At 42.5% G+C, this 57,671-nt stretch carries 45 protein-coding genes (1 of these 45 running past the window's edge); 20 read left to right on the forward strand and 25 right to left on the reverse strand.

The annotated features are described in order from the left end of the window. Window positions 1-521 precede the first annotated feature (521 nt). Window positions 522-2,288: a phospholipase D-like domain-containing protein gene (locus CLV42_RS24675; protein ID WP_106604606.1), complete on the forward strand. Its 1,767-nt coding sequence runs from the start codon at window positions 522-524 to the stop codon at window positions 2,286-2,288. A 499-nt stretch (window positions 2,289-2,787) separates the two neighbouring features. Here CLV42_RS24675 and CLV42_RS24685 read toward each other — a convergent pair whose 3' ends face one another. The 9 genes from CLV42_RS24685 to CLV42_RS24725 form a co-directional block, all read right to left on the reverse strand. Next, window positions 2,788-3,510: a hypothetical protein gene (locus tag CLV42_RS24685; protein ID WP_106604608.1), complete on the reverse strand. Its 723-nt coding sequence runs from the start codon at window positions 3,508-3,510 to the stop codon at window positions 2,788-2,790. A 1-nt stretch (window position 3,511) separates the two neighbouring features. Further along, on the reverse strand, window positions 3,512-3,889 hold the full coding sequence (locus CLV42_RS24690; RefSeq protein ID WP_106604609.1) for a GntR family transcriptional regulator: 378 nt from the start codon (window positions 3,887-3,889) through the stop codon (window positions 3,512-3,514). After that, complete coding sequence (locus CLV42_RS24695; RefSeq protein ID WP_106604610.1) at window positions 3,890-4,684, reverse strand: hypothetical protein; 795 nt, start codon at window positions 4,682-4,684, stop codon at window positions 3,890-3,892. It abuts the gene before it with no gap. 1 nt (window position 4,685) lies between these two features. Further along, complete coding sequence (locus CLV42_RS24700; protein ID WP_106604611.1) at window positions 4,686-5,531, reverse strand: ABC transporter ATP-binding protein; 846 nt, start codon at window positions 5,529-5,531, stop codon at window positions 4,686-4,688. A gap of 437 nt (window positions 5,532-5,968) precedes the next feature. Next, window positions 5,969-6,589 (reverse strand): FAD-dependent oxidoreductase, encoded by a 621-nt coding sequence (locus CLV42_RS24705; protein ID WP_170117636.1) that lies wholly within the window; start codon window positions 6,587-6,589, stop codon window positions 5,969-5,971. 252 nt (window positions 6,590-6,841) lie between these two features. Beyond that, the gene (locus CLV42_RS24710; protein WP_106604613.1) at window positions 6,842-7,762 is read right to left on the reverse strand and encodes a helix-turn-helix domain-containing protein; all 921 of its coding nucleotides are present in this window, start codon (window positions 7,760-7,762) and stop codon (window positions 6,842-6,844) included. Window positions 7,763-7,780: 18 nt separating this feature from the next. Continuing rightward, a complete protein-coding gene (locus tag CLV42_RS24715; RefSeq protein WP_106604614.1) occupies window positions 7,781-8,764 on the reverse strand; it encodes an amidohydrolase family protein in 984 nt (327 codons plus the stop codon). A 217-nt stretch (window positions 8,765-8,981) separates the two neighbouring features. Then, window positions 8,982-9,974 carry an NADP-dependent oxidoreductase gene (locus CLV42_RS24720; protein ID WP_106604615.1) on the reverse strand — a complete coding sequence of 331 codons (993 nt, stop codon included), beginning with the start codon at window positions 9,972-9,974 and terminating at the stop codon, window positions 8,982-8,984. Between the two features lie 16 nt (window positions 9,975-9,990). Next, window positions 9,991-10,542, reverse strand: coding sequence for a hypothetical protein (locus CLV42_RS24725; RefSeq protein WP_106604616.1), 552 nt, complete (start codon window positions 10,540-10,542; stop codon window positions 9,991-9,993). A gap of 110 nt (window positions 10,543-10,652) precedes the next feature. Between CLV42_RS24725 and CLV42_RS24730 the strand changes: the two genes are divergently transcribed. The 5 genes from CLV42_RS24730 (at window position 10,653) to CLV42_RS24755 (ending at window position 16,772) form a co-directional block, all read left to right on the forward strand. Next, on the forward strand, window positions 10,653-11,549 hold the full coding sequence (locus CLV42_RS24730; RefSeq protein ID WP_106604617.1) for a LysR family transcriptional regulator: 897 nt from the start codon (window positions 10,653-10,655) through the stop codon (window positions 11,547-11,549). A 60-nt stretch (window positions 11,550-11,609) separates the two neighbouring features. Next, the gene (locus CLV42_RS24735) at window positions 11,610-11,873 is read left to right on the forward strand and encodes a hypothetical protein (RefSeq protein ID WP_106604618.1); all 264 of its coding nucleotides are present in this window, start codon (window positions 11,610-11,612) and stop codon (window positions 11,871-11,873) included. 448 nt (window positions 11,874-12,321) lie between these two features. Then, window positions 12,322-12,750 carry a PepSY-like domain-containing protein gene (locus CLV42_RS24740; protein WP_106604619.1) on the forward strand — a complete coding sequence of 143 codons (429 nt, stop codon included), beginning with the start codon at window positions 12,322-12,324 and terminating at the stop codon, window positions 12,748-12,750. Between the two features lie 194 nt (window positions 12,751-12,944). Then, window positions 12,945-13,709: a COG4705 family protein gene (locus CLV42_RS24745; protein ID WP_106604620.1), complete on the forward strand. Its 765-nt coding sequence runs from the start codon at window positions 12,945-12,947 to the stop codon at window positions 13,707-13,709. Window positions 13,710-14,087: 378 nt separating this feature from the next. Beyond that, complete coding sequence (locus CLV42_RS24755; protein ID WP_262510008.1) at window positions 14,088-16,772, forward strand: ABC transporter permease; 2,685 nt, start codon at window positions 14,088-14,090, stop codon at window positions 16,770-16,772. A 166-nt stretch (window positions 16,773-16,938) separates the two neighbouring features. Here CLV42_RS24755 and CLV42_RS24760 read toward each other — a convergent pair whose 3' ends face one another. After that, window positions 16,939-20,205, reverse strand: a complete 3,267-nt coding sequence (locus tag CLV42_RS24760; RefSeq protein WP_106604621.1) for a leucine-rich repeat domain-containing protein — start codon at window positions 20,203-20,205, stop codon at window positions 16,939-16,941. Between the two features lie 109 nt (window positions 20,206-20,314). Beyond that, window positions 20,315-21,685, reverse strand: a complete 1,371-nt coding sequence (locus CLV42_RS24765) for a hypothetical protein (RefSeq protein WP_146154471.1) — start codon at window positions 21,683-21,685, stop codon at window positions 20,315-20,317. Between the two features lie 319 nt (window positions 21,686-22,004). Between CLV42_RS24765 and CLV42_RS24770 the strand changes: the two genes are divergently transcribed. The 4 genes from CLV42_RS24770 (at window position 22,005) to CLV42_RS24785 (ending at window position 26,709) form a co-directional block, all read left to right on the forward strand. Next, complete coding sequence (locus CLV42_RS24770; RefSeq protein ID WP_170117637.1) at window positions 22,005-23,720, forward strand: helix-turn-helix transcriptional regulator; 1,716 nt, start codon at window positions 22,005-22,007, stop codon at window positions 23,718-23,720. 353 nt (window positions 23,721-24,073) lie between these two features. After that, on the forward strand, window positions 24,074-24,613 hold the full coding sequence (locus tag CLV42_RS24775) for a hypothetical protein (RefSeq protein WP_106604624.1): 540 nt from the start codon (window positions 24,074-24,076) through the stop codon (window positions 24,611-24,613). A gap of 368 nt (window positions 24,614-24,981) precedes the next feature. After that, window positions 24,982-25,887, forward strand: coding sequence for an SDR family NAD(P)-dependent oxidoreductase (locus CLV42_RS24780; protein ID WP_106604625.1), 906 nt, complete (start codon window positions 24,982-24,984; stop codon window positions 25,885-25,887). Between the two features lie 12 nt (window positions 25,888-25,899). Continuing rightward, a complete protein-coding gene (locus CLV42_RS24785; RefSeq protein WP_245901727.1) occupies window positions 25,900-26,709 on the forward strand; it encodes a helix-turn-helix domain-containing protein in 810 nt (269 codons plus the stop codon). A 647-nt stretch (window positions 26,710-27,356) separates the two neighbouring features. Here the strand turns inward: CLV42_RS24785 and CLV42_RS24790 are convergent. Next, complete coding sequence (locus CLV42_RS24790; RefSeq protein ID WP_106604626.1) at window positions 27,357-27,674, reverse strand: ATP-binding protein; 318 nt, start codon at window positions 27,672-27,674, stop codon at window positions 27,357-27,359. Between the two features lie 646 nt (window positions 27,675-28,320). Between CLV42_RS24790 and CLV42_RS24795 the strand changes: the two genes are divergently transcribed. Further along, entirely contained in the window at window positions 28,321-29,043 is a 723-nt protein-coding gene (locus CLV42_RS24795; RefSeq protein WP_106604627.1) for an SDR family oxidoreductase, read from the forward strand. A 69-nt stretch (window positions 29,044-29,112) separates the two neighbouring features. Beyond that, window positions 29,113-30,027, forward strand: a complete 915-nt coding sequence (locus CLV42_RS24800; protein ID WP_106604628.1) for a helix-turn-helix domain-containing protein — start codon at window positions 29,113-29,115, stop codon at window positions 30,025-30,027. A 20-nt stretch (window positions 30,028-30,047) separates the two neighbouring features. Here the strand turns inward: CLV42_RS24800 and CLV42_RS24805 are convergent, their stop codons facing one another. Both CLV42_RS24805 and CLV42_RS24810 read right to left on the reverse strand, forming a co-directional pair. Further along, a complete protein-coding gene (locus CLV42_RS24805) occupies window positions 30,048-30,533 on the reverse strand; it encodes a CPCC family cysteine-rich protein (RefSeq protein ID WP_146154472.1) in 486 nt (161 codons plus the stop codon). A gap of 493 nt (window positions 30,534-31,026) precedes the next feature. Continuing rightward, entirely contained in the window at window positions 31,027-31,212 is a 186-nt protein-coding gene (locus tag CLV42_RS24810; protein ID WP_106604630.1) for a hypothetical protein, read from the reverse strand. Between the two features lie 65 nt (window positions 31,213-31,277). Here CLV42_RS24810 and CLV42_RS24815 point away from each other — a divergent pair, with 65 nt between their 5' ends. The 3 genes from CLV42_RS24815 to CLV42_RS34325 all read left to right on the forward strand — a co-directional run bounded on the left by CLV42_RS24815 (window position 31,278) and on the right by CLV42_RS34325 (window position 34,427). Next, a complete protein-coding gene (locus CLV42_RS24815; RefSeq protein ID WP_106604631.1) occupies window positions 31,278-31,856 on the forward strand; it encodes a TetR/AcrR family transcriptional regulator in 579 nt (192 codons plus the stop codon). 154 nt (window positions 31,857-32,010) lie between these two features. Then, the gene (locus CLV42_RS24820; protein ID WP_106604632.1) at window positions 32,011-34,314 is read left to right on the forward strand and encodes a tetratricopeptide repeat-containing sensor histidine kinase; all 2,304 of its coding nucleotides are present in this window, start codon (window positions 32,011-32,013) and stop codon (window positions 34,312-34,314) included. An 8-nt stretch (window positions 34,315-34,322) separates the two neighbouring features. Further along, complete coding sequence (locus CLV42_RS34325; protein ID WP_245901728.1) at window positions 34,323-34,427, forward strand: helix-turn-helix domain-containing protein; 105 nt, start codon at window positions 34,323-34,325, stop codon at window positions 34,425-34,427. Between the two features lie 73 nt (window positions 34,428-34,500). Here the strand turns inward: CLV42_RS34325 and CLV42_RS24830 are convergent, their stop codons facing one another. From CLV42_RS24830 to CLV42_RS24855, 6 genes are all read right to left on the reverse strand, one after another. Next, window positions 34,501-37,452: a glycoside hydrolase family 9 protein gene (locus CLV42_RS24830; protein WP_106604633.1), complete on the reverse strand. Its 2,952-nt coding sequence runs from the start codon at window positions 37,450-37,452 to the stop codon at window positions 34,501-34,503. Window positions 37,453-37,838: 386 nt separating this feature from the next. Further along, window positions 37,839-38,837, reverse strand: coding sequence for a hypothetical protein (locus CLV42_RS24835; protein WP_106604634.1), 999 nt, complete (start codon window positions 38,835-38,837; stop codon window positions 37,839-37,841). A 178-nt stretch (window positions 38,838-39,015) separates the two neighbouring features. Beyond that, window positions 39,016-39,333, reverse strand: a complete 318-nt coding sequence (locus CLV42_RS24840; RefSeq protein WP_146154474.1) for a hypothetical protein — start codon at window positions 39,331-39,333, stop codon at window positions 39,016-39,018. Between the two features lie 98 nt (window positions 39,334-39,431). Next, the gene (locus CLV42_RS24845; protein ID WP_106604782.1) at window positions 39,432-39,881 is read right to left on the reverse strand and encodes a MauE/DoxX family redox-associated membrane protein; all 450 of its coding nucleotides are present in this window, start codon (window positions 39,879-39,881) and stop codon (window positions 39,432-39,434) included. A 218-nt stretch (window positions 39,882-40,099) separates the two neighbouring features. After that, complete coding sequence (locus CLV42_RS24850; RefSeq protein WP_106604636.1) at window positions 40,100-42,241, reverse strand: outer membrane beta-barrel family protein; 2,142 nt, start codon at window positions 42,239-42,241, stop codon at window positions 40,100-40,102. 129 nt (window positions 42,242-42,370) lie between these two features. Then, entirely contained in the window at window positions 42,371-43,444 is a 1,074-nt protein-coding gene (locus tag CLV42_RS24855; RefSeq protein WP_170117638.1) for a helix-turn-helix domain-containing protein, read from the reverse strand. Window positions 43,445-43,664: 220 nt separating this feature from the next. Here CLV42_RS24855 and CLV42_RS24860 point away from each other — a divergent pair, with 220 nt between their 5' ends. From CLV42_RS24860 to CLV42_RS24880, 5 genes are all read left to right on the forward strand, one after another. Further along, window positions 43,665-46,091 (forward strand): TonB-dependent receptor, encoded by a 2,427-nt coding sequence (locus tag CLV42_RS24860; RefSeq protein ID WP_106604638.1) that lies wholly within the window; start codon window positions 43,665-43,667, stop codon window positions 46,089-46,091. A 295-nt stretch (window positions 46,092-46,386) separates the two neighbouring features. Next, window positions 46,387-49,392: a SusC/RagA family TonB-linked outer membrane protein gene (locus CLV42_RS24865; RefSeq protein ID WP_106604639.1), complete on the forward strand. Its 3,006-nt coding sequence runs from the start codon at window positions 46,387-46,389 to the stop codon at window positions 49,390-49,392. Window positions 49,393-49,440: 48 nt separating this feature from the next. Continuing rightward, window positions 49,441-51,045 (forward strand): RagB/SusD family nutrient uptake outer membrane protein, encoded by a 1,605-nt coding sequence (locus CLV42_RS24870; protein WP_106604640.1) that lies wholly within the window; start codon window positions 49,441-49,443, stop codon window positions 51,043-51,045. A gap of 91 nt (window positions 51,046-51,136) precedes the next feature. Then, on the forward strand, window positions 51,137-52,216 hold the full coding sequence (locus tag CLV42_RS24875; RefSeq protein WP_106604641.1) for a phosphatidylinositol-specific phospholipase C1-like protein: 1,080 nt from the start codon (window positions 51,137-51,139) through the stop codon (window positions 52,214-52,216). A gap of 215 nt (window positions 52,217-52,431) precedes the next feature. Beyond that, window positions 52,432-52,857: an SRPBCC family protein gene (locus CLV42_RS24880; protein WP_106604642.1), complete on the forward strand. Its 426-nt coding sequence runs from the start codon at window positions 52,432-52,434 to the stop codon at window positions 52,855-52,857. Window positions 52,858-52,968: 111 nt separating this feature from the next. On the opposite strand, the gene CLV42_RS24885 is transcribed toward CLV42_RS24880, so the two are convergent. From CLV42_RS24885 to CLV42_RS24905, 5 genes are all read right to left on the reverse strand, one after another. Further along, window positions 52,969-53,742 carry a hypothetical protein gene (locus CLV42_RS24885; protein WP_106604643.1) on the reverse strand — a complete coding sequence of 258 codons (774 nt, stop codon included), beginning with the start codon at window positions 53,740-53,742 and terminating at the stop codon, window positions 52,969-52,971. Window positions 53,743-53,908: 166 nt separating this feature from the next. Further along, complete coding sequence (locus tag CLV42_RS24890; protein WP_106604644.1) at window positions 53,909-54,490, reverse strand: HPP family protein; 582 nt, start codon at window positions 54,488-54,490, stop codon at window positions 53,909-53,911. 260 nt (window positions 54,491-54,750) lie between these two features. Then, window positions 54,751-55,329 (reverse strand): GDP-mannose pyrophosphatase NudK, encoded by a 579-nt coding sequence (gene nudK, locus CLV42_RS24895; protein WP_106604645.1) that lies wholly within the window; start codon window positions 55,327-55,329, stop codon window positions 54,751-54,753. Between the two features lie 46 nt (window positions 55,330-55,375). Further along, window positions 55,376-56,707 (reverse strand): vanadium-dependent haloperoxidase, encoded by a 1,332-nt coding sequence (locus tag CLV42_RS24900; RefSeq protein ID WP_106604646.1) that lies wholly within the window; start codon window positions 56,705-56,707, stop codon window positions 55,376-55,378. 3 nt (window positions 56,708-56,710) lie between these two features. Continuing rightward, window positions 56,711-57,671, reverse strand: partial view of a VCBS repeat-containing protein gene (locus CLV42_RS24905; RefSeq protein WP_106604647.1) — the 3' portion only. The gene runs 2,375 nt beyond the window's last position; only the last 961 of its 3,336 coding nucleotides appear in the window; its start codon lies off the right edge, out of view — the gene reads right to left on this strand; the stop codon is at window positions 56,711-56,713.

Consider the following 57,671-nt stretch of genomic DNA (forward strand, 5'->3'; position numbering starts at 1 on the left):
TTTTTTTATTTTTGGTTCGACCTTCCGAGCCCTTTAATTATCTACATCGTTTTTCCACACATGTTTTGTGAATAAAACTTACCGAACTATTGATAGAGAAGTTTTGTAAGATGAAAACTACATTATGTTTTTATTGCAAAACATTTTCACAATAAAAACATAATGCGATACATTTTGTTGTTTAAATTCTCACTTTCAAACCTAATGTATTACACTTCTTAGGATTTAAGTTGCCTTTTTGAATTTCCTTTGCCGATTGATAAATCCGCTTTTATCAATGATTTGTACTAATAAAAATGTGAATATTAGATAAATCTCTAGGCCCTCTCTATTTTCTCAACCATTTGCTTTAGAGGATAGCTTCCATTACGATCATAACTCATAACCCGACACCCAACAAAAAATACAAACTACTTTGTATTTTCCATCTTCTTCCAAAAACCTATTTTTAATATTGGTTACTTACATCAAGTACATCAATTCCCCGATATCAATATTCACCATCTACAAAACCTTTCTCCATGCGTTTTAAGTCAAACAAAGTAGACGGATTTACAATCTACGCAGTGACAGGCACCTATACAGTTGCATTTGCGATAGACTGCGCTGAAGAACACATGAAAGGCCTCCTGGGCTTCATGGTAGAAAAAGAGTATATCAACCAGAAACACGAACGTGTCAGGACAACTGTAATGGGCTTTAAGGTATTTAAAGATCGGGTTGAAAACCCTATACCAGGTGGCTTGTATTCTACATATGACAACCCGATCCAAGCCTTTACCTGGGAAGATTTCTCCGCGTACGCCGAACAAGACTACACCTACCACTTTACTCCCCTGAGAGGAACACCCCTGAATATAAAACGTGGGGCGACTATTTCTATTGATGTAACGACAGAAGCACTCTGGGTGGCCGGGGACCATTCTGTATTCTTCAACCGGGGAGTCGCATCCAGCCAGGCATATGCGATGAAATTTGGCAATAAAAGCCCTGACAAGGTAGCAGATAATTCCGCTTATAAATGGCTTTCCAGGGGGCTGAAAGAAGCGCTCATTGCATTTATAGAACAGGCAGAAAGAGGCGATAAGATCTATGGATGCTTTTATGAGTTCAGATATGATGGCGTGCTATTAGCCTTGAGAGAAGCGGCAGATCGCGGCGTACTGCTTGAACTTGTTTATGATTGTAAAGAGAATCAACGCCTGGATAAAAAGACCGGCGAAATGATACCTAGTTTTCCCAAAGTGGAAAATAATAAGGCATGTGAAACCGCCGGACTGGATAAACATCCTAACTGCACACTGATAAGTCGTACACGCAATAAAAGCTACATTAGCCACAATAAGTTTATGGTGCTGGAGAAAGAAGGGGTCTGCACAAAAGTATGGACCGGTTCTACCAACATTTCCAAGGGAGGGATCTTCGGACAAGCGAACGTCGGTCACGCCGTAGATGATCAGGAAGTGGCAAGTCAATACAAAGCCTATTGGGATGTTATCAAGAATGATCCCGATAGTAAAACACTTGAAACCTTTACATCAAAGGCCGAGGCTGACCTGACCAGTGTAGACGATATCCAGGATGGTGTCACCTGCATTTTCAGTCCGCGGAAGACCGTTGATATGCTTAACTTCTATGCCACTTTACTGGACAGCGCAACATCCTGTGCATGTATCACACTTGCATTCGGCGTGAATGAAGTATTTGCAAATGCCCTCTCTGACAATACCACTAACAGCGCATTAACTTTTCTGCTACTGGAAAAAGATGCAGAAGAACAATTCGATTACATCTATCAAAACCATGTTGTCAAAGCTGTTGGATCATACATTCCGGAAAATGCGCTATATAAATGGGTGAGAGAAACCAATACATTCGGATTGAAACTTAATACCAATGTAATGTATGTGCACTCCAAGTTCCTCTTGAAAGATCCGCTGCAGAAAGATTGTATCATTGCAACTGGCTCGGCTAACTTCAGTGGTCCGTCCACTACAGACAATGATGAGAATATGATGATCATTAAAGGTAATCCCAGAGTGGCGGATATCTACTTCACAGAATTCCTGAGATTATTTAACCACTATTACTTTCGTTGGATCGTCAAAAAAATGACAGAACAGGGGTCACTCGATTACGATAACCCGGCTTTCCTTTCCTCTACGGACACATGGACAAATCAATACAAAGCTGGTAAATACAAAAGAAAACGTATAGAAATATTCACCGGTATGTATGGCATACAGCAGCACCAAAATACGATGCTGAGCATGCCTGACAGAACTTGATTACACAACAACATTGACACTACAACTGAAGTATGCAAACATTGCTTATTTCAATTTAATTACATATCCCTCCTGATCTGGGGGCTTCGATGGATAACAGTGCTTTTATGACCGGAAGCGAACTATTTGTTGACGGGGATTCGGACAAGTATAAGAGGTCTGCGATCTGTTTAATTGACCAGAAGGCAGCAAAAATTTTATTCCCCCATATCATACTCCCGTGATCAGTGTTTGGCAGGGCTTGCAAAAACCTGCTTGGCGAACTGATAAATTTTGTCTAAATCCTCGGCAAATTGGTTCGATAATTGTCCCTCGCAGTCCGCAAAGAAAAGGGACAAATCATCACAAGTATGATTTGTCCCTTTTTCATTAGTACCTGTGTTGCCCAACAGGATTGTGATAAGCACAAACACTTTACAAAATCTGAGCAGTAGAAGTCCTTTTAGGCAGTTATTTATTTAGAGAATGATTTGACTATTGCCTTAATCAGCACCGGTGTCTAATTGGATTTTAAGGAATTTATGGTTTTACCTGAAAGAATAAGCGCTGAGCTATCTGCCACTAAAAGATCACTTTGGTCGGTATATAAATGGCCCATATCCAGAAGGGTTACCCCCTTTAACCTCGCTGTTATTTTTTTCGCATGCATAATCGGAGAACCTTTCAGATCGGGGTTCATTTCAAACACCACTTGAGTCGAGTCATTTTGGGTAACATCAAGTTGATCAAAATTATGAATGTTGCTCTCTACCTCTAGTCGTGACTTTCCTGATAAACGAACTGTAAGCGATTTTTGCCGGAACTCATCTAATTCAAGATTCGTATTATGCCCTTCAATTGAAAACAGTTCAGGGGCAGCAACACGCACCAGGATGTTGTTTTGCATCCATGACTTTTCAATAAGATCATCATATTTATTAAGAAACTTTATATGTAAAGTATCCCCATTTATATAGGCTTTCACACTATCTTTCTGATAACCACCCCAGTAGTCCAGAACTCTTACTGAAGAGTTTTTATTTTGCTCAAAAACGATATTAGTGACATTTCCACCATCAACTATTAAATGCTTAAAAGGGTGTTCCAATATCTTATTGTAATTCCAATATAAATCGGATTTATCCCGATGGTCATATTGCCTTTTGAAAAGCAGGTTGGAAGCAAACAAGCTAGTCACGAAAAGCGCCAGCAGGGTAATGAGTATTATAGTACTTAGTTTCATTTTATTTATCCTTATAATTTTGGTTAATATATTCCTCAAATCTTCTGTTAACTTCTTCCGCCCCAATTTTAAGTAAATGCATGTTTCTAAACATTAATGGCAGTTCATTTTCCAAAAACAATTCTCTCCGGTAAGCAAGAACACGTTGCATACCTTCCTCTTCAAGAAAGTATCCCACTCCTCTGCGGTTAGTTATAATTTGCTTTTGCTGCAAAAAATCATAAGTACGCTGTATTGTATTAGGTGTTACTTCCATGTAAACGGCCAGCTCCCTTATGCTTAGTATTTTATTTCCGGTCTGCCAATTTCCCAGCAGTATCTGTTCACATACATATTCCACTATTTGCAGATAAATCGCTTGCTTGTCTCTGAATTCCATTTACATTTCCTTTTCTTTTAACCTGATTAAGGCCGTTAACCACAATGTTCCGGGGATCACATAACTTATCAAAAAGCTGATTACCGAATTCACACCTTCGGGCAGATCTACAATTCCAATCGCAGAACCTACTTTTAAAAATATACTTTTAAAAGGGGTAGCCATGTCGATATGGTTAAAAAACAGGCCAGCGATCAGAAGATTAGCAAAATAAGTGAATATAACCAGCGTACAAACCAACAGAGCCACTTTGATATAACTGACTTTATTAAAATACAGCGAACCTAATAACATAGCTCTTGAGATATTAAAGAAAATGATGAATATATTCTTAGCTATCTCATTATTAAATCCAAATACTTCAACTGAACGATATAAATTTTGATAATTGGGACTATTGGGATCAAGTCCCTGATGGTAGTTATTTACAAAAAATATATCTACCAACCTGAAAAAACCAAGATATATGGCGGCATAGATAACTACTGAAATCAACACTGCACAAAGCCATTTCTCCAAATGTGACGCAGGTAGCATTAAAAAGGAGGTACCACTTGAATTGGATGAAAAGTAGCCCAATGCTGAAGACGACATAAAACTGCCACCAACCAGAAAACCAAAAACAAAGGCGCTGACCTGGGCCTTGGCTATACCAGCCATCGATTGTACAATTGCATAGGTAAGTAAAGTAATGACAAGTGTCACTAACATCAATCCAAGCATTAGTGCGGGGCGTTCAAGTACTGATTTTTTGAACACCCAACCAAACCGTTTTATATTAAATGTATCGTTCATTTTATTTAGTGTTACTGGTGAAAATTTCTTTTGCTAATTGTGGCTTTGAGGTAACGCCATTAAATAAGTTCTCCAAATTGATCCGGGTATCTTCACCCGAAGTATTTTCTCTCACCAGAGACACTCCTTTCAGATGCTTCTCCGCATACAAGATCCTTTTATCATTTGGCGGAGTACTAACCGTTTCAAAGATTAGCTTTTCAGTAATTGAATCAACAGATTCGTTTAAAAGCAATTGGCCATCATCGACAATGATCACCTGATCAATTAAGTTTTCGAGATCACGGGTTTGATGCGTCGAGATGATAATAATGCGGTCATCTGTCATTACTGATGCGATCAATTGCCTGAATTGCGCTTTCGACGGAATGTCCAGGCCATTGGTAGGTTCATCCATTAGTAAAATCTGTGTGTTGCAGGCTAACGCAAAGGCAATACTGAATTTCTTTTGCTGACCAAATGACAACGCACTGAGCTTTGTGGGAACGGAAACCGCCAGCTCTTTTAGAAAAATGTTTAATTCATCCGCGTTAAAATTGGGATAGAACACCGAAAATAAATCTAAATATTTCCTGAGGGTTAGCGGCGGAAGTGTAACATCTTCTGAAATAAAATATACGGTATTCAGGAACGATGGTTTTCTCCTTTGGGGAATACTACCATTAACTATTACCTTCCCTTTTTTGGGAAATAATGTTCCGGAGATATTCTTCAGGAGCGTAGATTTCCCCGCGCCGTTTTTACCCAACAGACCATATATGTTCCCCCCTTTTATATCGAGCGAAAGGTCGCTGTAGAGCAATTTTTTGTTGCTATAACCAAATGATAAATTTGAAATCTTAATCATGTAGTGTAGTAGTTAAGTATTACACTACAATACTAGACCTTTATTTTATCATCTACAAGAGGTTTTCAAAATACATCAACTTATTTTTTATAAATAACTGAATTTCAATATGATAATTACTAAATTGGTTTAAAACAGGTCAATTGACCTGGATATGTATAGCAGCCTGTTAGCTCGGAAATGTCTAAGAATCGCCTTGCAAGGCATCCCCTAACCGCCTAAACACCATAATTCTAGTTCTTTAAGTATCTCTGCTCCTTATCATACAAGCCAAACAATTCCTGAAACTTTTATTCCGTCATTTCAGTCAAAGCATAGTATTTGTCCTCCATATTCTTGATCTGCCTGTTTAATTAGCAGCTTTTCTTATAATCATCGGTTAATTTCTATAAGTAAAACCCTTTTTTTAAATGTTAATTAGAACATCCATTTCCACCTTATTCAGTCAAATTAAAACCATATTCAGTCATTTCCTTTTCATAGTCTGCCAAAGAATTGACTAGCTCTTTTTTCCCTAAGGATACTTCAATAAGCTCTTTTCCAAGAAGCACTGCATCCTTTAGGGCTACATTGGCACCTCTTCCCAAACTGGGTGTCATTTTGTGAATGGCATCTCCCAAAAGGGTAACATTATGATGAGGTTTTAAATCAAAAGGAATGCTGGAATTCATTTCAATATAAAAAAAAGAACCTTTTTCACCAGCTGCAGGAACAGATGATGCTTTTCTTGGCCAGTCACTTAAAAGTTCAATTGCCATTTGTTGTAGCTCATCGCTTGCTTTCTTTCTTACTACTGTATCATCAGAACCAAAAAATTCTTTACGCCCCGAAATAATACATCCTACATAATCGTGTTGTTCGTTTAATGTGCAATCAAGACCTAAACTTTGGGCTGCAGATTCCGGACGTACTGGAAAAATGATTGGTCCTACACCTAAAATCAATTTACGGGCATCTGAAACTGCAGTGAAAACATCTGCAATACATAGTTGTGGTAATACTTTTCTCGCATCCTCTAATTTAATACGTCCATAGATAGCCCTGGCACCGGAGTCCATAATTTTTGCTTCAGGGGCTCTTTGTTTCCTTACGACAGAACCTGCTCCGTCTGCACCAATCAGTAAATCTCACTTTATAATTCTTCTATCTTCAAAAAATGCCGTTACTCCCTAAAGCTTACCACTCGCCGCTTGCAGTTGAGTATAAAAGTGTCTAACTACACACTTTCGCTATTGCCTGTTATCAAAGAAATGATTTTATGGGGTAAAAACCACAGGAAGAAAATCAGTGAGCAATGATCTTCGGCTGCATTAATTAAATGACGCTCTGAATTTCAACGGGGAAAGCTTAGCCTTTGCCTTAAACAACTTGCTGAACGACTGCGAATGTTCAAAGCCAAGTTCGTAAGCAATTTCGCTAACGGATAAATTCGTTGTGGATAATTTTTCCTTGGCTTTTTCAATCAACTTATCATGAATGTGTTGCTGTGTGCTTTGGCCCGTTAATACTTTCAGTAAACCACTTAAATATTTTGTCGATGTATTTAAGGTACCGGCAATGTATTCAACTGTCGGCAAACCATTTGAAACAATTTCATCGCTGCTAAAGTAGTCAGTCAATACTTTTTCTAAACGTGCTAAAATTTGATGATTGGACTTTTCTCTTGTGATGAATTGACGATTGTAAAAACGTTCCGAATAACTAAGTAAACTTTCAATTTGTGATACAATAATTTGCTTGCTGAATCTATCTATATTGGAAAGATGTTCTTCCCGAATGTTTTGAATAATGTTATTGATTGTTGCCTCTTCTTTCTTTGAAAGCCATAATGCTTCGTTTACGGAATATCCAAAAAACTCATATTGTTTAATCGTTTTTGCAAGCGATGTATTCCAAAGGAAATCAGGGTGAATGAGTAATATCCAACCCGAACGCTTTGTCATAGGATGAGGATCTGGTTCAATCCTGAAAACCTGATTGGGCGAAGCGAAAAAGGCAACACCATCCTCAAAATCATATTCCTGTTGTCCGTATCTCAGCTTGGCGTTCATTCCTCGTTTTATAGAAATCTGATAAAAATCAAATACCCAATTGGTCTCACTGATATCAGCAGGGCGTTGAATTTTTGCATAATCAACAACGCTGATCAGCGGGTGTCCGGGTTGTGACAACCCTCTTAACCGATGAAATTCGCTGATCGTTTTTATTCTTCGTGTCTGCCGTTGTTCCATAATACAAATTTAGAGATTTCATTCTCCTTTAATAGCATTGTTCAAGCGCTCCCAATTTGCAAAAGCAAATTTTTCTCTGTCTTCCTTACTGAGTTCTGTTGCTTCTAAAAAGTTACGGGCATCTCTTCCTGGTCGGTATTGATAAGGATAGTCGGCAGAAAAAAGTATGCGGTCTGTACCGACGATTCCAACGGAACGCTGCAGGTAAGCATGGCTGAACATTCCGCTTGCTGTTACGTATAGGTTCTGGCGTACATAATCAATAAAAGGTCTGTCAAGCTTAGCAGCGCTGTTAAGTGAAGCTAACCTTTCTGTATAGAATAAAATTACTTCGCCCCAATGCCCAAGAATAATTTGCAGATTGGGAAAATGGTCAAACACTTTCGCTAAGACTAACCTAACAAATTGTATTCCTGCCTCATAATGCCAACCCAGCCCAAAGGTTGAAAACGCAAGGTTTGTTAGTTCGTCAAAACCTGAATAATAAATGTCCCTGACTGCTTTTTGAGGGATTTGCGGATGAATGAATAACGGAACGCCAAGCGCTTCCGCACATTCAAACAATTCCCAAAAATCTTTATGATCTAAATTTTTCACGCCGGTCCGCCCGCATAACATTGCGCCTTTCAGTCCAAGATTTTTTACAGAACGTTCCAATTCTTTTGCGGCTTCTTTCGGTGCAGACATTGGCAACGCTGCAAATCCCTGAAACCTGTCGGGCGTTTTTTTTATAATTTCCACTACGTAATCGTTTGTTTGAATAGCCAGATCAATGCTTTCTCTTCCTAAATTGTGAAGGCTTGGACTGGTAAGCGAAAGCACCTGGACATCTATACCGGTTTCATCCATCAATTGAAGCCGTGAATTTCCTATATTTTCCAGACGATCTTCAATTTCACCAAAGTGAAGCTTATGGGTCGGGGCATCTTTGTCGGCATTTTTTTGCCATTCATCTCTGACTTCTTTTGTCAAAAAATGTTCTTCTATTGCGATTAGTTTCATTTGCCTATGGATTTTTGCTGCTACAAAATTCAGCACAATTCTAAAAATAGGTGTAGTCTAATTTCAGATAGTTGTAGTCAAACCGCAACTAAGTTCAAATATCTTGTTACCACTTCTTTTTGATATCATTGTGCATAACCTTTATTGGCTAGCTCCTCAGTATCGTTGACCCAAACCGATACGGTGTAGTAAAGCTACCTGTGAGCAGTCATTTCCATTACATTTCAACTAACATCTTACCTTCGTTTTTGCCATTGAAAAGTCCTATGAAAGCCGCCGGTAGTTGCTCAAAGCCCTTCACGATCGTTTCTCTGTAATTCAGATTTCCGTCAATCAGCCATTGTTTTAGTTGCGCCCGGCCTTCATTAAAGCGCTCTTTGTAATCACCGATGAGAAATCCTTGAATGAATAATTTTTTGTAAACCACAAGCGGTAACAATCTTGGCCCAACAGCTCCCTTTTCATCATTGTAATCTGCAATGGTACCACAGACCACTATCCGTCCATAATCATTCATCTTACTGATTACAGCATCCGATATGTTGCCACCAACATTATCGAAATATACATCTATCCCTTCGGGACAAAGCTTGTCCAGGACGGCACCGATGTCAGCATTGGTCTTGTAGTTAATGGCAGCGTCAAACCTTAGCTCGGTTTTTATTAAGTTGGCTTTTTCATCGCTTCCCACAATGCCTATGACCTTACAACCGAACAATTTACCGATTTGACCTGCGATGCTTCCTACCGCACCAGCCGCACCCGAAACAACGATCGTCTCACCTTTTTGCGGCTTACCGATTTCACTAAGCGCAAAGTAAGCGGACAAACCAGTAGCTCCTAATATGCTCAGATAGGAACTCAATGGCATACTCTTATCTTCCAATACAACCAGATCATCAGCGTCACGTAATAAAAGATCCCGCCATTCCATATATCCCATTACCAGATCACCCTTTTTGAAATCTTTATGAGCGGAAGTCACAACCGCCGCAATGCCACGTGAAATAATAATATCTCCAACATTTAAAGCGGGGGGATGTCCACCACTCATGGCGACTCTTAAGTATGGGTCGACCGAAATAAATAGTGGCTTTAATAATAGCTGACCATCAGTAATCGATGGAAGTTCCTCCTCTTCAAGCAGGAAGTCATCGATTTGCGGCATACCTGCTGGCATATTCACCAATCTGATTATTTTCGATTTCATCTTTTTAACCATTTAATCAAATACCATAACTGCCGGTAAGGGCTTTCTTTTCGATGCTTTTTGCAAACAGGGGCGTTTCTTCATGATTGTGAGCGTCCGATGCAACCTGGCGGTCGTGAGCAGCCTGGGCCAAAGAAATGTTGTGCACTTTCATAAATTCAAAAAACTCCGGCGTTGCTGTTGCATGAATTTCGTTGGTATATTCACAGGTTTGATCGTCCAATTTTGTGACGCTAAGTTCCCATAGCACCTGAACCTTGCTGCGTCCGTTGGCAGTGATCGCATCAGAAACCGATAACATACGACAATAATCTGCCCTGTACTCAGTAGCCACATAATGCTGAATGACAAGCGCGTTACCGATGGTCTCTACATTGATTGACATAGGCTCGCCAGCTAAAGTGTGTGTAAAGCCAGCTGCGATATGGGCTGTAGAGCATCTTTGATATTCCTCATCGGGAAGATTGAATAACCAATCTGCGATGTTTACTTTTTCAATTGGCGCGTTAATGATCGCTTTTACAGTTGAGTGAGAAAGCGCGTTTTCGGTAGTTTGTTTGATTTCCATGATATTTTTTTGTTTGATAATTCAAAGGTCACCGAAATTTATTAATCGTTAAAACGTTTATTTTAGATATACTTGATCGGAAAAACCGATTATTTTTAATATCTTTAAAAATGGAACTCCGTCAATTAAAATACTTTATCAAGGCCGCCGAATTACAAAATTTCACTGAAGCTTCGGGTGCATTATTTATTACGCAAAGCACACTATCTCAGCAGATCAAACAATTGGAAGATGAACTGGGAATACCGTTGTTTGACAGGATCGCTAAGCGGGTGCGGCTCACAGAGGCAGGTAGAACGTTTTTGCCTTATGCTCTCAAGACGGCGAAAGATGCCCAGGACGGCAAGGACATGTTGAAGGATTTGATGAATCTTAATACAGGAACGTTGTCGATCGGTGTAACCTATGGACTAATGGACTTGTTAACGAAAGCTGTAGTGGACTTTTCACAAGAGTGTCCAAAAATCAGCATAAAAATCAACTTTGGCACCACTCAGGATTTACTGGACAAGCTTGATCAGGGTCATATTGATATGATGTTATCTTTTTCTCAGGGTGAGAAAGGCGAAGGATTTAAAATTGAACGTTTGTTTTCTTCCTGTCTGGCACTTGTAGTTCACAAAAGCCATCCGTTGGGCGGTAGAAAGCAGATCAACATTAAGCAATTAGATGGTCTGCCTTTGCTATTGCCTACCAGAGGATATAGCATCCGCAATTACCTCGATCTTTTATTGGAAGATCATCATTTAATACCTGATATAAAAATGGAAGTAAATGATATCAATATGCTTTTACAACTGGTAAATAGTGGTCGGTGGGCGACCATATTAATGGGTTCGTCGATCTTTAACTACCCTGAATTAAAAGCACTGAAAATTACAGGCGAAGGTATGACCCGATTGGCCACTATTTCCTGGCCGGCAGGTCAATATCGCAAAAAAGCAGCGCGAATATTGGCGCAGCTATTAGTCCATCACGCGAAAGACTATCATGTTCAAAAGGCTTAATAAAAGATCGTAGCACACAAGTTTTAGGCAATTTTTATCTTCACCTGAAAATTATAGACAATGGCTAACAGGGTAAAGTCTATTCCGGTTAACACAATGTTGGAGATGTTTGGTACAGGTATAGCCATTGGTAAAGCCTCTATTAAAGGGCTTAGGATTTTTGAGGAAACGGCTCATTCACACCGGGACGATTACCATTTGTTTTTCTTACAGGAAACAGGCGAAATGCCAATTGAAATTGATTTTCAAAAACATGTCTTAAAACCACTGTCCAACAAAATCGCCAGTCGATGCTTTTTTAGATTGCCCTTCCTTCATAAATGAATATTACAAACGTTTTGATACTACTACTGTTTAAGCTATAGTACTTATAGCAAATACCATACTATCAAAATACGGCGGCTTTAGGTACCTACACACTGCCAGATGCCGCCACCCAGAACCTGGCCATTTACATCCAGCTCAAAATGTATTTCGACCATTATTTATTGCCGGCAGCCCCATCTTTCCCGTGATATATCTTTTTGCCATCCTCATTTAGAACCCATTTTCGGGTACTTACAGCAACTTATAGAACTTTTATACCGGCTTTAAATAACCATCTCTCATATTTCCTCCTAATGACCAAAGGAAGCTTGGCAGTTTATTTTGTTAAAAGGTTCCTTATACCTGCTTAACCAATTGTTAAACTTTGCTTCTGTCTAGTCAATGTTCAGGATTTCAACAAAATCTGTTACTAACTTATAGTTTTATTCATTTAAAAAACAAAGTCATGAAAAAGATTCTAATTACAGCAATGCTAGTAACAGGAATTTCCGCAGCCTTATTTGCTCAAGGGCGTATTAATCCTCCTAAGGTTGTAAAAGATGCCTTCTCCCAAAAATTCCCTGAAGCAAAAAATGTAACCTGGGAAACGGAAAAAGGAAATTATGAAGCCAATTGGGGTGGCAAATCCGGCGAAGACAATTCAGTTCTTTATACACCTTCCGGACAATTTCTTGAAGCAGGAAAGGCAATTACCATAAAGCAGTTACCGGCTCCGGTAGTAAGCTATGTAAAGAGCCATTACAAAAGCGCTTCCATTACAGAAGCTATGCAGGTAATCAATGCAAATGGGAAGATTACATATGAAGCTGAGGTACATGGTAAAGACATCGTGTTTGATGATAAGGGGAATTTTATAAAAACAGAAAAAGAATAACTATCTATCTAAAAATGGGTTGTTTCAAAAGAATAACGTGTCATGTTGGTCTTATTTAAACATCGAAAACATTGATTGCCTATTTCTAAGTCCTCGATAATTGCTTGTACTTTTGAAACAGCCTCTTGTGTTTGTTAATTTTCCTTTCGGCATTGCTCTCGCTATTACTATTAGATAAGAAAATCAATACCGCTATGATAAATAGGCCTATAGGCTTAAACAAAGTTGCAAGGATCACCTTGCTTTTCTGGATATTGAAAATACTTGCAACCACATTAGGTGAAGTATTAGGTGACTTTTTTTCAATGTCACTGAATATCGGCTATATATATAGTTTGCTTATCACCTTCGTGCTTTTTATACTGGTGTTAGTCTGGCAATTGAGACAAGAAAAATTTCATGCAGCTATTTATTGGCTTGTGATTGTTGGCACTACCACAGTAGGAACTGAAATTTCTGATTTGATGGATCGTACATTGGGTATGGGCTATGCATGGGGATCATCGATACTTTTTTCTGCGTTACTGATAGTTTTGTTTTTGTGGTACCGGAACATTGGAGAAATCAAAGTGTATCCTATTGTTGAAAGACGTGTAGAGTTTTATTATTGGTTTGCCATCTTAATTTCCAACAGTTTGGGAACTGCTTTTGGGGATTTTCTAAGTGATAATCTCGGCATGAGTTATTTAACAGGTGCAGCCTTTACGGCGGGGATCATTGTTATTGTAGTGCTCTTGCATTATTTTACTAAGATCAACGAAATTCTTTTATTCTGGATCGCTTTTATTTTTACGAGGCCATTTGGTGCAACCTTTGGTGATTTTCTTACCAAGCCGATTGAAAAGGGTGGTCTTGATTTTAGCAGAGGCATTGCGGCATTGGTAACAACTGCAATCATGGCTATCTTAATATATTTTTCGCAACGCTGTACCCAGAAAAAAGAAGTTTCCAATGCCTGATTTGAATTAATAAAAGAGGGTAATTTTTTGTAATCAATCACACAATTAGTCAGATCAATATTCCTATTCAAACACCTTCCGTCTCTTTATTCTATATTTCCCGGTAATTTTCTTAATCTGTTTCATGCAGCGACAGGCAACTGTATGACGCGTTACATTGTCCGGTGCCGGACAAGAAATGGCCATTTGCGAACAGTTACAAGCTTGTTATTGAGCATAAACAGTCCGTTTCCAGATAGAAACAGCCCGCTTAATGGGTTGGCACCGCCTTTGTACGATAAAATAGAAACTAATAACCTGAACATATGCGCAGGACATATTTAGGTGAATTCGAAGAAATGGTTTTACTGATGGTCGCTCTCCTGAGCAGAGAAGGGTATGAAATCCCCCGTTCAACCACCGCGCTGGGCCCGGTGGCTACTCAATAGACTACATCCTGACAATACGTTGGAGGAAGTAACAGGTGATCTGGATGAGCTATATACAAAATGGTATAATCGTTCAGGTAAAACCCAGGCCACACTACGTTATCTTCTGAATGTAGTATCGGTTTTGCCGCCATTTGTACGCAGAAGAAACACAGATAAACAATATTATCGACAGCCGGATAACCGGGCCACATTCAACTTAAAATCCATGATGATTCAGAATTATCTAAAAATCGCATTTCGGAGTTTGAAACGTCAAAAGGTATCAACCAGCATTAATATAATTGGTTTAGCTATCGGATTGGCTACCTGCATACTGATCATGCTTTATGTACAGGATGAATTATCGTATGACCGCTATAATGAGAAGGCAGATCAAATTTTCCGGGTCGGACTCAAGGCGCGGTTAAACGGAGAGGACGTTGGTGGCCCCATGTTAGGCCCGAATGCGGCCCGGGACTTACAACAGGAAATTCCCGAAATATTAAAAGCAACGCGCATGCTGAGGGGAGGTGAGTTTGTAAGCAACGGAACCAGTTCATTTAAAGAAGATAATCTGCTGTATGCCGACTCAAATTTTTGTGAGGTGTTCACCATTCCATTTCTGAAAGGGGATCCGAAGCAGGCACTGACCGAGCCAAACACAGTGGTATTAACAGAAGAAACTGCACAGAAATACTTCGGCAATCAGAACCCGGTCGGGAAAGTCTTATTATTCAGCCGTGAAAAGACACCTCATCGAATTACAGGCGTGGTCAGAAATGTACCCGCAAACGCTCATTTTCGGTTCGATATGCTGGTTTCCTCAACTGGTTATGACGAGCAGCATATAGGATGGATATATAGCATAAACTATTACACCTACGTGCTGCTGCCTGAGAAATACAATTATAAACAGTTGGAGGCTAAAATTTCCCGGCTCGCTGAAAAACAGATTGGAGGTGAAGTGGAGGGATTTCTACACCTCACCCCGAAACAATTTCGTGAGAGGGGTGATGATTTCGGGGTTTTTCTTCAGCCACTCACTAACATTCATTTATATTCCACATTCGGCGGAAATGAGTTAACTCCAGGAGGAAATATTCTATATGTATATGTACTTATAGCCATTGCGGCCTTTATGTTGCTGATAGCCTGCGTGAATTTCATGAATCTGTCAACGGCCACGGCAGTACGACGTTCACGCGAGATAGGGGTACGTAAAGTATTAGGTTCGGTAAAAAGGCAATTGCAGCAACAGTTTTTGATCGAATCGGTTCTACTGGCGATTGCCGCACTGATAGTCGGATTGCTGATTGTGGGCCTGTCTTTGCCCTTCTTTAATCAGTTGACAGGCAAGATACTTACGTTGAGTTTACTAACCAACCCATTCGTAGCCACTGGTTTAATAGTGGGGACTGTGTTGGTAGGACTGTTGGCAGGTAGCTATCCGGCTTTTTACCTGTCTTCGTTTAAACCTGTCGTGGTGTTGAAAGGACGGATTACAACCGGGCGCGGAAACTTTAAACTGCGAAGCGGTTTAGTAGCATTTCAGTTTTTTATCTCCATTTCGATGATCATTGCCACCGTTACCGCAGATCGGCAACTACGTTACATGCGAAGACAAAAAATTGGTTTCGATCGTGAACAGGTGCTGATCATTCATAATACACAAATGCTTAGCAATAACGAACCCCTGTTTCGGGATAAGATTATCCAATCTCCGCTGGCCATCACGGGAAGTATTTCGGGACAGGTACCCATTGGAAATTCGGCCCTCGATAACAGTCCCGTAATGACCAGAGAAAATCCTGATAAAGCTGTAATGAGTCGGTTCTATAAAGTAGATAATGAGTATATTCCTACATTGGGGATGCACGTGGTGCTGGGGCGTAATTTTTCTAAAAATCTCTCTACCGATTCCTCGGCTGTTATTCTAAATGAAACGGCTGTACGGGCGTTAGGCTGGCAGCAGAACCCAATCGGAAAAGAGCTGATTGGTCACGTTGATGATAATGGCGTAAAAACATATTATCGGGTCATTGGAGTCGTAAGCGACTTCCATTTCGAATCCCTACGACAGAAGATTGGGCCTTTAGTCATGTTCCTGGGTGGGAATTCAGGCAACATCCTAGTCAAAACACGTCCTGGTAAACTTCCGGAGTTTCTCGCATCATTGAAACAGCAGTGGGAATCATTTTCGCCCGCAGCCCCTTTCTCCTATTCGTTTTTAGATGATCGGTTTAAACAGGTTTATCTCGGTGAACAAAAAATAGAACAGGTATTGACGCTATTCTCTGGCCTGACTATCTTTATTGCCTGCTTAGGGTTATTCGGATTGGCGACCTACACTGCCGAACAGCGGACAAAAGAGATTGGCGTTCGGAAAGTGCTGGGCGCATCTGCCAGTAACGTTGTGGCGCTGCTTTCCCTGGATTTTCTCAAACCTATTGTGGTAGCATTGGTGCTGGCTTCCCCTGCGGCCTGGTGGGGTATGAATCAATGGCTGAAGGAATTTGCCTATAAGGTTACGGTTGACTGGTGGTTTTTTGCTCTGGCAGGATTATTGGCGATCGGGATTGCTTTGCTGACAGTGAGTTTTCAGAGTATCAAAGCCGCGCTGACGAATCCCATAAAAAGCTTACGTAGTGAATAGTAAATTCATTTGGTGATTTTGAGGAATGGGAAATTGAGATTGGAGTGGCAGAAATCCTACCGGGTAGGAATCTGCCACTCTTTTACTATCCAGATAATGATCACATTTAAAAAGCAAATGATTGCTTTCTTATCTTCCTGTGGAAGAGATTATATTGTCATACAAATCAGGATTGATTTATTAACCATTCCTGGTAATCTGCATTAGCTTTAAAGTCTTTAAAATCCTCAAAGTCCGGTGCCAGGGCCAATGTTCTTTTTACTATTTTGTAGGCCTCCTCTTTTTGTTCCATCTTCAGTAATATCCTCACCTGGGTATCGTAGATAAAGTAATGATGTTCTGTTGATACAAATTCGACTGCCTTTGCTATGATATCCAGTGCCTTTTCGAGATCTTTTTTCTTGTCATAGATCTCATACATCTGCCATGCTACTGCATTTGCAACAATACGGATTACTTCTTTATGGAATGCACCCATATCTGTAAAATGCCAGATTATAGAAGGTATCAGTGCCAGTGTTTTTAAACCTTGTTGAATAGCAGCCTGGTTCAGCTCCAGCAACCCTTCTTTTGAGTAAGCGGCTTTATGGAATGAATTCAGGTAGTTGTAAGCATACATCTTTCCATAGTTTGCATACAACAGGTTATATTCATCTACAACTTTTCCTGAACTAAAAAAATCAAGTACCTGATCATACATACGTAATGACGCACGTAATTTCTTTACATCATCCTTTGCATTCATCAATACATTGGCCTCTTTCATTAAAGTATTCATGGCCTGCCACAGTTTCACATCTTCTGTATCCGCTGCGTCATTTTCCGGACGGTTATCACGGAAATCAATGGTACATCCAGGAAGGCTACGGTTCAGTTTTAAACGTTCGGCAGTTGAAAGACGGTTATAACGAAGGTTCAGGAACTGCAGGTGTGTCATGGTGTGAATCTCGTCTGGCAAGCTGGCCAGATCATTAAAAGAGAGATCCAGTACCCGCAGGTTTTTCAGGTTTGAAATGCCTTCCAGATGCTCCGCTTTCAGGGCTTCCCGCACAATACCTTTCCGTCCATCGCCATATATTGCGTTAGGAACAATCTCACTAACTGCTGCATCAAAGGCTTTAAACCTTTCAGGATCATGTGCAAGGTTAGTCCTGATACTTTCAAACTGATCCTTCTTGATAAAGGCTTCTTTTCTTATCCCATGCCTGTCGATATACAATTCTTCCAGGCTCGTGATGGTAAAGAATGATTTTATGATGCGCTGTTTCGGACAGGGACGGGTCGTATTAGAGATCAATCCATCTCCGTGCAGTATTTTCAGGTTCTTTAGCTTAGACAGATCCGGCAATTCATTCAGGTAACATAAGCTGGCATCCAGATCAAGTTCTTCCAGTTTTTCAAGCTGCAGAAAGCTGTCCGGAATGGTTTTGATTGACACCGAACGCATGAACAATTTTCTAAGCCCTGTCAGCTGTGTAATTTCCACCGGAAAATCAATGGGAGCCGGTCCGGAACAATCAGCACAATCCAGTTCTTCCAGCTCTTTCAGACCTTCAACAGATGCCGGAAATCCAAACCCTGCATTGCTGGAAATATCCAGTATCCTGAGTGCGGATGCTTGATTAATACTCTCCGGTAGTTTCAAATCCCAGTTCTGTGATACGTCTAATGCACGCAATTTCTTCAGATCACCTATTTCATCCGGTAATTGTGTCAATCCACATTTCTGAAGATGTAATTCTTCGAGATCAGATAACTCTTTAATAGAAGAAGGTACACTTCCAATGGCATTATCATTCAGGATTAGCTTTTTGAGAGAAGGAACCTTTGTCAGTGTACGAGGGAATTCTTTCAGTTTCTTACTGGTAAGATCCAATTCTTCAATCAGCTCATTATTGCTTCCAAGTTGCGCTAATTCATCCTCTATTATCAACCGGGCAGGACGCGCTCCCTTTTTCAAAGGAGATTTACCCCCTTTTAACAATTGTATAAAATTCCGTATAGCAAATGCTCCCTTTTCGTTATAAACATCGGCGACCATGATCCTTTCAAAATCCTTTACGGTATAATCATACTCGAAAAAGTCATCGTAATCTCCATAATAATTAATGATCGTAGCTCCTTCAGGCCTCAGTAATGACTGATGATCTGAGTTAAGGATATAAGGTACTCTTGTTTTCCCTTCAATGTCAATCATGCCATGATTATAATTGCCATTCAATGCATATTTAATATCGGCATCACCGGTAATGTGAATGAATTCATCATAACTGTGTAAGACATCACATGTAACATTGCCCAGTACCAGTAAAAAAGGATAATTTTCGTCTGATGGTTGGATTGTACCTGCCACTGTAAGATTACCATTGATGAGCAACAATGAATCTGATGTATCGGTATCTTCGCCAAGTGCTTCGAGTGTACCTACTGTCCAGTCATGGTTCAGATCTCCATCAATATAAACATCTCCATCCATGAAAATTACTTTCTGAAAACCCATTTCATCAAAGGAATCATACAGGCTCAGATCAAACTTTTCTTTTGCTTGTGCTTCCGTAATCAGCTGCGGCACTGCAGATATTTTATCAGCAATTGACGCTGATAAAATGGGCAGGTATTCAGGCTTAACAATATGTTTGCCTTCGGTGATATATTCAATTACAAGATCACTGTTACTGTAATCCTCATTATTAATCAGTTCTTCCAGCAAAGGTTCTGTTGTTCCAAAATCTGCTTCTGCGCCTTCTACTTCACCCGTATCTATGATCAATCCCTGTACATCTCCTTTAAACACAAAATGATGATCCTCTGCAAAGATCGTTTTGGCCTCTGCATTACCCGCTACTGTCAGACGGCCATGATTATAGTAGCCATAGATAGTTTGTTCAACAATAAGGTTTCCTTTAATATAAAATTCACCTCCTCCTTTACAAAGGTTCTTAGCCTTTACATTGCCGGTTACAAAGAATGCCGGACCTGAATCCATCTCTGTTTGAAGAATCCCCCCCTTTACCGTCAGGTCACCATCAACAATAATTCCATAGGTATCGATCGGCCAGCAGAGCGCTTCTATATCCAAATTTCCCTCAAATTCCAGATTACCTTCCACCAATATATAATTGCATTCATTGCCAAATCCACCTTCAATGTATTTGGAAAACTTAAAGCGTTTTTTTGCTTCTTTCTCTGTGATCAATGTGTATGGAAAAGCTATTGCCTGTTGCTTTTTAATCTCCGTGTACCCCTTTTTTGTTTTTTCCTTTACCAGTTTATCATATTCTTTCTGAGCTGCGGCGTCATCACTGAATTCTTTTTCTGTTGCTTTACCATCTGTCCCTATTTTTCCGTAGCGGGTTTTTACAATGTTATTCTCCAGGGTTATTTCCCAAAATTTAGAAGAGGTCTCGTCAATCAATTCAAAATACTGTGTCATTCAATGCAGGTTTTTAATACTTTATGGATTATTTTTCCGGTGTTAATTTCAGGTTCCAACAATACTTTCCAGTTGATACAACTGGATAGACAGGCTTCCTCTTTCCATGTTACCAGATCTTCGGGTGCTGTCCCTTAAAGAATAAATATCTTTTTACGTCTTTGTAAGCCGTGTTGGTGATAGAATAGTGATCCGGTCTTTTTTCGGCCTTGTTGTCCACACTACGAAATATCTGATTATCAGGAAATAAGGGGTCACAATCATAAATAATGACCTGACCGCTATAACTCGCCACTACCAGTTTCTTTTGGTCAAATTCCATGTCCATCACAGTTCCTCCCACATACAGATACCCATGCTGTGCGCCGTCGATTCCTTTAAACCAAATATACCCATCATTAGTTCCTAAGGCATATCCCCAGGTATAGTTAGCTGCTGAAAACACCCATTTCCTGGTATCCACATAGTTCAGTGTATCATCGGCATCATAACCCGAAGCTTCAAAACCAGGGGTAACATTTTTAATTGGTAACGAAAGAGAGGCACTACCTCCAAAATGACAGGAGCATAACAATACCTGGGGACCATCATTAACTCCTCCCTTATCCTTTACTTTATAGTTGAACTTAGCCAGGTTAGGATAAGATGAACGGGGTTCTACTGTTGCTACAGTTGTCCATACGCCATCTATTTCTTCTAATAATAAATGACTGGAGGACTGAGAACCTACTATTATATATTTTTCATCCGGTGATACATCTATATGAGGATAATCATGCCTGAAAGTATACCCTTCTTCTTCCGCCTCTTTATTCTCAGTTTCAATAAGAGTTGATCCTGAATCATCTATAATAAATATACCTACTGCAGTTGCCATAGCTATCCGCTGACCGGAAGGGAATACCACCAGCTGATGAATCCCGAAATCTGTCAGGCTTAAATCCGCCAGACCATCTTTTACTGTGGCATATTTTTCACCATAGCTTTTCGGAGGAGCCAGTGTTTTAATAACAGGACCATCCCAGCCTTCTGTGATCTCTATTTTGTCCGGGTATGCTTTTGCGAAGTATTTTTTGTCGGCCGACTTCCCAAACATGAAAATATTATCCAGCATCACATAGTCGTTACCATTTATTATATACATGTATTGTTCCTGGTGCCATTCCCCTACGGTCACTATCAACCGGTTATCGGGTAATATTGTTGCCTGGCTCACGCAGGCAGCTATACCATTCCAGTCCATCGGATCATTATCCGGAGGAAACAGCCTTCTGAGTTCTTCCTGTTTCCCCTGTTCATTAAAAGCGATGATCTGATCCAGTACATATGGTGCCATGTCCTTTCGGGTTTCTTCCGGGCAGGAGGTTTCCGGCTGCTTTTTATCTATATAAATGATATCCAGCCAGTTATTTAATTTGTCTTTATAGGCTTTTCCCTCAGTGATCCATCGTTGTGAGGCTTCTTCTACAGTTTTAAACATCAGCATTAGAATTTCATGTTTATAATATATAAATTGTATATATAATATATGATCAAAAATATGCCCTGAAATCCTATAACGTGAACAATTGACTACTACAAATGCTCTACATATTGATAAAATGCGTACTACAAATACCCTGCAACTGTAAATTTGCAGCCAATCCATTTATCACATGAGCCACAAAATCAATCGAATAAGTGTTTTTGTCCTTTTATTCTGTATACAATCTGTAGTTACACAGGCCCAGAGAATTGCCGACTCACTCAATACTATATTATTACAAAAGGACTTACCCACGGAAAACCGTGTGATGACCATGGGGCTGTTAGCAAAAGCCCTATCGACAACCGATGCCAAAAAAGCACTGGAAATTGGTCTGCAAACCTTGCAACTAAGCCGTACTTTACCTGATCTTCAGTACAGGGTTTTTGCCTTTGGTACCCTCACCAATTTATATTACAGGACTGATGATATGCCAAAAGCCCAGATAGTATCAGACAGCGCCTTGTGGTATGCCGGCAAAACTACCAGCAGGGAGATGAAAGGTTTTGCATGGTTCAAAAAGGCCTGGCTGGAAACGCTCCTGGGGAAACCCAAAGAGTCTATGCAAAGCTCTCTGGAAGCATTAAAATACCTGGAAGGAACTGACGCCTATAGTTATCAATTCAGTGTTTATTATAACATAGCAGGGATCTATTCCGAATGGAATGATCTGCCTGCCAAAAAGAAATATGCACTATTAGCTGTACAGGCAGCAGAGAAAAGTGGTGATTTTGATAACCTGCTGATGGCCGAGCAAGGCATGGCTGCATACTACCATTACTGCTATAAGCAAAACAAGAAAAATACAGTGCTCCTGGATTCGTCCCTCTTTCATAATCATAAAGCCATCAACCTTTATTACACGCAGAAACAACGGATCACTCTCAAGAGCACCATGGCTATCATTGCATTAAATACAGCTAATCTGTATCAATCCTATTTTCCCGCCAGCTATAAAGACAGCGTTTTTCACTATCTCAACATGTCCCTTAAAATAGGACTGGAAACCAAGCATATTGATGTTATTTCAAACTGTTATGGCATGATGAGTGATCTCGAAATAGAAAGAGGTAACTATCAGAAAGCGGAGGCCTTATTGGATTCAGGATTAGTTGTGCTACGTGCTGATAGCGTCAGTAACCTCCACACTATGGTGCAGTTCATGATGGCCTTATCAAACCTGGCTGAGAAAAAGGGAGATAAAACGGCTGCCCTCAAATACTATAAAGAATATCACAGAAAATTTGAGGAATTATTCGATGCTGAAAAACTGGCTATTACCAAGCAATTAGATGTTCAATATCAATCAGAAAAAAATGAAGCCGCTTTAAAATCACTCAGACAGACAGCTGCCCTGAACAAGAAACTAAACTACCTCTACATATTCCTGACAATAGTGGCCAGTATAGCTTTACTACTGCTCTTCGGATCTTATCACTTCCGGCTAAAAGCAACCCGTCATCAGCAACAATTACTGGAAAAAGAGAAGGAAGATGCGGAATTACGTGTGCGCTTAAAGGAAGAAGAGGCTATGCGTTTAATGGCAGAACAGCAATTATTACAGGAACGGCAGGATCGTTTACAGAAAGATCTGCTGGCCGGCAGCTTGCAGGTGGAGCAAAAAGATGAACTGTTACAGGCGGTTCAAAAGAAGATTGAAGAGAGTAAAAGTCGTGACAACGTTCTGAGACAAATTAATCAGATCATTGATCAGAATAAACGGATAGATGATACCATCGGTGCCTATAAAGCAGACTTCGACAATATAAATCCGGAGTTCTTTGAGAAGTTAAAGGAAAAGTCAGCTAACTCTTTGTCAAGATTAGATCTTAAACATTGTTCCTATATATCCATCGGATTAACCAATAAAGAAATCGCCCAACGATTGGGTATTGCGCCTAAAAGTATCCTGATGGCACGTTATCGCATCAAGCTAAAACTGGGACTGGGCAAAGAAATAGATCTCGACGAATATATAAGAACGTTGTAATAAATACCTTATAACTTCACCCATCCTAAACTTCCTCCGACGCTGTCGCATTTGCAATTTAAACAGCCTCTCCCACCCCGCAAGCTTTAAGCCTCCAAGTCTAAAGATTTGGAGGCTTTTTTCGTATGGTTCCCCCTTTCTCCAGTGCCCGAAGTACTTTCTATCGGCTTAGGATAAACTTATCAAAAAGCTATTAAAAGGATACTAAAAGGATATTAAAAGGGTATTTATATATCAAATCGATATTGAAGTGACCTCTAAATACCATTTTGGTGCCTATTTAGTAAGTTCTTCGTATATTAGAGATACTGAGACAGTAAACTTGTAATCTATAACCTCAAAAAACCTTTTTTATGGCCATTGTTAAAGACAATATCCTCCTGAAACTTGTACGGGGTACCCTCGGCAAACAACTCACGATCTACGAACGGAATGGGCAGATTATTATGGCGACGAAACGCGGCCCTTCCAAGAAAAAGCCTACACAAAAGCAGTTAGAAGCAAGGCTTAAGATGAGCATTGCTTCGGCACGTGCGCAGCGGGCGCTGGCCGATCCGGAGGTAAAAGCCTACTATGCGTCGCTGGCAGGACCGGGGCAAAATGCCTATAACATAGCAGTGAAAGATGCTTACCGCAGTCCTGACATCCAAAGTATCAGATTAGAAGAAGAGGAAGTTGTGGTGACTGCCAAAAATGAGTTCCGTGTAGCAGAAGTGGAAGTAACGGTAGTAGACGCTGAGGGTGTTGTTAAGGAGCGCGGGAAGGCTATTCTGGGCTGGAACGGAGTAGATTGGCATTATAAAGCGACTGCGCTGCCTGCAGGCGGTAAAGTCATCGTGGATGTGGTAAGTCTGGCAGAGAGGCAAACGGTGAAGGAATTGCTGCTTACATAAAAACTCTTCACTGTTTACCAACCGTCTCTTTTTCCTTGACGGTTTTTGTCTGCATAGCTGAAATATTCTCCCATTTGCGCGCCTGCGCGAATTATTTTGATAGGTATTGTTCCCTCTCGTGAAAAGCGGGTAGGCGTAGCCTTGCCTGCGGAAAAACCTATTATCGACAAGCCATTAAAATTATCATTTGAATTCTTCCCGAATCAAATGGTAAAGTCTTTTGCCAAGTACCAAGCCAGAGATAATTTCCGGTATTATCCTAAGTAAGAGTCAATCATCGCGGACTTTTCAGGAAAGTAACTTTGGACTTTTCAGGAAAACAGCATAAACATTCCCTGTCGACCTTTGTGTAACAAAATCTTATAACAATGGGAGTAACTAAAGCATATGTGATAACCGGACCGACTTCTGGGATCGGTCTTGCAACTGCAATGGAATTGGCGAAACATGGCACCGTAATTCTTGTCGGCAGAAATCTCGATAAACTAAATCAGGTACAAAAAACTATCGCGGGCAAAGGGCAAAAAGCAATCTGCGTATTGTGTGATATATCAGATATTAAAAGCGTGAGAAATGCAGCACAGCAAATTGTTGCGCTACAGCTTCCCATAGCGGGAGTACTCAACAACGCAGGCATTATGTCAGCAAAGGCTTCAAAAAGCGTACAGGGCTGGGATATGACGTACGCCACCAATCATCTTGGCGCTTTCGCATTTACTGAAGCACTATCGCCTTACCTTCCCGATGGAGCAAACGTCGTATTCATCGCCTCTGCTATAGAAGATCCGGAGCGCAAACCAGCAAAGATGATGGGTATGCGGGGAGGCCGATACATTTCTGCCGAAGCAAGCGCCCGTGGAGAGTGGAAAGAAGGCGGCTCAAAAATGGCCGGAATAGATGCTTACGCAACATCGAAGCAGTGTATCCTCGCTGCGGCAATGGCTTTGTCACGTGAAAATAAAAGGCTGCATTTCAATGCCGTGGAGCCGGGGATCACCCGGGGGACCGGTCTGGGTAGTGAAAGCACAAATTCAGTTGTACGCTTTATATTTGGTCACCTTATGGCTATTATACCACCCTTTTCCCACTACAGCAGCACTCCGGAAAAGTCTGCGAAGGTTATAGCAAATGTACTAATAGACCAAACAGGTCAGACAGGTATATATTTTGATGAAAAAGGCCATCCAATGATGGGCTCTGAATTGTCGCGCGATCCTACATTCCAGGACCGTATTGTTGAAGAAACGAGAGCGCTGTTGCAGAAAGTATATTAACTTGAATTCGTTATGATGAAGGTAACAGGAATAAATTCAACATATCTCATTGAAGAAATTTCACCTCAGCATTTTATTGACGAGCATTATTTCATGTATGTTGTAAAGGGGGTGGTAGTGCTCTATGATGGGAATCAATACCAGGAACTGCGGTCCGGGCAAAGCTGTATTGCCCGTAAAAACAGATTGGGACGCTATTATAAAACGAAAGAAGACGGTGAACTGGAAAAGGTAATCCTCTCTCTCGATACAAGCTTTCTGAAACAGTTTTATGACAGGCACAAAACAACGGTTACAAAATTTGAGAGCACCGAAACATGCATTCCCGTGAATAAGAGTGAATTACTTGATGATTATATCAGATCGTTACAGCGAGTATATAATCGTGGCCAGATAAGAGCGCCTTTTTCGAATGTAAAACGGGAGGAGTTATTGCTGATTCTTCTGGAACAGCAACCGGAGCTTGCTGGTTTGTTCTTCGACTTCGGTATCCCTGCAAAAATCAATCTGGAAGAATTCATGGTTCGAAATTATCCCTTCAACGTCAGCATAGAGCGATTTGCATTTCTTACCGGCAGAAGCATATCCGCATTCAAACGCGACTTCAGGCAAATATTCAATGAAACACCCAGCCGCTGGCTGGTATTAAAGCGGCTCCAGGAAGCGTACTTCCTGATTGATCAGAAAGGGATGAAACCATCTGATATTTATCTTGATCTGGGCTTTGAGACGCTTTCTCATTTTTCCTTTGCATTCAAAAAACAATTTGGACTGACTCCCACAGCGCTATCTGGTAAAAAAACAAAAACCAGTATGGAATAAAGATTTGCCGTCATCTCCCGACCATCCGGCTACAATATTTTAGCTAACTGGTAAATTGGGTCTAAGTCAAGATCAGATTGGTTCTATAATTGCCCCTGTTAGCGCGCAAGAAAAAATAAAGCCATTCATGTCGTGAATGATTTAGACAGTAATTGGTCGGCGATCAATTCTTTCTCTGTAGAAAATAAAAGACTTCAGATAGTGGATGCTGAGGATCGGGCAGATTGGCGATGATAGTGAATGTGATTTTTGCTTAAATGATTAAATAAGGATCATGAGACGATAATAAGAAGCCGTCTTCTATGTTGAACAACAAGGCTTCGAGAAAATAAGTTCAAAAAAGAGCTTTGGAGCGAGACTATAAAATTTCTTGTGTTTAGCGGCTTATTGGGTCATGCTTCACAATGACTTTAAAAACCGGGGAAGGTGCTGCCGCCGCCATTCCCCCTTCCCCATCCACGCAGGGTTTCAAACAATGGGGAGGGCATTTACACTGATAAGGGTATTGATCATCCAGGATGCAGCCGAACCACATACGATCAGAATAACATCCTTTCTTGCGCTAGCGTATGAATTCCAAAAATAATCGAGTGCTTGAATAAAACCAGATTGTGCAGTATCCAACCATGGAAGCTCATCCAGGAATACTATTTTCCTTTTCTTATTGCTTTTAGATAACAGCTCTTCCAATTGCCGAATGCTGCAAACCAATTTTCGGGGATAGAAGAGGGTTCATCAGGCTGGTGCTTCTGTAATGCCCTTTGAAAATTAGATAAATTCTGTTGCAGGTTTACGTTAGCCACGCCGGTAAGATAAAATGCAAAATCCTGCTGAAAAGCTTCCCTTATCAAGAAAGTTTTGCCTACTCTTCGACGACCATATACAGCGATGAATTGAGAAGTTGCAGATTCTTTTGCTTGTTCCAACACTTTCAATTCTTTCTCTCGTCTAATTAACTTACTCATTTACCTCAATTTGGCTCCAAATACACAAAAACACCACGTTAGAGCCAAATTGCCTGTCAATTTGGCTCTAACAAGCAAAATGATCAGGATGAAGCCAAATTGATAGGCAGGGTATTAGAGCTCATTTTGGGCCTAGCTCAGTTACCTCTGCACTATTGAGGAAATGCTGTAGCGTCTTGTCATCCCATCCGGTGACAGGATTCGCCAATCATCTTACCAGAAGCTCTCCTTTACAAAAAACTGAATTTCAACGATGAACATATGGAAGGAGAAACAATTTTTGCTTCCGTGAAACTATCCATCCGGAAATAGGATCTGCCTTGATATTTCATCATTCCTTAAGACATGAAGGTGCACTGTTGACAACAGGTGTGAAATATGTACTGTGTACGGATATCATGTACAGAAACCAAAGTTGAAGGTATGCCGACAGGGACACCGGTGGTAGCATGTGGTGCTAAAAGCTCCCTGCCAGATGGATTGCCATAAACAGAGAAGAATGCAAAGAATGCGGTGGTTAGCGTTGGCTTTAATATTACACTTAGCGAACCTTTCGACAAAAAAGAGATTTGGTTTCAATAAACATAGATCCGGCGACAGCTGACTTATAGCAAAGAAGGAAATTTGCCTTATCAAAAAATAAAAAATGAAAAACATATTAGTAACGGGTGGCAATAAGGGCATTGGCTTTGAAGTGGTAAAACAAATGGCTCAACTGGGATACTATGTTTACCTCGGAAGCAGAGATGAACACAATGGTCTTTCCGCAGTAGATAAACTAAAGAATGCAGGGTTGACCAACATCGAATTTTTAAAGATTGATGTATCAGATCTGGATTCAGTCAGACAAGCGGTATCAGTGCTGCAATCAAAAGTAGATGCGCTGGATATACTCATTAACAATGCGGGTATTGCCGGCAAGCAACCGCAAAACATATCGGCTTGCGACATCGCCGAGGTAAAGGCAATCTTTAATACCAATTATTTTGGGGTCATTCAAACCACACAGCAATTTTTACCCTTGTTAAAAAAGGCCACTTTACCGGTGATCGTTAATGTATCCAGTGAATTAGGATCGCTGTCTATGCAAACCGCTGAAGGCAGGAATGCTAACTGGGATAATTTTCATGCGTATGGCGCCAGCAAGACGACACTGAATACTTTCACCATCAACCTCGCACAAGAAATGCGTGGTACGAAATTTAAGATCAACAGTGTTACACCGGGCTATACAGCGACCGATCTCAATAATTTCGCAGGGTTCAAAACTGCTGCTCAGGGCGCAGCGCCTATTGTAAAACTGGCCACTATTGGCGAAGATGGACCAACAGGTCAGTTCTTTTGTCATGAGGGTACCATACAGTGGTAGAAGAGGTAGTAACAACTGGCGGGAAACTGAAAAGAAATAATTAATTTACCTTCTTCAAGGTACACTACAATGAAAGAACTGCGGAGATTAAAATCAATAACTGAGTTCCATCGCGTAAGAGGACTACAGCCGCCTGAGCATCCATTGATCAGCGTAGTAGATTACGCGGCTTTAAAATTGCATCCGGATACCAATAATATCAATTGGGTGCTTGACTTTTATTCCATCTCCCTGAAAAGGAACCTGGTTGTAAAATTCAAATATGGACAGCAGGAATATGATTTTGATGAAGGTGTTATGTTTTTCATTGCACCAGGGCAGGTTTTCAGTATAGAAGTACCCCCAGATGGAAATCAGGAAAGAACCGGATGGATGCTGCTCATCCATCCGGATTTTTTCCATGGTACTCATTTGGCAACGGTTATAAAGCAATATGAGTTTTTCGGTTATGCGATAAATGAAGCGCTATTTTTGTCTGAAAAAGAAGAAACGACGATCATTCATATTATCGATGATATCCGCCAGGAGTATCACGCTAACATTGATAAATTCAGTCAACCGATCATTACAGCACATATTGAGGCGCTCCTTAATTATGCCGACAGGTTTTACCATCGGCAGTTTATTACAAGAAAGATCAGCAATCATCAGATCCTTGAGAAGTTAGAGCAATTGCTTGATAATTGTTTCGATAATGGGAACCTGATAACAAGTGGTATTCCAAGCGTTCAGTTCATCTCCGAAAAACTAAATATCTCACCAAACTATTTGAGTGGTCTGCTTAAAACATTGACAGGACAAAGCACACAGCAGCACATACAGAACAAGCTAATTGATGTAGCGAAGGAAAAACTTTCAACGACCAGGTTAACAGTCAATGAAATTGCTTATGAATTAGGGTTTGAACATCCCCAGTCATTCAGGAAATTCTTCAAATCCCAAACGGAAATGTCGCCATTGGAGTTCAGGCAATCTGTTAGCTAAGAGCAGGGAAATGTCCGGCATTATAACTTTGGTACAACGAGCGCCATCTGTAAGTCTTTCCTTACTTCTTTCCATTCTATCCAGATGTGATCATAAGGATCCTCGTGTCCCGTCATTCTGTCTTCGATCTCTCCTCTACGCTGTTGATAAAATTCGATTGTCTTTAAAACGCGTGCGGGATCAGGATCAATTTCTCCATTGATCTGTTCAGCATTAGTTTCCAGTATATAACCGATGTTAATCCTGTTCTCTGTCAAAGTAAGATTACCATTGGGGCCTGAAAGGCTAATACCCTCGAACAGTCCATTTAATATGCTATCAGCATTATCATCCTGTCCATCATCTTCCCAGAAACAAATAATGCATATAGAAAATTCCCGCCGATCTGTGAGTGAAGGAAAGCCACAGCCCGGGCATGTATACAGGTGAATATTATTGGCTTCAAGATAAGTATCGTAATGAGCCCTTCTGACATAGAAAGCAGCTAATATTTCAGCATCGTTCATATCCTTCAAAATTACCTTATTTCCGGAAAGCAGCAATTGCAAGGTCAATCATCAGGGATTTAAGCATCCTCGATTCTAAAGTATCTGACTTTTGTGTTATAAGTTTAAGCGTTCTTTCTGTGGGCCGATTTAGGGCGATTAACGATAGCATGCTGGTGAACGTAGCAATAAAATGCACTTCCTAAAAAGTAAGCAACAATATCGCCGGTATCTCCAACAGCTTTGGATGAGTACTTTGGCAGCACAACCTCAAATATAAAAGATACGTAAAATGCGATAGCCAGCAACCAATATAAGGGATAACAATAATTTCTCCTATTCAAAACTATACACCTGGTAAAACCCAGAGAGACATGTGCAACCATAGGAATAAAAACAAAATCCGTCAAATAGTTATTTAGCACCGGTATAGGCATGCCTTTCCATCTGCAATAATGAATAATTGGCCAAACGGCGCAATAGCAGGCAAAAAAAGGATCAAAGATGTAGCGAACTAAAGCGCCATACACATTGCTACCAGCACTGCCACAGATACGCATGAGAATAATATCATAAAAAGACCAAAACCTGCATTCTTAGTGGCTCTGATAACAATTCCATCACCTTCTTTAATGGGTAAAATGGCTTCCCGAAGACTTTTCATTAAAGGCTTCTTAGCTTCCTGTGTTTCGTTTTCCATCTCTATTTAATTTAGAGCAAATGTACTAATTATTTTATTTTAGAACAAATGACCTAAATTTGAGTATGGAAACAAAGGAGAAAATACTTACCGCTGCACTAAAACTATATAACCAAAAAGGCATCAATACTACCACCCGGCATATTGCAGCCAGCATGGATATAAGTGTCGGAAATCTTCATTATCATTTTAAACATACTGATGATATTATTTTTATCCTTTACGAACGTCTGGCCAATGAATTTGATACTTTAATGGCAGAATTAGCTGCCGATGGCTCTCAGGGGATGACACCTCTATATACTTTTATGCAGCAATCATTTGATATTGGATATAAGTATCGTTTTTTCTTCCTGAACTTTGTAGAACTTAGCATCAGGATACCTGCCATACAAAAAAGCTACCAACAACTAACTGAACGGAGAGTAGAGGAATTTGGGCATATCTTCCAGAATCTTGTTAACAACGGAATATTTAGAAATGATATCCCCCAAAAAGTCTGGAGTGCTTTGATTAAGCAAATCTTTATTGTTGGAGATTTCTGGCTATCAAATAATGCTTTAACAATGCGGTTAAAAGGTAAAGAAGCAGCCGCAAGCTTTATCCAGACAATGGAGGCGATATTTTATCCTTATTTAGCATGATCATGAAAAATGTCGTACTTTTCCTTTGTCCCTCAGGTAGTCATCCTTACGAGTCCCATGCTAACCAACTGCCACAATACGTCGAGAGAGTACTTAAATAAATAATACGGAGCCAGCCGAAACTGGAAGGATGCACACTTAAAACAAGTAGGTTATGAACAGGCTATTGTTGCTTTCCTGTTGTATGATCGGGTGTTTGCTGCAATGCCTGGCACAAAAGCAGCTGCCCTCATATGCGGTCTTACAACAGTTGATTAAAAAGGAGCGCCCCGATACTGCTGACATGCGCGTCTTGCTGGACGCAGGGTACACATATGTTCTGCGGCCAGGTATAGTCCATAGTGATATGGATAGCGCCACCTTATACGCAGAAAAAGTGTTGGCATCTTCCATAAAATCCGGAGACAAAATATGGGAAGGCCAGGGCCGTTTGCTCTATTCAAATATTCTTCGTGAACAGCACATTACAGCGAGAGGAAAAGAATATGCGCTGCAAGCAAAAGAGATCTTTGAGAAATATCAGCAGAAAGGCTATCTGGCAGATACCTACATGGAACTGGCTAACTACTATGGAGTGGAAGCCCGCGAAGATATTGATATAAGGATCAGTTACTACAAGGAAGCCATCAAACTTTATAGAGAGGCAGGCCTGAAAGAAAGACAGGCGCATACTTTGTATATGCTGGGTGATCTCTACCATGTTATCGACGACTTCAAATCATTGACAGAAGCGCTGGTACAATCGGTAGCCCTCTATGATGAAGTTAAAGTGGAACCCGGCGCCGATGTATACTCCTTGCTGGGAACCGGCTATAACCGTATGGGCGATTTCGGCAATGCACTGAAGTATAACCTGCTTGCTGTAAAAGTGATCGAGTCGCTGAAAGATACGATTGATACACACGCAACCGTTTACAACAGACTTGGGCTCCTTTACTACTATATGGGAGAGCAAAACGAAGCGCTAAAGTACTATCAGAAAGCCTGGCTGATAGCCATTAAGTTCACAGATACACCTTCGCTGCGTACCCTGGCCGTCAATATAGCTGCCAGTTATGCAGCAATGAAGATGCCTGACAAGGCCCTGGCCGTGATGAAAGATGCAGAACACAACTATCCTTCTACAGACTTTGCAGAAAAAATGTGGATATCTGTGTTCATCGCCGGTTGCTACATAGAGCTTAAACAACTCCATGCGGCCCTCCCCTATATACATCAGGCACATAAAAACAGGGACCAGCTACCTGAAATGTTGCAGGCTACGTTGGATGACCTTGAGGCCAAATATTACCTCGAAAGCGGGGAGTATACGAAGAGCTACCAGCTATCCACAAATGTGCTTGCTATCGGTCTTAAATCGAAGAATCTGAAGCTGCAGTCAAATGCCAGTCTCGCTCTCTTCCGGGCCGATTCTGCTATGGGCAACTACAAAGAAGCTGTTGAACACTACCGCAAGTATAAAATTGTTAATGACTCGCTATTTAACATCGCGAAGACAAGACAGATAAGCACCTTACAGGTGCAGTTTGAAACGAAACAACAGCAACAAAGTATTGAACTGCTCACGCGTACATCACAACTGCAACGCGCGGCGCTGGACAAAGCCGCCTTCATCAGGAATGTGATCATCACAGGAGCCACCATACTGGCCATTATGCTGGCAATTATGCTGGCACTTGTATATAATCGTTATCAGCTTAAACTCCGCAGCAACCGCCAGATGGAACAAAAACAGGATGAGATCAATCAGAAGAATGAATCCCTGCAGCATCTCATCACAACCCAGAATAAACTGCTGGGAGAAAAAGAATGGCTGGTAAAAGAGATACATCACCGCGTAAAAAACAACTTACAGATAGTCATGAGCCTATTGAACACACAGGCCGCATTCCTGGATGACAAAGACGCTCTTAATGCTATCCGGGAAAGCAGGTACCGCATGCAGGCCATCTCTCTCATTCACCAGAAGCTGTACCAGTCCGAAAATGTGGCTATGATAGATATGAGCACCTACATCAAAGACCTTGTTGAATATTTGAAAGAAGGATTCTCAGGTGTCAATAAGATCCGCTTTGATCTTCAGATAGCTCCCGTAAAATTGGATGTGTCACAATCTGTACCTATTGGATTGATCCTTAACGAGGCGATCACCAATTCCATTAAATATGCTTTTACCGGTCACGGTGTTATAATGATCTCCCTGCAGGAAGCCATCCCTGGCCAGCTAACCCTTATAATAGCCGATAATGGCATCGGACTACCCATAGAGGATAACAACCAGGCCCGTAAACAATCTATGGGGATGATGCTCATGAATACGCTCGCTGAACAACTGGAAGGGACATTGGATATACAGAGCAGGGACGGCGTCATTATTACAGTCAATTTCAAATACCAGGAGAAGCAGGTATTTATTGAGCCGTTGGAATTTGAGGAAGAAATGGAAGATTTACTATAACGGTATAAGTGAGCTGGCATATTCGCTGGGGATTTGAATATCCGCAGTATTTCTCCCGGTTGTTTAAAAGTAAGACGGGTATGACGCCCGGGGAATTCAGGAATAAAAACTAATCAACAAAGCGCCTTCAAATCTTAGGACTTGAAGGCGCTTTACTTTCAGTTGACTGTTCTATATAAAACCCGATTATTGAATCATCAGCTTCGTACTTATCACTGTTTTCTTCTTGCTGCTAACATCTACATGATAAATACCTGCCGGTATAGACGGCTCAATAGTAAATGTTGTATTCGCTTTCGCTGACTTCTTTAATACTACCTTGCCAGACATGTCAGTGAGCGTCACTATTACATCTGTAATAGCAGGATCAGTTACACGAATAGCAAAGCTATGTTGTGTAACAGGGTTAGGATACACTGCATTCGTATATTTCTCCGCGACTGTACTGGTTGCCATTGCAGTTCTTCCGGCAGATGCAGTGCCGTTAGCCTCAAAATGTGACCACCCGTATGGGCCAACATAATGAACATAATAATTACCATTCACTCTTGCAGGAAGACTGTTAGACCAGGTATTGGTGTAGTTAACCCCATTGATCTCCAGGAGTGTCAGGTTCCATGAGTTGATGTAAGAAATATTACCTGAGATAACGAAGCAATATTCTCCCACACCATCCTGTTTAAATGGCAGTGTTACAGGAGATGGATTACTACAATTTCCCTGGTTGGTAGTTGGAGTAAAGTTTGCGGTGATTGATACGTTAGCATTTACTGTGATGGTAGCAGGGTTGATCGTATCTGATACGGCTCCGCTCCAGTTGCTGAACTTATAACCGGTTGCCGGTGTAGCGGTAACAGTAACCTGGGTTCCTTCGGGATAGGTACCACCCGCAGGACTAAGGGCAACAGATCCTGAGCCGGTTACAGCTGTGGTGATCGTATATTGTTTAGGCACTACCACACTGGTAACAGTGATACTTGAGCTGGAAGTAAAGCCACCATCGGCAGTAGTAGCAGTGATCGTAGCTTTACCTGCAGCCAGGGCAGTAACAAGACCGCTATTGCTGACAGTAGCAATGGCAGGCGCACTGGAAGTCCAGTTCACCGCCTTATTGGTAGCATTGGAAGGTGTTACTGTAGCTGTCAGTTGCTGCGTATTATTGATATCCAGGGAAGCTGTTGCAGGACTTACACTAACACCTGTAACGGGTATCACCACAGCAGGTGTTGGGGTACTGCCATACACCAGTACATTATCTACGTACAGAGGAATGGTGGATACTTCCTTCAGTGTACCGTCAAGCCCTTTTGATGACCAGTCGTTTGCAGGATTCCAGGCAGCAGCATTGGCTTCATAAGGCAGTCGTATACGTATCTGTGATTCCTTCCTTGACTCACCTTGTCCGCCAGGCCAGATCTTGATACTGCTATTAAAGGTTACTTCAGTATAATAAATGTGCTGAACAGAATCCCAGGGCTTCAACTGAGTAAAGCTAACGTCTGTATTGTTGGATGAAACAACATAGCTTGCCGGAGTATAGCCTGCCGTCAAACCTTCGGAAATATCAATAAACAGGCGGAAGGTATGTTTGGAAGCAATACGCGCAGGCCAGGCGGTATGATTGTTTACCCATACAGACCATTCAGTATAGGTATTCCCACTGCCATTCAGTCTTGCTTCTATCAGGAATTCTCCCGCAGGCGTTTCTGCAACCGGGAAATTGGCCAGCGGCGTTCCGCCATAATCTTCAACAAGCTTCGAAAGCAAACCTGAAAAACCGGCGTTATAATCGCATGCCACTTCATTGTTTACATAGTTGGAGCGATCATCTGTATAGGCATCGTCATTTCCCGGACCACCTACCAATGCACCGTACAAGGTATGCCTTGTTGCAGCAGGAGGACCATTCAGGTTATTGGACCAGCAACCATGTGCAGTACGATGATGTGGTTTAGCAGGTGGATTGTTACCGAAGCCACATACAAAACTGCGGTTACCAGGATTGCTACCCAGTGCATAGTTCATTTGTCGCAGGGCAAAATTGTAATACTTCGTTCCTTTTGCTGTTGTTGTAGCAACATCTTTGTAATAGGTTGCCAGGAAACTGGTATTGATAGCATATCTTAGGGCACCCCATACATCCAGGAATGCAAGACCTCCAGGCGTATAGGTAATGCGCTGTCCATTGTAGCCATCTGTCCAGTAATCAAGGTGACGTTCTATATCTTCTTTATATTGGGCTTTACCTGTGAGCTTTGCGAGCAGGGCATAACAACCGTATGACTTATCATCCCAGGCTAGTCCCCATTTGAAAGACTTAATAGTGCTCTGCGGCTCTGAAGACAGGTTAGCATAATAGTTCTCTGCTTTTGCCAGCCAGGCTGCATCGCCGGTAGCACGATATAACCAGATGGCGCCCCATACCAGCTCATCATTGTAACCGCTGAAAGACTGATAATATCCGGCAGCATCAGTGATGGCGCTGGAATATTTCCCACGGTAGTTGTCAGCAAAGTTATATAACTGTATAGCATGGCTCAGCAATGTTGCGCTGTAGGTCGGATCGTCTGTCTTGAATACAATACTGGCGGCAGCCATTGCAGCGGCTGTTTCACCGGCCAGGTCTGAACCAGGATGTGTCTGATCGATCTTATAAGAAGGACGGGACATGGTCATCACTTCTGCTGATCCCCACCAGGCATGATCAGTACCTCCATTGCCTACCTGCCCATACAATTCGTTGGGCGCAGTATGACAGCGTATAAAATAATCATTTACAAAACGAAGATTGCTCTTCAGGTATTTCATTTGTCCAGAGGCATTATATCCTCCGGCAAAATCTATTGCTCCCCATGCCAGCATGGTTGCAGAGAAGGCCATCGGAAAATTGAATTTAACATGATCTCCGGCATCATACCAGCCGCCTGTTAAGTCGTGCCCCACATCACTGCCGTCAGTCAAAGCGGAATTGGCACGCCAGGTTACACGGTTATCTGCAGGAAGCTGGCCGGAGCGCTGGCATTCATAGAAGAACATTGACTTCTGCAATGCTTCTGCGTAATTAAAATTCTGTGCATAGGTTAGTTTGAGGGATACCATTAGTAGCATGGCAGCAATCAGACTACATCTTTTTTTCATGGTCTTTTAATTTTGAAGGTACTTGTTGGATCAACTGAAAATAAAAAGGTATAGCCTCTGCCACAGATTGCAGCAGATCAGGAGAGGGAAACAGTCTGTTAACGGATACCAGCGGGTATATGCACCAATGACCACTACATTGGAACGCATCTAAAGCCATCAGGTATTGTCAGTTGAATAGTCTTTATTGATCCGATATGGTTCTAAAAAGTAATTATAGGTTTGAAAGGGTTTTAATATTTATACCAAAGAACAAAAAGAAAGCAGCGTCCTTCCGCCTTTAGTAAGGTGAACAAATATGATTGCACAAGTTTACGGGAATTATATGCGATAAGCAAGCATTCATTAAAAAAAATGTGTATTAGACACTTATCAAAATACGCATATTAACGAGGGTCCATTGTATATGTTATCATCTGATCTTTTAGCAGGACATACAATTTTTCACCATTGACATAATAAGACAACACCTTTCGTTTATCTACCGGAAGATAAAAACTGCCAGCATAGCTGCCATCTTCAAGACGGTAAGTATCAATTACAGGATGCAGCCTGAATGCATCCTCTGCTTCATTGTCCGCACGCAGATCAGATTCTATGAACAATAATCTGTCATTCGCAAAGGCACGTTTATTCACCTTTACCCGAGGCGCAGCAGCATATAGCTTCTGCATACCGCCGGCACTTCTGCCAGTAACCTGGATGCCACTGTTAAATACAGTATCAATAGTATGCTTCTTATAACGCAATTGCATATCGCTATCCATGCAGTAAATACCATTTTCAAAATAAGGTATATAAAACAGGCGGTCCTTGCCCCTATTACAACATAGGATCCCGTCAGTGGAGAAGCCTGCATCTGCTTTCTCAGATAGGAGGGCCGTCCTGGCTGTCCTGCCACTACGGATATTTATACGCATAAATACAGGCTGAGAACTACCCGCTGCAAATCCTCTTATTATTACCAGTGAATCAGACAACTGTAATGACTTTACAAAGGGGCCGGCCGACAATTTCACGGCATCAAACTGCGAAGCGTGAAAGTCTTTGGAGAATAACATTCCACTGTTATACTCATGCACGTAAATATGTGCTGCATCTGCAAAGAAACTCACCGGGGGTCTGAGTTGCTTATTTACATTCAGATACACCGTGTCTCTGATATGCAGATTATTGTCGAGACGGTACACTTGCCGATGCAAAGGCTCGGATAAATAAAGAGTATCTCCCCAGCCAAATAAACGCTCCACCGTAATTGGCAATTGATATAAAAGTTGCTGGTGAAGATTCATTTTAAGCCATTGCCTGTCAAAACCATTCTTCTTATCATCAGGCATACCTGATACTGCCACCAGCACAAACAAACAAGCAAGTGCAGCCATCATTGTACAAATGATGAGTATTAAAGTCCGTTTCATAATTGTAAAGCAAACAGGAAACAGAGACTACCCACGGGAGTAGCCTCTGTTGATTAATGTGGGACCAGGCAGTTGATCGCTACCCGGCATCGTTGCGTCGCATTTCCTTCAGCGGCATTGCTGTTATAAGCAGATCCGCAAAGGCTTATAGATTGGTCAGGAATACTTCCTGAACGTAGGTCTTCCCCTGCGACTGAAATGTAGTAGCACAACAGAAATATGAATCGCCATTACAGTTGGCAGCGCTGTTAGGGTCTGCAACACTCTTTACAGTGTTACCGAATGACAGGATGAGATTACCGCCATAAGTAGCCGTACGGTCTGCAGGAAGACCTGGAATAGTAACTGTCCGGTAGCAGACATCCTGAGTCTTCTCAATGATAGTACCTGCGTTACTGGAAATAGTTAATCCAACAGCAGCAACAGCTACCAATGCAGCAAAACTGATTTTAAGCTTTTTCATGTGTTCTCGTTTATGGTTAGGAAATGAATAACAGCCACCATTGGCTGCCTCTCCTGATGCAGGAGAAGAGGGGCCTGTTTTACTGATCAATAAAAGCGTTAAGACAGTGAAATATGCTGCCTGTTAAACATTATTAGCTGGCTTTGCAGCAATATGACAATTGCAGTAAGCAGGGTTAGTATACAATTAACCAGCAGGTGTTGCTCCCAGGTTAACAACTCAATGATTCCACCGCAACTACATGGCAGATCATAAGCATCATGCAACATGATATACACATAACCGGTAAACAGTGTCATCAGAAATAGCGATGCATATAGGCCAGCCACACGTGTTCGCCTGGAGATGAGCAGTGCAGCTGCTATCAGTTCGACCGCAGGTACCATGACTGCTACCCAGGGAGCAACATGTTGCAGAAAAGGAGAACGGCCTGCTTCAAATCTGAATTTGTCATATTGAATCAGTTTACTGAGGCCAGTATAAATCCAAAGTAATAGCAATACGGCAGTAATTGCTTCAATGGCTAAATTGAGCGCTCTGGTCTTCATATGGAAATGTTCTGTACAGAATGAAAGAAAGCTGGCGGAGCTTAGTGTTTCATTGGATTTTGTAATGGATTTTGTAATGGATTTTTCCTCGGGTGCACAGGTCAACTCACGTAATTATCTACCAGAATAAAATTAATAAAAGCAGATGAGAATTGCAATACTTTTCTGTTAAGCGTAAGTAAATATATACATCAGGGTGCAGTGCACCCTGATGTTACTTACAAACCGGCCCGGTTCTCTTCTTCGTTCTTATTTACCTGTTTCGCTTTGTAGGTAGATTTTCCAAAACTATAATTAAGCGACAGCACTACCCGCTGCTGACCATACCAATGAGACAGCTGGTTATTGATGATCTCCTTTTCCCGGAATATAATTGCGAAAGCGGTGCTATTGAACATGTCATAATAATTGATCCGGGTATTCAGCTTCCCTTTCAGCCAGGTACGCTGCAGTCCTATATCCACATTCCATAAAGGCTTCGCGATATAAAGACTGAAGCCGCTGCGTGAGCGATAGGCGTAACTCACATCAAATGTGAACTGCCGAGGCAAGGTAAACACCTGGCTCCCCCTGATGGAGAAGTCTGTTACACCCACCGCGTAGGTAATTCCATGGTAGGGAATCTGTTCCTTCCTGTAATCGCTGCTGATATTCTGCTGCATCCGCCACCATTTTGTAACCGTAAAAGGAATGCTGAGCGTTATGTTGGCAAAATCTTTATGAGGCATGTTTTTGCCAAGATATTCCAACACATTGGTAACGGTATCGTACTCGGGGTATCGGAGCATCGCATCTGTTTCCCGGCCGGCATTTAAAGTAAATGTAAAAGACCTGATGCTGTAAGTTAGGGCCAGCGTATTTGTTTTGGAGGGCAAGAGGTATGGATTACCTACTACATAATTCAGGGGGCTATTGTAAAACCTGAATGGATTCAGCTGGGTGAAATTGGGGCGGGTAATACGGCGGGCAAAAGAGAGCCCTAATTGTTGATTTTCATTGATCGTATAGGTAGCGCTTATACTGGGCAACCAGGTAAGATAATTCCGTATGGTTACCTGCTGCTGTGTGATCGAATTGGCCTTGCTATGGGTGTATTCCACACGGAGTCCCGCTGCAAGATCAAATTTACCCAGCTTCCTTTCATAAGACAGGTAACCGGCAGAGATGTATTCGTCGTAATGAAAGTTGTTGGACCGCCCACTATCCGGCACGAAAAGATGCGCTGCATTTAATGTATCGTAATGAATGGCGTTCCGGGTGGAGGTATACGCAAACTTGCCTCCTATATGGAAGGTGCCGTAACCGGTTTCCCGCGAAAGATCAGCCTGGACGGTGCGGATACGAATGTTCTGCTGCAAGGCTGTTTTCCAGTAATCCTGCAACGTTTTACTGATGATATCACTCGTCTGGATATCTTCCTGCTGCCGCGTATTAACCTGTGCAAATGAGCCTAATAACTGTAACTGTGTCTTTCCCCACTGACCAGCGTAATTCAGGTTAACAAGATAATTCCGCTGGGTGGGATCGTAGCGGTTCTCAGTTTTCGTATTAAAGACAAGGTGCTGCGCTGTAGCGTCTGTTGTATGGAGCGTATTGTAGGCATAGGCATCCCGGTTTATCAGGTAGCCACGGAACTGCAATTCAATATGCTGGTTCTTTTTAAGATCATAGTCTGCGCCCAATTGGTAGCTGAAGTTATTGTTACTGGTTGGCACGTTGGTATTGGTAGTCATGATATCGGTACTTGCCAGGTGCTGCAGGGCGGAATACCGGTAAATTGTGGTACCTCTCGTATAACCCAGCCGGGTCGTATAGGTAAGTTTAGAGGTCTTGTAAGTGAGTTGCAGCTGATTATCACTGTAGGTATAAGCATTCCGCTGTAAAGTGGAGCTTATATTCCCCCGCCAGCCCAGGGTCATATCCTGCTTCAACCGTATGTCAATGATGGCTTTGTACTCCGCGTCGTACTGAGAAGAAGGGTTATTGATCAGTGCTACAGACGCGATCATATCGGATGAAAGACCGGCCAGGTAGATCTGTAATGCTTCAGGGCTCATCAGCACCGGCTTCCCGTCAATGAAAACAGCCGGGGTAATCCGTCCATACAATAAAAGGGCGCCGTCCCCTCCTACCTCCAGACCAGGCACTTTTTTCATTACATCAAAGCCATTGACCGCTGTCCTGAACAGGCGGTTACCAGCTACAGTCATTACCAGCCTGTCGGCTTCCTGCCGGACAGGCGGAGGAGTTGCATTCACTTCTATTGCTTCCAATTGCCGGGTCTTGATTGTTGAATCCTGCGCCCGCGTATACAGACTAATCATCACAAGAAAAGAAAAAAAAGAAAGGACTTTCGCCATCGATTATAGGTTTCCCCAAACGTAACAAGGGTTCTAACACCGATGGTCTGGCTTTGCAAATCAGGAGTCCGGAATTATAAATCCGGACCGACACAAAACTGCAGCAGATAGATTTTCAATAAGTTAGTACTAATTCGTTTTCATAGTGGTCTCCTTAAAAAGCGCCGGAGTTGTATCCATTACCTTCTTAAAAGCAGCATAAAAAGTGGACTTGGAGTTGTACCCCACCTCGTATCCGATGGCTTCAAATGTAAGACGTTCCATGGTCATGATCAGTTTACAGGCTTCATTGATCCGATACTCGTTGATGTAAGTGGAAAAGCTTTTACCCAGGTTATCATTCAGCAACTGGGACAACTGATGAGCGGGGATATTGATAGCGCGGGCCAGGTCGCTGAGCTTAAGATTGGGATCTTTATACAAGGCCTTATCCATAATTACCTGTCCCAGTTTTTCAGCCCAGACCTGGGCATCGCTGTCTGCTATTTTCTTTTTTTCCGGTTTGCTGAGAGATGTCGTTTCCGGGGCAGTAAGCAACTGATCAATTCTGGAGCCCTTTACAAAAAAGAAGATGGTGAAATACAGGATGGACGTGAATGTGATCCCTCCGCTGATATATATACCACCTATATGCCACAACAAGGCCATCAGGTACACCACATATAACAGGCAGTTACATCCGTATACCCACAACCAGAACTGCTCCGTAGGGCCTAAACCGGAAGGGTTCACAAAAGAGGTTTTTAATGTACCCCTAAGCAAAAAGCCGGTAGCTACCACGTAAACACCCCATACCAGGTAAATGAGCTGCGCTACAAAATGATTCCATAGGTCCGGGTAAGTCTGATAAGGGAAGACAGCGCCGCCTACGACTATTACCCCCAGCAACACACTCCATTCCCGTTTCCAGTTAGTCGGTATCACAGTTACCTTCTTCATTGCAGCCCTGAAAAAATAATACAGGGCAGGGCCGATCAGGAAACAGGCAGAAAGTCCTATCTGCAGATAAACCTTGGGGAGCCGGGGATTGAAATATATCAATACGGCTTTGGCTACACGGAGGCTGACAGCCAGTAGCAGGATGCTTAAAAGCAAAAATGGAATGGATGTTCGCTTTTTATACAGAATATAAAGTCCAAGCACCAGACCATTGAAAGCTCCCAGGGCACTCAGGAAAAACAGTATTTGCTGGCCGATATTCATATGGATGGGTGTTAATGGGCACAGGCAAATATATATCATTCAAGGTGACCTGATCAGTCATTAATACTTCAATGGAATATAGGCGGTACAAAAGGAGCCCAAACTTATTTTTTCCGCATTGCGAAAACCATTTTCCCAATTTGATAACTCTTCCGCTGTTTCCTCCTTTAGATTTGCGCCGCGTTTACAATATTCCATTCATCAGCTAATCAGCCTATATATGCATACTAAATTTAACCAACTGTTCAAATTCCTATGTGTTCTGTGTGTCCTGTTTGCAGGTACACCCGCCTATTCTATCAACGAGCCTCTTGCTGCCATTAAAGGAACTGTAGTGACCGGAGATGGTCAACCTGCAGTATTTGTACCGGTACAGATCAAGGAAAAGAACAGAGGTACCCTGACAAATGAAAAAGGAGAATTCCTGTTTAAGAGAATGCATGCCGGTCATTATACCCTGCAGGTAATGCTGATCGGTTATAAAGTAGTGACCAAAGAAGTAGATGTTGCACAAGATCAGATCCTTAACGTTACTATCCAGCTGGAAGCGTCCAACCAGCAGTTACAGGAGGTGATCATCAACAGTGCCAGGAATAAATATAAAGTGGATGCTGTATCCGGTTCTCTGCGCCTTAAAACACCGCTGCTGGAGATACCACAAAATATACAGGTCATCTCTGCCAGCCTGCTGGCTGACCAGCAAACCTACGATATCGTAGATGGCATCACCCGCAACGTGAGTGGCGTTACCCGTGTTGGACACTGGGATAACCAGTATGCGCAGATCCGTATGAGAGGTTCCAAGATCCCTGCTTTCCGTAATGGTATGAACATTGAAGCCAGCTGGGGACCTACTGCAGAAGATGCTGCTATGATAGAGCGTATTGAGTTCGTAAAAGGCCCTGCAGGTTTTATGCTGGCTAATGGTGAACCCGGTGGATTTTATAATGTGGTTACCAAGAAACCCAGTGGTGTGACAAAAGGCTCTGCCAACATCAGTATGGGAAGCTTCAGCACTTACCGTGCAGCGCTCGACTTTGATGGTAAGCTGAGTAAAGATGGTAAACTGTTGTACAGATTAAATGTGGCCGGTCAGCAGAAGGACTTCTATACCAAATACAACTATAGTAACCGTTACCTGTTTGCTCCGGTGTTGAAATACCTGGTAGATGACAGGACGTCTATCACTTTGGAATATACCTTCCAGGGCTCCAAATATCTCAACAACGGTAACTATCAGTTCTCCAAAAAGAAACTACTGGATGAAGGCATCTCTAATGATTTCTTCTATGGAGATCCTTCCCTGGAGCCTGGCAAGTTAAGAGATCATAGTGCCTATGTTTATCTGGATCATCAGCTGAATGACAAATGGCAGGCGCATGCGCAGGTGGCTTATTTTAACTTCAGCATGGTGGCCAACAGCGTATGGGCAACGAGCGTAGCGGAAAATGGCAACATGGTACGTTATTTTAGTATCGGTGATGAAGCCGGTGAAAACAGGTTTGCACAGATGTCCCTCTCCGGTGAAGAATATACAGGCAGCATCCGTCACAGGATACTGGCAGGTGTAGATATGGGTAACAAGAAATTCTGGGGCGATTTCCGCACGCTGACGCCATCCCTCAACCTGGCAGGCGGAAAAGTGTTCAATGTATACAATCCTGAGTACGGTATTCCGTTCGATTCCATCCCTACAATAGATCGTTCAAAGAGTGTAAGGACCAGGGCAGGACAAAGCAGTTATATTTCATCCGTGAATTATACCTCTGTATATGCGCAGGATGAACTTGGATTCTTTGATAACAAACTACGTTTGTCCCTGGCACTGCGATTCACGCATGCAGAAACTACAGGTAAGACAAAAACGGCGGATATGAAAGACGATATCGTTACGCCCCGTGTAGGTCTTAGTTACTCCATTGATAAATCAACGGCTGTATATGCTTTATATGATCAGTCTTTTGTTCCGCAAACAGGTCTGGATTCAAACCTGGTACCCTTCAAACCTGTTAAGGGTAATGACATTGAAGCAGGTATTAAGAAAGATTGGTTGAATGGTCGCTGGTCCACTGCAATAAGCGCTTACCGCATTGCGCGTCAGAATGCCAAGGTAGCGCTGGGCATTAAAGACAGCCGCGGCGCTGATGTATCTGTTGCATTGGGAGAGACCGTTACTAAAGGTATAGAAGCTGATATTAATGGTGAAATTGTATCCGGCCTGAATGTAAACATTAACTATGCCTATACTGATTCCAAGATAACAAAAGAAGCGCCTAATACGGAAGCCGGTAAAACAACTGTTGGTAACATCACACCAAACACAGCTGCGCATATCACCAATGCCTGGTTATCTTATCGTATTGGTCATGGCGCCTTTACAGGATTCGGTGCATCCGCTGGTATCCAATGGCAGGCAGAACGTGCTGTAGGCACTACCAAGGTATCCAACATTCCAAACTACTTCCGTACAGATGCAGGGCTGAATTATTCCCGTGGGAAATATTCCGTTTCTTTCCTGGTGAATAATCTGCTGGATGATCGTAAACTGCTTACAGCTGCATCGCTGCCGGCAAATGCATCCGGTTATTATAGTTACATCGTGGAAGCGCGTCGTAACTTCCGCATGTCCATATCTTATCGCTTCTAAAAAAGATAGCCACTATGTAATAAAATAGTGTCTGCATAGGAAAAACGCGATTGTTGTTTAAGCAACAATCGCGTTTTTTTTATAACATACTAACTCAAGTATTCCGCCTCTTCATTTCATACAACATATAGACCACTCATCCCAGCTTTCCCGGGTCTATTTAAAGGAATTGTTATGCTATTGTAAACTGCTTTGATCCATGGATTCCTTGTAGATACTTTTGCATTTCCATAGCTATGGTTCTTTGACATATCACCATCTCTACTCCTTCAGCAATCCTTAACAATTAAATTACATGAAGAGAATGTATTTTTTAAAATTAAGGTCATTCTGTAGCGTTGCAGGTAAGGCGCTTACCGCTTTACTTTTCGCAATGTTCCTGGGCGTTTCTGCTTTCGCCCAGACGAATGGCACTATTAAAGGTATAGTAACAGACGAGAACAATGTACCTCTCCCCGGAGTAACTGTTTCTGTAAAAGGAACTCCTACCGGCACTATTACAAATGCAAACGGAGCCTACACGATTGCCTCTAAAGGGCCGGAAGATGTGATCCTCTTTACGTTAATGGGATCCCTTCCAAAAGAAGTCGCTGTCGGAGACAAAAAAGTGATCAATGTAACACTGGTTACAGATACCAAACAACTGAAAGATGTAGTGGTGATAGGTTACGGCACTGCCAGTAAAAAAGATGTAACAGGCTCAATTACAACTATCAAATCAGAAGAATTTAATCAGGGTGTATTAACTACTCCTGCGGAATTATTACAGGGTAAAGTAGCTGGTCTGAACGTGACCAAAAGCGGTGACCCTAACGCCACTCCTGCTGTCGTATTAAGGGGACCTTCCACCATCCGTACCACCGGTGGAGCAATGGAACCTTTCTATGTAATAGATGGTGTACCAGGTGCGTCTATTGACCTGCTGGCGCCTGCTGACATTGAAAGCATCGACGTATTGAAAGATGCTGCTGCTACGGCTATTTATGGTGCCCGTGCTGCCAATGGTGTAATCATCGTTACTACCAAAAGAGCAAAACCAGGCCAGACAAGACTTACCTACAACGCGTATGTTGCCATGGAAGAAGTGTCTAAACAACTGGACATGCTGACTGGTGATGAGCTGCGTGCATATCTTAAAAAGAACGGCCAGACCTTAATTCCCGTACTGAATGATGACGGTTCTAACACGAACTGGCAGAAACTGGTGGAAAGAAAAGGTTATTCTCATAATCACAACGTTTCTTTCGGTGGTTCCAATGCTGCTACAGACTATGGTGGCAGCTTCAACTACCTGAAGAATGACGGTATCCTGCGGAACACCTCCCTGGAACGTACTACTGTAAGGGGTTACATTACCCAGCGCTTCTTTGACAATCGGTTGCGATTAGGGCTGACAGTTACCAACGCTCACACTAAAAGCAATGACATTGTTCAGGCTCAGGTGTTGTCTAATATGTTATTCTACTTACCAACGGTAAGTCCTTATAATCCTGATGGTACTTATAAAGAATACTATGCAAGAACCGGTAGCGGTACATTGAATCCGCTGTCGCTGATCAACAACAACTTCATCAAAACTGATGACAGCAAAACATTGATCACAGGTCTGGTACAGGCAGATATTTTCAAAGGACTGAAATATACTTTATCCTTGTCTTCACAGAGAAATCAGAACAACTACAACAGTTATTACAACCATGCTTCTGGCCTGGCTGTTAACCTGAATGGTGTGGCTACGAGGAAAGCTTATCAGAACACAAGTACTGTACTGGAATCTTATTTCAACTACGACAAAACTTTTGGCGCCAATACTATTAAATTGCTGGCTGGTTATACTTATCAGCAGGACCGTACCAACGACGGTTTTGGTATCACCACTCAGAATTTCTCCAATGATGCGCTGACTTATAACAACTTATTCCTGTCAAATCCGGCGAATACGTCACAAATAGCTTTCGACAATAATCCGATCTCTACACTCAGACTGATCTCCTACTACGGTCGTGTGCAATATTCATATGCCGACAAATACCTGTTCATGGCCTCTTTGAGGAATGATGGTTCATCAGCATTTGGTATTAACAACCGTTGGGGATATTTCCCGGCCGTTTCTGCCGGATGGAATATCAGCAGTGAGCCTTTCATGAAGAATGTCAACCTGGTCAGCGTACTGAAGCTGAGAGCAGGTTATGGTGTATCCGGTAACAGCGCAGGCTTTAACGCATTCTCTTCCCTGTTGATCTATGGTACCCCTGCGGGTAACTCCAAGTTCCTGTACAACGGTAATATCACCAACGCTATCGGTCCGGTACGTAACGACAACCCTGACCTGAAATGGGAGGCTACCGCTACTACCAACATCGGTCTGGACTTCGGTATCCTGAAAGACAGGATCAGCGGTTCAATTGATTATTATATCAAGAAGACTTCCGACCTGATCTACGATCAGTACCCGGTGTCTACTACACAGTATTTCGTACCAACTTATACTGCCAACGTAGGTAGCATCAAGAACAGTGGTATCGAACTGGCATTGAGCGCGACCATAGTGAAATCTCATGGTTTCACCTGGAGAACGAACCTTAACCTGGCACATAACAAGAACGAGATCACCAATCTGTCCAACGAGAAATTCGCCATCAACTATATCCAGACTGCACAGCTGGGGGGTAAAGGACAATCCGGTAACTACAGCCAGATCATCCAGCCAGGATATGCTTTAGGTACTTTCGATCTGTGGCATTACATGGGTAAGAACAACAATGGTGTAAGTACTTATCAGAAAGCGGATGGTACTATTACCGCTACTCAGCCGCTTACCACAGACGCAAAACTGGCAGGCAATGCACAGCCAAAGCTGATGTACGGATGGAGCAACAACTTCTACTATAAGAACTTCGACCTGAATTTCCTGGTACGTGGTGTATTAGGCAACAAGATCCTGAATGCTACACTCGCAGGACTGAACAATCCTGTTGATTCAAAAATTCAGAACATTCCTCATTTCACTACGAATGAGTCTTACAATGATATCAACGCCTACCTGATCTCTGACCGTTTCTTAGAAAGTGGCTCTTATCTGCGTCTGGACAACCTGTCGCTGGGTTATACGTTCAAACCGCATACACAGTCAATTAAGAGCATCCGTTTCTATGCTACCGGCAATAACCTTTTCGTGATCACCAAGTATCGTGGTATAGATCCTGAGATCAATATCGGTGGTGTTACTCCTGGCATTGACAACAACAACTTCTATCCTAAAACACGTACTTATATCGTTGGTCTGAGTGCTTCATTTTAATTCAAGAAATGAGTATTCCATAAGGAACGACAAAAAACTATTAAACGGATGAAAAAGAGAAATATATTCATCACTGCGCTTGCAGCACTTGTTACGGTTAGTGCCTGCAGGAAATTAGATGTGGATGTTGAATCACAATATGTAAACGGCAACTTCCCTTCCACCTCTCAGGATTATGCTGCGTTACTCGGTACTATGTATACCAACCTGGCGTCCAACTATGCCATCGCCTACTGGCGTATGCAGGAGTTGTCAACAGATGAAGCCATCATTCCTGCCCGCGACGGTAACTTCGATGATGGTGGTCAGTACAGACAATTACACTATCATACCTGGACATATGACCATCCCAATGTGACAGGTATCTGGCAATGGGGTTTCGGTGGTATCAACAACTGTAACCGTCTGATCAACCTGACTGCTACCTCCAAAGTTGACTCCACTACCAAAGCAGCCAACATTGCAGAAGTAAGAGCGGTACGTGCATTATATTACTTCTTCATGATGGATACTTATGGTAATGTGCCGCTGATCACTAAATTTCCGGTAGATACTTTACCTGCTACACAGGACAGACCTAAGATCTTTGCCTTCATCGAATCAGAGCTGAAAGCTATCGCACAGCAGTTGCCATCCAAATCGACCAATGCCGCTACCAACGTATTGCAGTATGGCCGTCCTACAAAAGCAATGGCATTCGCCCTGCTGGCAAAGATGTACCTGAATGCATCTGTCTATTTAGGAGCCGGTACTGACCGTAATAAGGATGTTGTGGCTATGGCAGATAGTGTACAAAACAACACAGCTTACTTCCTGGACGGCAGGTTCCGCGATATCTTCTTACCGAATAACGGTCCGCAGACCAATGAGACTATCTTTGCTATACCTTACGATCAGCAGATACCAGGTAACCAGTTCACCCGTTTTGGCTTCTACTATTACCTGGCACAGGCATACGGGTTTAATGTTGGTCTGAGTATCGCGATGAGCACTACGCCTGAGTTCTACAACCGCTTCAACCTGAAAGGCGATGTAAGGAACAATACCTGGCTGGTAGGTCCTCAATTCTATCCTGATGGTAACGGCGGTTTCACCAATCAGCCTGTATACTATCCAAACAGCACCACGCAGGTCGTGATCACACCCGACCTGGTACTGGTACCGCCAAAACCAATGGATCTGGGCAATACGCAGGCCAGTCAGGCATCCGGTGTACGATCCATCAAGTACTATCCTGATCCTACCATTATCCAGGCTACCCGTCTGAATGGTAACGATGTACCGGTATTCCGTCTGGCAGACGTTTACCTGATGAAAGCAGAAGCTATCTTACGTGGTGCCGCACCAACCACTGTTAATGGCGCATTGCAAACACCTGACTATTTGGTTAACTTGCTGCGTTCCCGTGCAGGTGCTCCTCCTGTTTCCGGCATCGACCTGCCAGGAATACTGGATGAACGTGCCCGTGAACTATCCTGGGAAGGATGGCGCCGTAATGACCTGATCCGCTTTGATATGTTTGAAAAAGAATATCCTTTGCCAAACGATAACCTGAGCATGAATAAGGACACCAGAAGAAGACTCTATCCTATTCCGATCACAGAGATCAGGTTGAATGGTAACCTGAGACAGAATCCGGGTTACGAGCAATAAACGGTACAGATATTACGTAATAAGAGATACAATCATAAAACCCAACAGCCGGCTCATTCACAGGCCGGCTGTTTTTTAAAACGACAAGTTAATGAAGGCACTTTCCCTATTTGCATTGACCGCAGCTTTGAGCCTGCTGCATAACGATGTTCCGGACAACGTGAAGATGAACAGGATCCAGGTGATCGGTTCACACAACAGTTACAAAAAAGCGATTGATCCGGCATTGTTCAAAATGTTCCAGCAGCGGGATTCCGTATCTGCCAGCAAAATTGATTACGAGCATATTTCCATTGCAGAACAGCTGGATATGGGCTTATTGAACCTGGAGATCGATGTGTATGCAGATGCAAAGGGCGGTAAATATGCGCATCCCAAAGGACTGGATTGGGCAAAAGGACAGGCACCTTACGATGAGAAAGGTGTTATGAATGAGCCAGGCTTCAAAGTATTACACATCCCTGACCTGGACTTCCGTAATGACTACCTGACGCTGAAGAACGTTCTGGCGGAGTTAAAAACCTGGTCAGAGAAACACCCACACCACTACCCGGTCTTCATTACGCTGGAGCCTAAAGATGGTGCTTCAAAAAGCAAAGAAATTACAGAACCAGAGCCATTCACTACGGCAGTTTTCGATCAGCTGGATCAGGCATTGATAGATGGATTGGGTAAGGAACATCTCATCACGCCAGATATGGTGAGAGGTAAATACAAGACCGTAGAAGAAGCAGTATTGCACGACAACTGGCCTACTGTAAAAGCAGCAGAAGGTAAGTTCGCTTTCATTCTCGACGCTAAAGAAGGGAAGAGAGATCTCTATATTGCTGGTCATCCGGGATTGAAAGGCCGTGTTGTATTCTCCAATTCTGAACCAGGTACGCCGGAAGCGGCTATGATGATCATCAACAATCCTAACAGCCCTGAAATAAAAGAACTGGTTGCGAAAGGGTACATCATCCGTACAAGGGCTGATTCAGATACTAAAGAAGCACGCCTGAACGATAAGTCCAGCTTTATTGCTGCCTGCAATTCAGGAGCGCAAATCATTACTACTGATTATTATAAGAAGAGCACTCACTTCAAGTCTGACTATGAGATCAGCTTTGAAGGGAAGAAATATTGCAGATTAAATCCTTTGTTTAATAATACAGCGGCCGTGAGCAAATAAGTAATTGCTTCCTTTTAGAAAGCGTCTTGCAGAACGGTGATACGTTTTGCAAGGCGCTTTTTAGCTATAGTATCCTTCTAAAAGAGAAGTCCTCTCCTTTACCCAAGAGGTCGTAAATCGCCCCCTCTTTGTCTGTTTCACCCCTCCTGCTTGTAGCCAGGCCAGCGTAAGTTTGTATCGTTAACAACAACAAATAATCAAATAAACGCTCTGATATGACAACAACCACTAAAACCGCAATTACTGTAGAAACTACCGTTCAGGCCCCGGTGGCAAAAGTATGGGAATACTGGAACCAGCCTGAACATATTAAGCAATGGGCTTTTGCTTCAGATGACTGGCATGTACCTGCTTCCGAAAATGACCTGCGTACGGGTGGTAAGTTCAGCACCACTATGGCGGCAAAAGATGGCAGTTTCAGTTTTGATTTTGGCGGCGTGTATACACAGGTGAAAGAGCATAAGCTGATAGAATATACTTTGGGTGATGAAAGGAAGGTGAGCATCCTTTTCAGCAGCATAGGTGATGCAACTAAGATAGTAGAGACTTTCGAGGCAGAAGACACTCATTCTGTTGAGATGCAGCAGAGTGGCTGGCAGGCAATCCTGGATAACTTTAAGAAGTATACAGAAGCTAATTAATAGTAAGACCTTACTCAGTATTTCAGGTACTACACAGGGTACAAAAAGGGGAGCTGCCTCAAAATTAACTGAGACAGCTCCCTTGTCGTTGCTATACGAATTGACTGACCACTAATTCTTAAAAAAGCCGGCAGCGGTGGTGGTATTTTCCACCCAGCAGCCTGAATTGGCTTTCAGTACATATTCACTCAGCCCCACCCTATTCGCTCCCGGCGCCCAGTCGTAGGTATACCCCAGCCTCGTCCACGGATAATAGCAGTCCGTAGCACCACTCAGCGGACGGTAATAAGAGTAAATGATGTTGTTATTAAACCATGCCCGGTAATCAGGTGACACCGTGCCTACCAGCGTGGAGCCTGTTGTGGTAGTTGTAACAGCCGGATCTCCTGCGGGACGGAACAGGCGTTCTGCATGCACCCAGATCTGGGCGATATGTGTATTACTTTTGCTATTTACAGGAGGCAATCCCAACAGCTGACTGATACGCTGGATAGTGTCTGTAGTCGGGGTAAGCACCGGATCCAGTTTGCCTAACATCTGCGAAGGGATAAAAAACCAGCTATCTCCCCAGGTTGTTGTAATAGAATCTCCAACGGGATAACTTTCCGGATACCGCATGAAGGTGGCCATCAGTACATAGTTTTGTCCGTTGATGGTTTTCCACTGCAGATGAGTATTGGCTGCTGCAATAGGCCAGAGGCTATCTATTGCTTCCGAGCCATTGTCCACCATAGCATCTTTAATGGATTGCGCATATAACACGTTCATATCCGGAGTAGGCGTTATGTTGTCGTCATCTTTCGAGCAACTTACTACTGTGAAGCCAAGCAGAACAATAACAAAGGTGAATAAGAAGTTGTGGAAACGTAAGGAGGCGTTTTTCATTGGATGTCTTGTAGGTCATTGAGAATGAGATAAAATTAACAGCTATTTCCATTCATTCAATGGCCATTCCTAACCATTATTATGGAGCTTGTTCATTTTGTTCATTTTCCTACTCCTACTATCTCGCTCCTACGAACGACGCAACCGGTGTTAATCAGCTTTCCTTTTAATGCGCACGCCTTCTCCGCGTAGTATGCCAGATCCGGTGATGCGGGTATTTTCTATGAGAGGTGATGTTATTGAAAATAAGGGCTACCATCAGGAGGATCAGTACACCAGACAACACAGGGCTTAATACGTACAGGTATCCCATCGCTTTGATCTTCTCAGATCCGATATTGGCGATCAGGGCAGTAGCTCCGCCGGGAGGGTGCAGTGTTTTAGTGATCTGCATCAGTACAATGCACAGGGCTACGGAAAGCGCCGCCGCCAGCCATAGTTCACCAGGTATCAGTTTATGAATGGTCACACCGACAAGGGCGCAGATCAGGTGCCCTCCTACCAGGTTCCTTGGCTGGGCTAAAGGACTGTTTATAATGCCATAAATGAGTACGGAGGAAGCTCCAAATGAGCCGATAAGGAATAAGTTATCTGTGGGGGACAAAAAGTTACTTTGCAGGAAGCCGATCAATCCGATACCGGTAAATGCGCCCAGGAAGGTCCATAAGTGCTCCCTGAAGTCAAGCAATGTTTCCTTGTACAAGACATACCTCACCCTGCGGAGGTGCCGCTTGGTCTTTTTTCCCATTATTTCCCTTTATTCCCTTTTTTGAACCGCAAAACTAAGGCAACGAAAGAGCATTATCAATACCTTCCAGATGTCTTAGATACGATGCTTACATGAAGTTACCATGCCTTTGGGTTGGACCTGAGGTGGACTTGAGGTGGACTTGATATCCTCAACAGATTTATTATCAATGAATTAGAGTGCACAAAAAATGCTGCTGGAATGGCGAATGAGGTAACACCACAAAAATACAACAATTTGGTTTACAATAACTTAATACATTATAGTATTCCTTTCAGTCGTAAGTGCTGCAGTAGCATAATTGTCTTGGCATCCCTGATGTCTCCATCATCTATCATGGCCAGCGCCTTTTCAAAGGGGAGCTCCAGTACTTCGATCTCCTCCTGTTCATGCTCCACTCCTCCCCCTTCGTGTATTTTCATACTGGCGGCATATTCGGCGATGAAAAAATAGAGTATTTCGGTAACTGAACCGGGCGACATATAAGCCTCGAATATCTTCCGCACATGAGACACCTTGTACCCGGTTTCCTCCTCTACCTCTCTGCGGATGCAGTCCTCCGGACTATCCTTATCCAGCAGGCCGGCGCAGGCTTCGATCAGCATACCTGAGGGATTGCCGTTCACGAAAGAAGGCAGGCGGAACTGGCGGGTCAGGATAACAGACTTTTGTTCCTGGTTGTACAGCAGGATCACAGCCCCATTTCCACGGTCATACGCTTCACGGGTCTGGGTCTGCCAGCTGCCATTCTTCAGTTTAAAATCGTAAGTGAATTTGCGGAGTATATACCAGTTGTCTGACAGGATCTCTTCCTTCTGAATTTTTATTTCGGGCAACATAAAGTTTATTGAAGACGGTTAGCCCCAAATATACCTCAAAAAGGCGTTACATACCGCTGCCATATACAGGTTTAATACCCGCAGCTTTGATCTTTTCCAGTACCTTCTCCCCTATTTTATATCCCTGCGATACGCCATTGTCAATGGCATCACGATAATGAATACCACCATATAAACGGGAAATGGCGGCTTCCTTTGATGCTGCCAGGAATGAAGTGAATTTACGTGCAGGGATCTCAAACATCTCCTCGGAGTTATCCTCATAGGCAAAGTGATCGCCCAGCATATAGGTCAGTACGGTAGCTACTGCGGATGATACCACACTATGACCACTGGTATATTCAGGGAACGGAGGCGTCTGTAATAAAGGCTTCCATTTCACATCCATGTAACGGTTGATATAAGTCTCCGGACGGATGCGGTTGCTAAGGTACTTTGCATCCCAACAGCTGATAAATGCGTCCATCATAGTCACAGCAGCTACGGTATGCAGCAGGACGGTCTTATCAAAGTCCAGCGCTGCTTTTCGGGCTGCAATGCCGGTAACATTCATCCAGTGACCGCCAGGTGTGATCTTCTTAAATCCGATGGCCATATGCCCGTAAGTACTCACCGCAAACGGATTACAATCCCAGAATGATGCAATGACCCGCTGATCCATATTGAGGTTTACACCAGCATCATACACTTCTCTGTTCAATGCATAAAAGGCACTTGCCGTATCCTTGCTGAAAGGCACGGGCGCCAGTGGTACAAACTGGTTGCAGGAATCTATGATCATAGGCCGGATGGTTTTCCAATGCGGCTCTACTGCTTCGATATAAGCCGGCGGTGTAGGGTACCAGTATCCTTCTCCCTTGGTCGGTGTATAACGTACAAGTGTACTTAGTTTTCCATAGCCATCCGGCCGGGACCACTGTACGGTTTGCCTGGCAATATCTTCTGCAACAGCAACAGAATTACGGATGATGCTATCCGGCACCTTATCTTTCTTAAACAAGAGCAACAACTTCTCTTCATCCTTTTCCAGCATAAACCCTGAAGGCAACATCAGTTTGCCTGTTTCCAGTATGCTGTATACTGCGGCAATGCGATAATCATACATATGTCCGCCATCATGCACCACAATACCAGGATATGACCTGATGAATGTTGATGCATCGGGAATCTGCCCGTTATGTGCGGTTACAATGCTATAAGCCGACATCATGGCATAGGCGTAAAACCGGCACGCAGCAGGTGGATTCACCACATCATGCATCATCACCATTGACAGTGAAAATACCGATGGTTGTATATAGTCTGTAAAACCTGTTTTATGTTGCTGCGTATAACCTAACTGGCACACAAAAAGCAGGAGGATCGTCAATCGTTTCATACGTTAGTTTACTTTAAACAGGGTGATCCCTTTGTTGTTTACACCTACCATGACATATGGCTTGTTGCCAATATTCATGACAGCAGCCGATTTCACATCCCCTTTCACACAAAGGCCTGAAGCGGGCTGTGAGACATAACTGAAATTTCCCTTTCCATCACCTTTTAATAAACAGCCGTAACCGGCATCAAAACTGCCCAGTTTAAGACGGTTATCACACTGGTTACCCAGCAGCAACAGATCCAGCTTTCCGTCCTTGTCATAGTCCGCAGGCAGGATCTTAGACACAACGGAGAATTGTGCCTCTACGGGCAGCGCTGTTGGTACAAACTTGCCGTTGCGGTACAGGAAGCAGCATGTTTTGGTTTCCACAGCTGTTAGTTTACCAGCCTGACTCAATTCCTCCGGCGAAAAAATATCCTTCATTGTAGCACTGGAATAATTACGGTAGGAAGAGAATTTACGGCGCATGGGATAGATCTGCTCATTGAGTTCATCGCGGCTCACGAAGGGATAACTTACACCTTCGATGTAAAAGTTAAGGAAGGGATCAATAGAACCATTTTTGTCGAAGTCAGCATAATAGAGTTCAGCAGGTTGCTTTACAGATGTATGGATCTGGGTATTCTCTCCCAGGTTTCCTGCAATAATATCTTCATGACCATCCCCATCTACATCTGCCACTGCCAGTCCAAACCAAAAACCTGTTTCCGGCTGATCAAAATATTGCGCTGTCACGTCTTTAAAGCCATCCTGTTTATTAGCAAAGACCATGACTGGCATGAACTCACCACAAATCACCAGGTCTTTTCTACCATCCTGGTCTATGTCTGTCCACCGGGCGTCGGTGACCATTCCTGCTGAGGCGAAGGGGATCTTTGCTACGCTGAATTGTCCTTTACCGTCATTGATCAACAGATAAGAGGTTGGTGCCATTGGATATTTACCCGGAATAACGCGGCCT

The organism is Chitinophaga ginsengisoli (assembly GCF_003014595.1).
In the GTDB taxonomy this organism is placed as follows: Bacteria; Bacteroidota; Bacteroidia; order Chitinophagales; family Chitinophagaceae; genus Chitinophaga; species Chitinophaga ginsengisoli.

Coding starts and splice junctions, on each gene's coding strand:
- CLV42_RS24675 (WP_106604606.1), top strand. CDS start 522: ATGCGTTTTAAGTCAAACAAAGTAGACGGATTTACAATCTACGCAGTG.
- CLV42_RS24685 (WP_106604608.1), bottom strand. CDS start 3,510: ATGAAACTAAGTACTATAATACTCATTACCCTGCTGGCGCTTTTCGTG.
- CLV42_RS24690 (WP_106604609.1), bottom strand. CDS start 3,889: ATGGAATTCAGAGACAAGCAAGCGATTTATCTGCAAATAGTGGAATAT.
- CLV42_RS24695 (WP_106604610.1), bottom strand. CDS start 4,684: ATGAACGATACATTTAATATAAAACGGTTTGGTTGGGTGTTCAAAAAA.
- CLV42_RS24700 (WP_106604611.1), bottom strand. CDS start 5,531: ATGATTAAGATTTCAAATTTATCATTTGGTTATAGCAACAAAAAATTG.
- CLV42_RS24705 (WP_170117636.1), bottom strand. CDS start 6,589: ATGGACTCCGGTGCCAGGGCTATCTATGGACGTATTAAATTAGAGGAT.
- CLV42_RS24710 (WP_106604613.1), bottom strand. CDS start 7,762: ATGGAACAACGGCAGACACGAAGAATAAAAACGATCAGCGAATTTCAT.
- CLV42_RS24715 (WP_106604614.1), bottom strand. CDS start 8,764: ATGAAACTAATCGCAATAGAAGAACATTTTTTGACAAAAGAAGTCAGA.
- CLV42_RS24720 (WP_106604615.1), bottom strand. CDS start 9,974: ATGAAATCGAAAATAATCAGATTGGTGAATATGCCAGCAGGTATGCCG.
- CLV42_RS24725 (WP_106604616.1), bottom strand. CDS start 10,542: ATGGAAATCAAACAAACTACCGAAAACGCGCTTTCTCACTCAACTGTA.
- CLV42_RS24730 (WP_106604617.1), top strand. CDS start 10,653: ATGGAACTCCGTCAATTAAAATACTTTATCAAGGCCGCCGAATTACAA.
- CLV42_RS24735 (WP_106604618.1), top strand. CDS start 11,610: ATGGCTAACAGGGTAAAGTCTATTCCGGTTAACACAATGTTGGAGATG.
- CLV42_RS24740 (WP_106604619.1), top strand. CDS start 12,322: ATGAAAAAGATTCTAATTACAGCAATGCTAGTAACAGGAATTTCCGCA.
- CLV42_RS24745 (WP_106604620.1), top strand. CDS start 12,945: ATGATAAATAGGCCTATAGGCTTAAACAAAGTTGCAAGGATCACCTTG.
- CLV42_RS24755 (WP_262510008.1), top strand. CDS start 14,088: ATGAAATCCCCCGTTCAACCACCGCGCTGGGCCCGGTGGCTACTCAAT.
- CLV42_RS24760 (WP_106604621.1), bottom strand. CDS start 20,205: ATGACACAGTATTTTGAATTGATTGACGAGACCTCTTCTAAATTTTGG.
- CLV42_RS24765 (WP_146154471.1), bottom strand. CDS start 21,685: ATGTTTAAAACTGTAGAAGAAGCCTCACAACGATGGATCACTGAGGGA.
- CLV42_RS24770 (WP_170117637.1), top strand. CDS start 22,005: ATGGGGCTGTTAGCAAAAGCCCTATCGACAACCGATGCCAAAAAAGCA.
- CLV42_RS24775 (WP_106604624.1), top strand. CDS start 24,074: ATGGCCATTGTTAAAGACAATATCCTCCTGAAACTTGTACGGGGTACC.
- CLV42_RS24780 (WP_106604625.1), top strand. CDS start 24,982: ATGGGAGTAACTAAAGCATATGTGATAACCGGACCGACTTCTGGGATC.
- CLV42_RS24785 (WP_245901727.1), top strand. CDS start 25,900: ATGATGAAGGTAACAGGAATAAATTCAACATATCTCATTGAAGAAATT.
- CLV42_RS24790 (WP_106604626.1), bottom strand. CDS start 27,674: ATGAGTAAGTTAATTAGACGAGAGAAAGAATTGAAAGTGTTGGAACAA.
- CLV42_RS24795 (WP_106604627.1), top strand. CDS start 28,321: ATGAAAAACATATTAGTAACGGGTGGCAATAAGGGCATTGGCTTTGAA.
- CLV42_RS24800 (WP_106604628.1), top strand. CDS start 29,113: ATGAAAGAACTGCGGAGATTAAAATCAATAACTGAGTTCCATCGCGTA.
- CLV42_RS24805 (WP_146154472.1), bottom strand. CDS start 30,533: ATGAACGATGCTGAAATATTAGCTGCTTTCTATGTCAGAAGGGCTCAT.
- CLV42_RS24810 (WP_106604630.1), bottom strand. CDS start 31,212: ATGGAAAACGAAACACAGGAAGCTAAGAAGCCTTTAATGAAAAGTCTT.
- CLV42_RS24815 (WP_106604631.1), top strand. CDS start 31,278: ATGGAAACAAAGGAGAAAATACTTACCGCTGCACTAAAACTATATAAC.
- CLV42_RS24820 (WP_106604632.1), top strand. CDS start 32,011: ATGAACAGGCTATTGTTGCTTTCCTGTTGTATGATCGGGTGTTTGCTG.
- CLV42_RS24830 (WP_106604633.1), bottom strand. CDS start 37,452: ATGAAAAAAAGATGTAGTCTGATTGCTGCCATGCTACTAATGGTATCC.
- CLV42_RS24835 (WP_106604634.1), bottom strand. CDS start 38,837: ATGATGGCTGCACTTGCTTGTTTGTTTGTGCTGGTGGCAGTATCAGGT.
- CLV42_RS24840 (WP_146154474.1), bottom strand. CDS start 39,333: ATGAAAAAGCTTAAAATCAGTTTTGCTGCATTGGTAGCTGTTGCTGCT.
- CLV42_RS24845 (WP_106604782.1), bottom strand. CDS start 39,881: ATGAAGACCAGAGCGCTCAATTTAGCCATTGAAGCAATTACTGCCGTA.
- CLV42_RS24850 (WP_106604636.1), bottom strand. CDS start 42,241: ATGGCGAAAGTCCTTTCTTTTTTTTCTTTTCTTGTGATGATTAGTCTG.
- CLV42_RS24855 (WP_170117638.1), bottom strand. CDS start 43,444: ATGAATATCGGCCAGCAAATACTGTTTTTCCTGAGTGCCCTGGGAGCT.
- CLV42_RS24860 (WP_106604638.1), top strand. CDS start 43,665: ATGCATACTAAATTTAACCAACTGTTCAAATTCCTATGTGTTCTGTGT.
- CLV42_RS24865 (WP_106604639.1), top strand. CDS start 46,387: ATGAAGAGAATGTATTTTTTAAAATTAAGGTCATTCTGTAGCGTTGCA.
- CLV42_RS24870 (WP_106604640.1), top strand. CDS start 49,441: ATGAAAAAGAGAAATATATTCATCACTGCGCTTGCAGCACTTGTTACG.
- CLV42_RS24875 (WP_106604641.1), top strand. CDS start 51,137: ATGAAGGCACTTTCCCTATTTGCATTGACCGCAGCTTTGAGCCTGCTG.
- CLV42_RS24880 (WP_106604642.1), top strand. CDS start 52,432: ATGACAACAACCACTAAAACCGCAATTACTGTAGAAACTACCGTTCAG.
- CLV42_RS24885 (WP_106604643.1), bottom strand. CDS start 53,742: ATGAAAAACGCCTCCTTACGTTTCCACAACTTCTTATTCACCTTTGTT.
- CLV42_RS24890 (WP_106604644.1), bottom strand. CDS start 54,490: ATGGGAAAAAAGACCAAGCGGCACCTCCGCAGGGTGAGGTATGTCTTG.
- nudK (WP_106604645.1), bottom strand. CDS start 55,329: ATGTTGCCCGAAATAAAAATTCAGAAGGAAGAGATCCTGTCAGACAAC.
- CLV42_RS24900 (WP_106604646.1), bottom strand. CDS start 56,707: ATGAAACGATTGACGATCCTCCTGCTTTTTGTGTGCCAGTTAGGTTAT.